54 protein-coding genes and 1 riboswitch (2 of these 55 only partly in view) are annotated in these 55833 nt (G+C 73.1%); of the genes, 12 read left to right on the forward strand and 42 right to left on the reverse strand.

Features of this window, described 5'->3' with window-relative positions; translation table 11 throughout:
• The 4 genes in view from CCO04_RS08610 to CCO04_RS08625 are tightly spaced (at most 20 nt apart) and all read right to left on the reverse strand, a layout consistent with a single transcriptional unit that may run on beyond the window.
• Positions 1 to 139 carry the 5' portion of a TetR/AcrR family transcriptional regulator gene (locus tag CCO04_RS08610; RefSeq protein WP_215813669.1) on the reverse strand. Its footprint begins 422 nt before the window's first position, so only the first 139 of its 561 coding nucleotides appear in the window; it begins with the start codon at positions 137 to 139; the stop codon falls past the left edge of the window.
• Positions 136 to 819: a class I SAM-dependent methyltransferase gene (locus CCO04_RS08615; protein WP_215813670.1), complete on the reverse strand. Its 684-nt coding sequence runs from the start codon at positions 817 to 819 to the stop codon at positions 136 to 138. Before CCO04_RS08615 ends, CCO04_RS08610 begins: the two co-directional genes overlap by 4 nt.
• A complete protein-coding gene (locus CCO04_RS08620) occupies positions 816 to 2789 on the reverse strand; it encodes an acyl-CoA dehydrogenase (RefSeq protein ID WP_215813671.1) in 1974 nt (657 codons plus the stop codon). The genes CCO04_RS08615 and CCO04_RS08620 overlap by 4 nt, the downstream gene beginning before the upstream one ends.
• A 20-nt stretch (positions 2790 to 2809) precedes the next feature.
• Positions 2810 to 4084 (reverse strand): C40 family peptidase, encoded by a 1275-nt coding sequence (locus tag CCO04_RS08625; protein ID WP_215813672.1) that lies wholly within the window; start codon positions 4082 to 4084, stop codon positions 2810 to 2812.
• Positions 4085 to 4295: 211 nt separating this feature from the next.
• Here CCO04_RS08625 and CCO04_RS08630 point away from each other — a divergent pair, with 211 nt between their 5' ends.
• On the forward strand, positions 4296 to 4832 hold the full coding sequence (locus CCO04_RS08630; protein WP_215813673.1) for a hypothetical protein: 537 nt from the start codon (positions 4296 to 4298) through the stop codon (positions 4830 to 4832).
• 148 nt (positions 4833 to 4980) lie between these two features.
• Here the strand turns inward: CCO04_RS08630 and CCO04_RS08635 are convergent, their stop codons facing one another.
• From CCO04_RS08635 to CCO04_RS08705, 15 genes are all read right to left on the reverse strand, one after another.
• Complete coding sequence (locus CCO04_RS08635) at positions 4981 to 6066, reverse strand: phosphatase PAP2 family protein (RefSeq protein ID WP_308281158.1); 1086 nt, start codon at positions 6064 to 6066, stop codon at positions 4981 to 4983.
• 10 nt (positions 6067 to 6076) lie between these two features.
• The gene (locus CCO04_RS08640) at positions 6077 to 7081 is read right to left on the reverse strand and encodes an ABC transporter ATP-binding protein (protein ID WP_215813674.1); all 1005 of its coding nucleotides are present in this window, start codon (positions 7079 to 7081) and stop codon (positions 6077 to 6079) included.
• The gene (locus CCO04_RS08645) at positions 7081 to 8739 is read right to left on the reverse strand and encodes an iron ABC transporter permease (RefSeq protein WP_215813675.1); all 1659 of its coding nucleotides are present in this window, start codon (positions 8737 to 8739) and stop codon (positions 7081 to 7083) included. The genes CCO04_RS08640 and CCO04_RS08645 overlap by 1 nt, the downstream gene beginning before the upstream one ends.
• The gene (locus CCO04_RS08650) at positions 8736 to 9800 is read right to left on the reverse strand and encodes a thiamine ABC transporter substrate-binding protein (protein ID WP_308281159.1); all 1065 of its coding nucleotides are present in this window, start codon (positions 9798 to 9800) and stop codon (positions 8736 to 8738) included. The genes CCO04_RS08645 and CCO04_RS08650 overlap by 4 nt, the downstream gene beginning before the upstream one ends.
• A riboswitch (TPP riboswitch) is annotated at positions 9792 to 9897 on the reverse strand. It overlaps the preceding gene by 9 nt.
• Before the next feature lie 44 nt (positions 9898 to 9941).
• Positions 9942 to 11489: a class I adenylate-forming enzyme family protein gene (locus tag CCO04_RS08655; protein WP_215813676.1), complete on the reverse strand. Its 1548-nt coding sequence runs from the start codon at positions 11487 to 11489 to the stop codon at positions 9942 to 9944.
• Complete coding sequence (locus tag CCO04_RS08660) at positions 11486 to 12724, reverse strand: saccharopine dehydrogenase family protein (RefSeq protein WP_215813677.1); 1239 nt, start codon at positions 12722 to 12724, stop codon at positions 11486 to 11488. Before CCO04_RS08660 ends, CCO04_RS08655 begins: the two co-directional genes overlap by 4 nt.
• Entirely contained in the window at positions 12709 to 13542 is an 834-nt protein-coding gene (locus tag CCO04_RS08665; RefSeq protein WP_215813678.1) for an ABC transporter ATP-binding protein, read from the reverse strand. Before CCO04_RS08665 ends, CCO04_RS08660 begins: the two co-directional genes overlap by 16 nt.
• A complete protein-coding gene (locus CCO04_RS08670; protein ID WP_215813679.1) occupies positions 13536 to 14489 on the reverse strand; it encodes an ABC transporter ATP-binding protein in 954 nt (317 codons plus the stop codon). The genes CCO04_RS08665 and CCO04_RS08670 overlap by 7 nt, the downstream gene beginning before the upstream one ends.
• Complete coding sequence (locus tag CCO04_RS08675) at positions 14486 to 15361, reverse strand: ABC transporter permease (protein ID WP_215813680.1); 876 nt, start codon at positions 15359 to 15361, stop codon at positions 14486 to 14488. The genes CCO04_RS08670 and CCO04_RS08675 overlap by 4 nt, the downstream gene beginning before the upstream one ends.
• A complete protein-coding gene (locus CCO04_RS08680) occupies positions 15358 to 16287 on the reverse strand; it encodes an ABC transporter permease (protein WP_215813681.1) in 930 nt (309 codons plus the stop codon). The genes CCO04_RS08675 and CCO04_RS08680 overlap by 4 nt, the downstream gene beginning before the upstream one ends.
• A complete protein-coding gene (locus CCO04_RS08685) occupies positions 16284 to 17939 on the reverse strand; it encodes an ABC transporter substrate-binding protein (protein WP_215813682.1) in 1656 nt (551 codons plus the stop codon). Before CCO04_RS08685 ends, CCO04_RS08680 begins: the two co-directional genes overlap by 4 nt.
• A 39-nt stretch (positions 17940 to 17978) precedes the next feature.
• Entirely contained in the window at positions 17979 to 19628 is a 1650-nt protein-coding gene (locus tag CCO04_RS08690) for a CocE/NonD family hydrolase (protein ID WP_215813683.1), read from the reverse strand.
• Between the two features lie 21 nt (positions 19629 to 19649).
• Positions 19650 to 20285 (reverse strand): MSMEG_1061 family FMN-dependent PPOX-type flavoprotein, encoded by a 636-nt coding sequence (locus CCO04_RS08695; protein ID WP_215813684.1) that lies wholly within the window; start codon positions 20283 to 20285, stop codon positions 19650 to 19652.
• Positions 20285 to 21232, reverse strand: coding sequence for a PDR/VanB family oxidoreductase (locus CCO04_RS08700; protein ID WP_215813685.1), 948 nt, complete (start codon positions 21230 to 21232; stop codon positions 20285 to 20287). Before CCO04_RS08700 ends, CCO04_RS08695 begins: the two co-directional genes overlap by 1 nt.
• On the reverse strand, positions 21229 to 22902 hold the full coding sequence (locus CCO04_RS08705) for an amidohydrolase (RefSeq protein WP_215813686.1): 1674 nt from the start codon (positions 22900 to 22902) through the stop codon (positions 21229 to 21231). Before CCO04_RS08705 ends, CCO04_RS08700 begins: the two co-directional genes overlap by 4 nt.
• Before the next feature lie 140 nt (positions 22903 to 23042).
• Between CCO04_RS08705 and CCO04_RS08710 the strand changes: the two genes are divergently transcribed.
• Positions 23043 to 23738, forward strand: coding sequence for a TetR/AcrR family transcriptional regulator (locus CCO04_RS08710; RefSeq protein ID WP_215813687.1), 696 nt, complete (start codon positions 23043 to 23045; stop codon positions 23736 to 23738).
• A gap of 31 nt (positions 23739 to 23769) precedes the next feature.
• Here CCO04_RS08710 and CCO04_RS08715 read toward each other — a convergent pair whose 3' ends face one another.
• The 3 genes from CCO04_RS08715 to CCO04_RS08725 are packed head-to-tail and all read right to left on the reverse strand — an operon-like array spanning position 23770 to position 26792.
• Positions 23770 to 24846: an MBL fold metallo-hydrolase gene (locus CCO04_RS08715; RefSeq protein WP_215813688.1), complete on the reverse strand. Its 1077-nt coding sequence runs from the start codon at positions 24844 to 24846 to the stop codon at positions 23770 to 23772.
• Positions 24847 to 24855: 9 nt separating this feature from the next.
• On the reverse strand, positions 24856 to 25680 hold the full coding sequence (locus CCO04_RS08720) for an SDR family oxidoreductase (RefSeq protein ID WP_215813689.1): 825 nt from the start codon (positions 25678 to 25680) through the stop codon (positions 24856 to 24858).
• Positions 25677 to 26792: a diacylglycerol kinase gene (locus tag CCO04_RS08725; RefSeq protein ID WP_215813690.1), complete on the reverse strand. Its 1116-nt coding sequence runs from the start codon at positions 26790 to 26792 to the stop codon at positions 25677 to 25679. The genes CCO04_RS08720 and CCO04_RS08725 overlap by 4 nt, the downstream gene beginning before the upstream one ends.
• A gap of 189 nt (positions 26793 to 26981) precedes the next feature.
• Between CCO04_RS08725 and CCO04_RS08730 the strand changes: the two genes are divergently transcribed.
• Positions 26982 to 27278, forward strand: coding sequence for a hypothetical protein (locus CCO04_RS08730; protein ID WP_215813691.1), 297 nt, complete (start codon positions 26982 to 26984; stop codon positions 27276 to 27278).
• 3 nt (positions 27279 to 27281) lie between these two features.
• Here CCO04_RS08730 and CCO04_RS29705 read toward each other — a convergent pair whose 3' ends face one another.
• Complete coding sequence (locus CCO04_RS29705; RefSeq protein ID WP_308281160.1) at positions 27282 to 28475, reverse strand: NADH:flavin oxidoreductase; 1194 nt, start codon at positions 28473 to 28475, stop codon at positions 27282 to 27284.
• A 62-nt stretch (positions 28476 to 28537) separates the two neighbouring features.
• Here CCO04_RS29705 and CCO04_RS08740 point away from each other — a divergent pair, with 62 nt between their 5' ends.
• Entirely contained in the window at positions 28538 to 29431 is an 894-nt protein-coding gene (locus CCO04_RS08740; RefSeq protein ID WP_215813693.1) for an oxygenase MpaB family protein, read from the forward strand.
• Between the two features lie 9 nt (positions 29432 to 29440).
• Here CCO04_RS08740 and CCO04_RS28430 read toward each other — a convergent pair whose 3' ends face one another.
• Entirely contained in the window at positions 29441 to 30145 is a 705-nt protein-coding gene (locus tag CCO04_RS28430; protein WP_215813694.1) for a DUF305 domain-containing protein, read from the reverse strand.
• A 92-nt stretch (positions 30146 to 30237) separates the two neighbouring features.
• On the opposite strand from CCO04_RS28430, the gene CCO04_RS08750 reads away from it, so the two are divergent.
• Positions 30238 to 31773, forward strand: coding sequence for an LVIVD repeat-containing protein (locus CCO04_RS08750; protein WP_252373023.1), 1536 nt, complete (start codon positions 30238 to 30240; stop codon positions 31771 to 31773).
• Positions 31774 to 31827: 54 nt separating this feature from the next.
• On the opposite strand, the gene CCO04_RS08755 is transcribed toward CCO04_RS08750, so the two are convergent.
• Genes CCO04_RS08755 through CCO04_RS08790 form a run of 8 tightly spaced genes read right to left on the reverse strand, consistent with a single transcriptional unit; the run spans position 31828 to position 39989 of the window.
• Positions 31828 to 33195 carry an NAD-dependent succinate-semialdehyde dehydrogenase gene (locus CCO04_RS08755; RefSeq protein WP_215813696.1) on the reverse strand — a complete coding sequence of 456 codons (1368 nt, stop codon included), beginning with the start codon at positions 33193 to 33195 and terminating at the stop codon, positions 31828 to 31830.
• Positions 33196 to 33223: 28 nt separating this feature from the next.
• Entirely contained in the window at positions 33224 to 34393 is a 1170-nt protein-coding gene (locus tag CCO04_RS08760) for a fumarylacetoacetate hydrolase family protein (RefSeq protein ID WP_252373024.1), read from the reverse strand.
• Positions 34394 to 34450: 57 nt separating this feature from the next.
• Positions 34451 to 34876, reverse strand: a complete 426-nt coding sequence (locus CCO04_RS08765; protein WP_215813698.1) for a VOC family protein — start codon at positions 34874 to 34876, stop codon at positions 34451 to 34453.
• A 37-nt stretch (positions 34877 to 34913) separates the two neighbouring features.
• A complete protein-coding gene (locus tag CCO04_RS08770; protein ID WP_215813699.1) occupies positions 34914 to 35357 on the reverse strand; it encodes a cytidine deaminase in 444 nt (147 codons plus the stop codon).
• Complete coding sequence (locus tag CCO04_RS08775; protein ID WP_215813700.1) at positions 35357 to 36247, reverse strand: ABC transporter permease; 891 nt, start codon at positions 36245 to 36247, stop codon at positions 35357 to 35359. The genes CCO04_RS08770 and CCO04_RS08775 overlap by 1 nt, the downstream gene beginning before the upstream one ends.
• 34 nt (positions 36248 to 36281) lie before the next feature.
• On the reverse strand, positions 36282 to 37409 hold the full coding sequence (locus tag CCO04_RS08780; RefSeq protein ID WP_215813701.1) for an ABC transporter permease: 1128 nt from the start codon (positions 37407 to 37409) through the stop codon (positions 36282 to 36284).
• The gene (locus tag CCO04_RS08785) at positions 37406 to 38956 is read right to left on the reverse strand and encodes an ABC transporter ATP-binding protein (protein ID WP_215813702.1); all 1551 of its coding nucleotides are present in this window, start codon (positions 38954 to 38956) and stop codon (positions 37406 to 37408) included. Before CCO04_RS08785 ends, CCO04_RS08780 begins: the two co-directional genes overlap by 4 nt.
• A complete protein-coding gene (locus tag CCO04_RS08790; protein ID WP_215813703.1) occupies positions 38949 to 39989 on the reverse strand; it encodes a BMP family protein in 1041 nt (346 codons plus the stop codon). The genes CCO04_RS08785 and CCO04_RS08790 overlap by 8 nt, the downstream gene beginning before the upstream one ends.
• A gap of 130 nt (positions 39990 to 40119) precedes the next feature.
• Between CCO04_RS08790 and CCO04_RS08795 the strand changes: the two genes are divergently transcribed.
• Genes CCO04_RS08795 through CCO04_RS08810 form a run of 4 tightly spaced genes read left to right on the forward strand, consistent with a single transcriptional unit; the run spans position 40120 to position 44221 of the window.
• A complete protein-coding gene (locus CCO04_RS08795; RefSeq protein WP_215813704.1) occupies positions 40120 to 41115 on the forward strand; it encodes a C-terminal binding protein in 996 nt (331 codons plus the stop codon).
• On the forward strand, positions 41112 to 41813 hold the full coding sequence (locus CCO04_RS08800; protein ID WP_215813705.1) for a FadR/GntR family transcriptional regulator: 702 nt from the start codon (positions 41112 to 41114) through the stop codon (positions 41811 to 41813). The genes CCO04_RS08795 and CCO04_RS08800 overlap by 4 nt, the downstream gene beginning before the upstream one ends.
• A gap of 30 nt (positions 41814 to 41843) precedes the next feature.
• The gene (locus CCO04_RS08805) at positions 41844 to 42629 is read left to right on the forward strand and encodes an SDR family NAD(P)-dependent oxidoreductase (protein ID WP_215813706.1); all 786 of its coding nucleotides are present in this window, start codon (positions 41844 to 41846) and stop codon (positions 42627 to 42629) included.
• A complete protein-coding gene (locus CCO04_RS08810; RefSeq protein ID WP_215813707.1) occupies positions 42626 to 44221 on the forward strand; it encodes an aldehyde dehydrogenase (NADP(+)) in 1596 nt (531 codons plus the stop codon). Before CCO04_RS08805 ends, CCO04_RS08810 begins: the two co-directional genes overlap by 4 nt.
• Here CCO04_RS08810 and CCO04_RS08815 read toward each other — a convergent pair.
• From CCO04_RS08815 to nth, 8 genes are read right to left on the reverse strand one after another with little or no spacing between them, the layout of a single operon-like run.
• Entirely contained in the window at positions 44218 to 45087 is an 870-nt protein-coding gene (locus CCO04_RS08815) for a hypothetical protein (protein ID WP_215813708.1), read from the reverse strand. The two genes, CCO04_RS08810 and CCO04_RS08815, sit on opposite strands and share 4 nt — an antisense overlap.
• Complete coding sequence (locus CCO04_RS08820) at positions 45087 to 45863, reverse strand: enoyl-CoA hydratase/isomerase family protein (protein ID WP_215813709.1); 777 nt, start codon at positions 45861 to 45863, stop codon at positions 45087 to 45089. Before CCO04_RS08820 ends, CCO04_RS08815 begins: the two co-directional genes overlap by 1 nt.
• 16 nt (positions 45864 to 45879) lie before the next feature.
• Entirely contained in the window at positions 45880 to 47145 is a 1266-nt protein-coding gene (locus tag CCO04_RS08825) for an acyl-CoA dehydrogenase family protein (protein WP_252372851.1), read from the reverse strand.
• A gap of 22 nt (positions 47146 to 47167) precedes the next feature.
• Positions 47168 to 47437, reverse strand: coding sequence for a hypothetical protein (locus CCO04_RS28435; protein WP_252372852.1), 270 nt, complete (start codon positions 47435 to 47437; stop codon positions 47168 to 47170).
• Positions 47438 to 47446: 9 nt separating this feature from the next.
• On the reverse strand, positions 47447 to 48343 hold the full coding sequence (locus CCO04_RS08830) for a MarP family serine protease (RefSeq protein ID WP_308281161.1): 897 nt from the start codon (positions 48341 to 48343) through the stop codon (positions 47447 to 47449).
• Positions 48344 to 48347: 4 nt separating this feature from the next.
• Positions 48348 to 49073: a CoA pyrophosphatase gene (locus CCO04_RS08835; RefSeq protein ID WP_257753566.1), complete on the reverse strand. Its 726-nt coding sequence runs from the start codon at positions 49071 to 49073 to the stop codon at positions 48348 to 48350.
• Positions 49070 to 49705 carry a TlpA disulfide reductase family protein gene (locus tag CCO04_RS08840; RefSeq protein WP_215813710.1) on the reverse strand — a complete coding sequence of 212 codons (636 nt, stop codon included), beginning with the start codon at positions 49703 to 49705 and terminating at the stop codon, positions 49070 to 49072. Before CCO04_RS08840 ends, CCO04_RS08835 begins: the two co-directional genes overlap by 4 nt.
• Positions 49705 to 50421 carry an endonuclease III gene (nth, locus tag CCO04_RS08845; RefSeq protein WP_308281162.1) on the reverse strand — a complete coding sequence of 239 codons (717 nt, stop codon included), beginning with the start codon at positions 50419 to 50421 and terminating at the stop codon, positions 49705 to 49707. Before nth ends, CCO04_RS08840 begins: the two co-directional genes overlap by 1 nt.
• A gap of 194 nt (positions 50422 to 50615) precedes the next feature.
• On the opposite strand from nth, the gene CCO04_RS08850 reads away from it, so the two are divergent.
• The 3 genes from CCO04_RS08850 (at position 50616) to CCO04_RS08860 (ending at position 53181) form a co-directional block, all read left to right on the forward strand.
• The gene (locus CCO04_RS08850) at positions 50616 to 51236 is read left to right on the forward strand and encodes a Crp/Fnr family transcriptional regulator (protein WP_174249989.1); all 621 of its coding nucleotides are present in this window, start codon (positions 50616 to 50618) and stop codon (positions 51234 to 51236) included.
• Between the two features lie 83 nt (positions 51237 to 51319).
• Positions 51320 to 51826: a SigE family RNA polymerase sigma factor gene (locus tag CCO04_RS08855; protein ID WP_215813712.1), complete on the forward strand. Its 507-nt coding sequence runs from the start codon at positions 51320 to 51322 to the stop codon at positions 51824 to 51826.
• Complete coding sequence (locus tag CCO04_RS08860; RefSeq protein WP_215813713.1) at positions 51823 to 53181, forward strand: hypothetical protein; 1359 nt, start codon at positions 51823 to 51825, stop codon at positions 53179 to 53181. The genes CCO04_RS08855 and CCO04_RS08860 overlap by 4 nt, the downstream gene beginning before the upstream one ends.
• A gap of 10 nt (positions 53182 to 53191) precedes the next feature.
• On the opposite strand, the gene CCO04_RS08865 is transcribed toward CCO04_RS08860, so the two are convergent.
• Both CCO04_RS08865 and CCO04_RS08870 read right to left on the reverse strand, forming a co-directional pair.
• A complete protein-coding gene (locus tag CCO04_RS08865) occupies positions 53192 to 55069 on the reverse strand; it encodes an HYR domain-containing protein (protein WP_215813714.1) in 1878 nt (625 codons plus the stop codon).
• A gap of 64 nt (positions 55070 to 55133) precedes the next feature.
• Positions 55134 to 55833: the 3' portion of an MBL fold metallo-hydrolase gene (locus CCO04_RS08870; RefSeq protein WP_308281163.1), read on the reverse strand. 125 nt of this gene lie beyond the right edge of the window; only the last 700 of its 825 coding nucleotides appear in the window; the start codon falls outside the window, past its right edge; it ends in the stop codon at positions 55134 to 55136.

Raw genomic sequence — 55833 nt, forward strand, 5'->3', positions numbered from 1 at the left:
ACGCGTTGTAGAGCGTCTGCCGGCTCACCCCGGCGTCGCGGGCGACCGCCTCGAGCGTCACGTCCCCCCAGGGGTGCTCCAGCAGGAGCGAGCGCAGCGCCGCGAAGACGGCCGTACGACGCTCCGCGGCGGCGCTCACGTCCGCTTGACCCCGCGGAAGTAGGCGATGGCGCCGCTGCGCTCGATGACGACGTCGGCGATGCCCTCGTCGGCGAACCACACCTCCAGGTCACTGGCCGAGCAGCCGGGGCCGAGCAGGCCGGCGACCCGGCCGACCTGGCGCAGCGGCTCGAAGCGAAGCCCGGTGTCGTTGAGCAGGGCGCTGCCGGTGAGCACGCCGCCCGGACGCAGCACCCGCGCCATCTCGACGACCGCGCGACCGGGGTCGGGGAAGCAGTGCAGCCCGGTGAAGGACACGACGAGGTCGAACGACGCGTCCTCGAACGGCAGGTCCCCGACGTCGGCCACCCGCGGCACCACCTGGTCGGCGACGCGCCGCTCCTCGGCGACCCGCAGCGTGCGGTCGAGCATGGTCTGCGCGATGTCCGCGGCGACGTACTCGACGCCCTGGCCGGGACGCAGCCCGCGCAGCGCCACCCCGCCGCCGCAGGGGATGTCGAGGATCCGGGCGCCCGCGGGCTGCCGGCCGATCTCGTCGGCCGCGCGGTAGAGCCGGCGCAGGTCGCTGTTGATGCCGACCTTCCACAGCGCACCGCCGGCCCGCGGGTGCTCGACGGTCCAGTCGTAGAACGTCGCCCACAGGGGGTCGTCGGACCACCCGCCGATGCCGGGGACGCGGGTCAGCGCGGAACGGATCATGACTCTCCTCCGATGAGTGCCGGTGCCCGCAGCAGCGCGACCGGTACGGCGAACCCGTCGACGAGCTCGCGGGCGACCGGCCGGATCCGCCGGCACAGGTCGCCGACCTCGCGGGTGATCGCCTTGGACCGCTGGTCGCTGAGCCGGCCGTGCTCGATGAACCACGCGGCGTCCCGCTCGATCTCGCCGAGCGCGTAGAGGTCACACAGCGCGTTGAGGGTCAGCTTGAGGTCGCCGTCCTCGAGTGCTTCGACCTGCTCGACGAAGGCCTCCAGGACGAGCCGCTCGACGTGCGCGCGGGCCGCGGAGATGACGTGGTCCTGGACCCGGGAGAAGACCTCGCCGGGGTTCATCCCGGCGTCGACACCGCGCTTGAGCCGGCGTGCGGCCCCGCCGATCCGGTGCTCCTCGCGGAACCGGAACATCGCCAGGTGGTAGCTCGGGTCGCGCAGCCCGCTGTCGGTGTGCCAGTCGTCGCTGCCGCCCGGCAGGACGTCGCGGATCTGCTCGAACAGCTTGTGGACCCGGGTCCGCTCGAGCACCGTGTCGACCGCGAGACCGGCGACGAACTTGACCATGCCGAGCTGGTCGAGGTCCGAGAAGTCACTGGCGTAGTCGGTGAGCAGGCCCTTGCCGACGAGCTGGAGCAGCACGTGGTTGTCGCCCTCGAACGTCGTGAAGACGTCGGTGTCGGCCTTGAGTGCGGCGAACCGGTTGACCGCGAGGTAGCCCGCTCCCCCGCACGCCTCGCGGCACTCCTGGACGACATCGGTGGCCAGCCAGGTCGACAGCGCCTTGGTGCCGGCGGCACGCGACTCGAGCAGCCGACGGGACTCCTCGTCGGGGGTGATCCCGGAGAAGACGTCGTGCAGGCGCGAGGCCAGCACCTGCTGGGCGAAGTGGAGGGCGTACGTGCGCGCGACCCGGGGCAGCAGGCGGCGCTGGTGCAGGCCGTAGTCGAGGAGCAGCTGCTCCTCGCCCTCGTCGCCGGTGCCGGTCTCGAACTGGCGGCGCTGGAGGGCGTAGCGGACCGCGATGGTCAGCGCGACCTTGGCCGCGCTCACGCCCGCGGCGCCGACCGAGACGCGGCCCTGCACGAGGGTGCCGAGCATCGTGAAGAACCGGCGTCCCGGGCTCTCGATGTCGCTGACGTACTCGCCGGCCTCGGTGACGTCGGCGAAGCGGTTGAGCAGCGCCTCGCGCGGCACCCGGACACCGTCGAACCAGATCCGGCCGTTGTCGACGCCGTTGAGGCCCATCTTGGCGCCGTCGTCCCCGATCCGGACGCCGGGCAGCGTCGCGCCCGCCTCGTCGCGCAGCGGGATGACGAGCGCGTGGACGCCGTGCCGCTCGCCGGCCACCTCGAGCTGGGCGAAGACCACCGCGACCCGCGCATGGGCGGCGGCATTGCCGATGTAGTCCTTGCCCGCCTGCTCGGTGGGCGTGGTGACGACGAACTCGGCGGTCGCGGGGTCGTAGGACGCGACCGTGCCGAGCGCCTGGACGTTGCTGCCGTGGCCGGTCTCGGTCATCGCGAAGCAGCCGAGCAGCCGCCCGCTGACCACGTCGGCCAGGTAGGCGTCGTGGTGGCGCTGGGTGCCGAGCTGGAGCAGCGCGCCGCCGAAGAGGCCGAACTGGACCCCGACCTTGACCAGGACCGACAGGTCGCCGTACGCGAGGGTCTCGAAGGCGGCGATCGAGGCGCCGATGTCGCCCCCGCCGCCGTACTCAGGGGGGAAGCCGCGGGCCGCGGCGCCGGACTCGGCGATCTCGAGCACGACCTCCTTGACCCGCTCGCGGAACTCCGCGCGCGGCATCGTCTCGGCGTCCTCCAGCACGGAGGCGTACGCCGGCAGCAGGTCGCGCACGGAGCGCCGGACGTCGGCGTACGCGCCGTCGAGCAGGTCGGTCAGGGCGGCGACGTCGACGGTCAGCGCCCGGGGCTCGGTCGCGGTGGAGTCCTCGGCCATGCGCCGAACCTAGTGGACGATCAAGGCCGGGCGTAGAAGTCGGGCGTGCGCCAGTAGTACATCGACTCCTCGGTCACCGGGCGTCCGGTGCGCGGGGCGTGGATGATCTTGCCGTTGCCGGCGTACAGCGCGACGTGGAAGATCGACGACGGGCTGCCGTTGTCGCCCCAGAAGACGAGGTCGCCGGGGCGCAGGTCGCCGGGGCTGATCGGCGTGGACTGCTGGTACTGCGCGACGGAGTAGTGCGGCAGGCTCTTGCCGCCGGCGGCCCACGCCTGCGAGGTCAGGCCGGAGCAGTCCCAGCTGTTGGGGCCGGCCGCGCCCCAGACGTAGCGCTCGCCGAGCTGGGCGCGGGCGAAGGCGATAGCGGCCTGGGCGCCGTTGCCCGGAGCGGGCGGGGCGGGGTCCGGGTCGGGCTTCGGATCGGCGGGCTTCGGGTCGGCGGGCTTCGGGTCCGCCGGCTTGGGGTCGGCGGGCTTCGGGTCGGCCGCAGCCGGGCCGGGCGTCGGCTGGGCGGCCGCGGCGGCGCGGGCCTGCTCCCGCTCGGCCTCCAGAGCGTCCTGGCGGGTCCGGGCGAGCCGGACGCTGATCCCCTGGAGCCGGGCGAGCTTGCGCACCAGCCGGGCCTTGCGGTCCTCGATCCGCGCGCTCTGCGCGGCAGCGGACGCGGCCGCGGCATCGGCGGTGTCCCGCGCCTCCTTGGCCTCGCGCAGGGCACGGTCGGCGTCCTCCGCGGTGTCCGCCGCGGCGGCCTCGGCCTTGTCGGCGGTGTCGGCCGCGGCGACGTACTCGTCGCGGCGCTGATCGAACCGGGCCTGGACGTAGTCGGTCGCCGCCGAGCGCTCCAGCAGCGACTCCATGCCGTCGGCGGAGATGAACGCGTCGACCGCGTTGACCTCGAGCCCGGCGTTGGTCGCGATGATCACCGCGTCGCGGTACTGCCCCTCCTGGACGACGAGATCGCGGTCCGCCTCGACCGACGCGGTCGCCGCCTCCCGGGCCGCGATCCGGGCCTGCTGCGCGGTCCACCGGGCGCCGTTCCACGCCTCGGCCGCCCGCGCCGCCCGGATCGCCGCGGCGTCGAGCGAGGCGTTGGCGGCATCGAGCTGCTCCTGGATCCGCCCGACCGCCCCCTGAGCGGCCGTGGCCCGCCCCTCGGCGGCCTGGACCTCCCCCACCGACGGCGTCGCCGGCGGCGTGGGGTCGGTGCCCGGATCGGCCTGCGCGGACGGGAGACAGATCCCCACGGTCAGCACGAGGGCGAGGGCTCCGGTCCCGAGGCTTGGTGAACGCACTCGCGTCACCGTAGTGCTCTTTCGTCACATTGGAAACAAAAATCTCAGAAATCTCACGAGTTACCGGCGTGTCGCCTTGACGAACTACACCGTTGTACTTTGTGGCGCACCTCGTCGAGCGGGCGCCGAGACGCCTGCCCCTCCCTGTGGAAAACGGCGTTCGAGGGTTTCGGGGGCACGTGAATCGTCCACGTCACAGCGGAGGAGGACGATGAACGACTTCTACGTCGACGAGACGAAGGCGCGCAACTACCTGGTCGCCGCCGCAGCCGTGCCCGACCGCGGGACGCCGGCCGCCCGACGAGCGGTCCGTGGCCTGCTGCACGGCGCCCAGCGCAGCATCCACATGAAGACCGAGAGCCGAGCACGCAAGCGCGCCATCGCGCTCACGATCTCCGGGCTACGGGATCACGGCGTCCAGGTTCTCCTCTACGACGCCGGCCGGATCGGGACGGAGCGCGACCGGCGCCGACGGTGCCTGGCGCACCTGGTCGACGACGTGGCGGACCGGGACGGTCGCCACGTGGTCTTCGACCTGGACGACTCGTTGCGGAGCTGGGACCGCCAGCAGGTGATCGACCTGTGCCGCCCGAAGGGTCCCTCGGCCCGGTTCACCTACGACCACGTGCACCGGCACCACGAGCCGCTGCTCGCCCTGCCGGACGTGGTGGCCTGGTGCTGGGCCGCCGGCGGCGAGTGGCGGACGCTGGTCCGTCCCGTCGTCGCCGAGGTTCGCCGGATCGACTGATCCTGCGGAGCGACGCCGAAATGCGCGAAGCCCGAGCGCCACGGTCGTCCGGCCGGGTCTCGGGCTCACTTTCTGAGGCTCAGCGCCCCAGACAAGACCCATTATGCGCCGCCAGCCAGCCTTCTTCAACCAGCGACCCTGACACCCTTCAGTCCGCGTCGACCGGGACCTTCGAGGTCGTCGTGGTCGGATGCGAGTGCAGATGTCGGTCGAACTTCTGCCCGCTGGCGATCCCACCGATGTAGAACGACACCACCGCGATCGCGACGCCCGCCAGGTCGTCGGCGACGTAGTGCCAGCCGAAGTAGAGCGTGGCCACGACGGTCAGCCCGAAGTTGACCCAGAAGACGATCTTGAGGAGCTTGGAGCGCAGCGTGTACTGCACCATCAGCGCGAACAGCAGCGTGATGGCGGTGTGCAGGCTGGCGAAGCCGGCGATGGAGTTCACCGACTCGGTGACGCCGCCGTACAAGACGTTGCCTCTGGCTCTGACGATCGAGTTCATGAGGTCGGTCGTGCCGGTGTGGGCGAGGCCGCCGACGCCGTAGTACTCCGAGGAGTAGGCGATGCCGGGGCCGAGGGTCGGGAGCAGGTAGTACGACAGCGTGCCGAGGGACCAGGCGAGGCACTGGGAGGTGACGAACCAGTAGCCGAAGGACATGTTGCGCGACCAGACGAGCCAGGCGGTGACGGCGAGCGGCACCAGCGGCAGGAACATCAGGTAGATCGGCGAGAGGATCTCGGCGGTGAAGGTCTTGCCGAGGAGGCCGTGGAGCACGTCGCTGGGGTCGTGGCCGAAGAAGATGACCTTGTCCATGATGTGCAGCTCGCGGTCGTACGACAGCGCCTTGACCTCGCCGGGGGCGGCGTTCGGGTCGGAGCGGACGAACGGCAGGAACGACTTGAGGTTCCGGTAGCTGACGTAGGTCAGGTAGAACGCGATCACGCCGATGCCGACGAGGGTGGCGCGCTCCTTGGTCCAGTGGGTGCGCAGCCGGTGCTTGACGATCGGGATCACCCGGCTCGGCCGGGCGCGTGCCTTCCACAGGGTCAGCGGCAGCAGGTCGAGCAGGAGCGCGCCGAGGAGCAGCAGGGGAAGCCGGATGTACGAGGGTCCGAGGAAGCTGCCCTCCGGGTCGAGCAGCCGCCGGTCGAGGCTGATCGCCGCGAACACCGCGAGGCCCAGCATGAGCGCGGCCGTGCCGATGAGGAGGGTGTAGGCGCGGCGATACACCCGACGGAGTCTAGGAGACCGGGGAAGCGGGTACCGCGGCGAGGCCGCCCGGGTCGAGCCGGAGTGTCGCCTTCTGGCCGGGTTCGGGGGCCCACCCCTGGACGCCGGCGGCGTCGAGCTCGCCGATCCCGGCGACCGCGACCACCAGCCGCGCCCCGTCGGGCGTGAGCCGTACCGAGCGCACCTCGGCCGGTACGCCGTCCGCCGCGGGGCCGGCCAGCACCGCCGTCGGCCGTACGGCGACCGCGGGCGCCGCCGGCCGTCCGGCGAGCCGCAGCAGCTCGGCCGCCGCAGCCCCCTCGAGCACCCGCGAGTAGCCCAGGAAGAGCGCCGTCCCGGCGTCCGCCGGCGCGGACCAGACCGCGGCGGTCGCGCCCTCCTGGACGATCCGGCCGGCGCGCATCACGGCGAGCCGGTCGGCGACGGCGAAGGCCTCGGCCTGGTCGTGGGTGACCAGGAGGGCGGTCGTGCCGGCCTCGGTGAGGATCCGGCGCAGGTCGGCGGCGAGCCGGACCCGCAGGCCGGCGTCGAGGGCGCTGAGCGGCTCGTCGAGCAGCAGCAGGCGGGGGCGGCCGGCCAGGGAGCGGGCCAGCGCGACCCGCTGGCGCTCGCCGCCGGAGAGGGTGCGGGGCAGCCGGGCGCCGTAGCCCTCCAGGCCGACGAGGGCGAGCAGCTCGTCCACGGCGGTCCGTACGGCGGCGCGCGACTCCCCCTGGAGGCGCAGCGCGTAGCCGACATTGCGGCCGACGGTGAGGTGGTCGAAGAGCTGGCCGTCCTGGAACATCAGCGCGAAGCCGCGGCGGTGGGTGGGCGTCGTCCCGAGGTCGGTGCCGTCCCAGGCGATCCGGCCGGCGCGCAGCGGCTCCAGGCCAGCCACGGCGCGCAGCAGGGTGGACTTGCCGCAGCCCGAGGGGCCGAGCACGGCGAGCACGTCGCCGTCGGCCACGTCGAGGTCGACGCCGTCGACCGCGACGGTCCCGTCGAAGGCGACCTCGATGCCCTTGAGATCCAGCATCACCAGGCTCCTGTTCCCGGCACGCGCAGCCGTTCGACGACGAGGATGACACCGGCGGTCACGGCGGCGAGCACCACCGAGGCCGCCATCGCGGTGCCGTAGTTGAGCGCGCCCGGGTGCCCGAGCAGGCGGTAGATCACGACCGGGAGCGTCGGCTCCGCGGGCCGCACGATGAACGACGTCGCGCCGAACTCCCCCAGCGACACGGCGAACGCGAAGCCCGCCGCGGCGAGCACCGGGCGCCACACCACGGCGAGGTCGACGGTCAGCAGGGCGCGGAGCGGACCGGCGCCGAGCGAGGCGGCGGCCTGGCGCTGCCGGTCGTCGATGCCCGCGAGCACCGGGACGAGCGTGCGGACCACGAGCGGGAGCGCCACCAGGGCCTGGGCGATGGGGACGAGGACCGGGCTGGCCCGCAGGTCCAGCGGCGGCTGGTCGAGGGCGATGAGGAAGCCGAAGCCCAGCGTCACCGCGGAGACGCCGAGGGGCAGCATGAAGAAGCCGTCGAGCACGGTGCGGGCGCGGCGACCGGCCCGGCTGCGGGTACGACGGGTGACGACGAACGCGACGATCAGCCCGAGCGTGAGCGACATCCAGGTGGCGTCGACCGCGATCCGCAGCGAGGCCAGCAGCGCGTCGACGACCGACACCTGGAGGAAACCCTCGCCGGAGCCGCCGAGCGCGCGGTAGAAGTCGAGGCTCCAGCCACCCTCGCGCCGTACCGAGCCCAGGACGAGGGCGAGGATCGGCAGCGCCACGAACCCCAGCGTCAGCGCGGTCGCCCCGATCGCCGGCAGGTCGCGCCGCTGCGGTCGCGCGGCCGGCGCGAGGACGCGTCGCACCGTCGGGTCCGGTACGGCGCGCAGCCGGCCCACGACGACCAGCAGCGCCACCACGGCGAGCATCTGCACGAGCGAGAGCGCCGCGGCCGCCGGCAGGTCGAGCAGGTCGGCGGTGAGCAGGTAGATCTCGGTCTCCACCGACGAGTAGCGCACGCCGCCGAGCACGAGGACGACGCCGAACGCCGTCGCGCAGAACAGGAACACCACGCTCGCCGCGGACACGATCGCCGGGCGCAGCGCGGGGAAGGTCACCGTCCGGAAGACCTGGGCGGGCGTCGCGCCGAGCGCCGCCGCGGCCTCGGCCGGACGCCGGTCGAGGCCCTCCCAGGCGACGCCGACCGTGCGGATGACCACGGCGACGTTGAAGAACACCAGGCCGATGAGGATCGCCACCGGCGTCCCGTCGAGACCGAGGAAGCCCAGGGGTCCCGACGACGTGATGAGCTGGCGGACCGCCAGCCCCACCACGACCGTGGGCAGCACGAAGGGCACCAGCAGCGCCGTGCGGACCAGGCCGCGGCCCGGGAACCGCAGCCGGTGCAGGACGTACGCCGCCGGCAGGCCCAGCAGCACCGCCGCCACCGTCGCGACCGTGCTGGTCCACACCGTGAACCACAGCACCCGCCCGGTGCGTGGGCGCGCCAGCACGTCGAGCACCGCACCCGGGTCGAAGTGCCCGTCGGGCCACACCCCGCGCTGGAGCATCGCGCCGACCGGCAGCACGAAGAAGACCGCGACGACCGCGACCGGGACCGCGGCGAGCGCGACGTACGCCGCTCGCCCCGCGATCCGGCCGGAGCCGCCGGACGCGGTCATCGCGACACGATCTCGGTCCACTTCTCGAGCCAGCTCTTGCGCTCCGCCGTGATCTGCGCGGGGTCGACCTGCGCGGGGTCCTCGGCCGGGGTCGCGAACTGCGACCAGGCCGCGGGGAGCGGGGTCTCGCTCGCGACCGGGAAGACGTACATCGAGTCGGGCAGCGCCGCCTGGACCTCGGGCGAGACCAGCCAGTCGATCACCGCGTGGGCGCCGGAGACGTTGGTCGTGCCCTTGTCGTTGCGCAGCACGCCGGCGTACTCGACCTGGCGGAAGCAGCCGTCGAGCAGGGCGCTGGTCGACGTCTTGGTGCCCGCCTTGTTGAGCGTGAAGGCCGGCGAGGAGTCGTAGGACACCACGATCGGCCGGTCGCCGCCGGAGAACGTGAAGTCGGTGAAGTAGGCGTCCGACCAGCCCTTGACGACCTTGGCGCCGTTGTCCATCAGCGCGGTCCAGTACGCCGGCCACCCGTCGCCGTACTGGTCGATGGTGGCGAGCAGGAACGCCAGCCCCGGTGAGCTCGTGCTCGCCCCCGGGATGACGAACAGGTCCTTGTAGGCGGGCTTGGTGAGGTCGTCGAGGCTCGTCGGCTTCGGGACGCCCTGGGCGGCGAACCACGCGTCGTCCACGTTGACGCAGACGCTGCCGGTGTCGACCGGCGTCAGCGCCCCGGCGTCGTCCCCGGCCAGCGCGTACTGCTTCGCGCCCTCGGGCAGCGTCGCGCGGTAGGGCGCGAAGACGCCCTCGTCGACCGCCCGCGTCGCGAACGTGTTGTCGATGCCGAAGACGACGTCGCCGACCGGGTCGTCCTTGGTGAGGACGAGCTGGTTGGTCAGGGCACCGGCGTCCTCGAGCTTGCTGATCTTGAGGTCGTAGCCGGTGTCCTTCTCGAACTTCGCCACGAGCTCGTCGGGCAATGCGAACGACTCGTGGGTGACGAGCGTGACGACCTTGTCGTCGGCGCGCGCGCCGTCGTCCTCGGCGCCGAGCATCGAGCAACCGCTGACGAGGACGACCGTGGTGGTGAGGGCCGTGAGGCCGGTGAGCAGGCGCGTACGCACTGGATGACTCCCTTCGCCGGTGCTAACCGGATCAGGTTCGGAGGGTCTGCGGCGGTCCGCACTCTCAGCACCCCGTGGTGCTCCCCTGTCTGACCGCGCCAGTCTACGAGAGCGGGACGATCCGCTCTCCGCGCCCCCCGCTCAGTCGGCGACCGGCAGCTCCCGGAGCGCGCGCCTCATGATCTTCCCGCTCGACGTCTGCGGCAGGGCCGGGACGAAGACCACCGACCGCGGCACCTTGTACGCCGCCAGCTCGGCCCGGGCGCACGCGACCAGCTCGTCGCCGGTGACCTGGTGTCCCTCGCGGAGGACGACATAGGCCCGGGGGGCCTCGCCCTTGACCTCGTCCGGCACCGGACCCACGGCGACCAGCGCGACCGCCGGGTGCCCGGACAGCACCCGCTCGATCTCGGCCGGGTAGATGTTGTAGCCGCCGGACAGGATCAGGTCGCGACAGCGGTCCACCACCCACAGGTTGCCCTGCGCGTCGCGGCGGACCAGGTCGCCCGTGCGCAGCCAGCCGCCGGCGAGCGCCTCGGCGGTGTCCTCGGGCCGGCCGAAGTACTCGGTCATCACCAGCGGACCGCGCATCCAGAGCTCACCGGGTTGGTCGAGACCGGCGTCCTCCTCCGGATGCTCCAGGTCGGCGACCCGCGCCTCCATCCCCGGCAGCGGGCGGCCGATGGAGCCGGGGACGCGCTCGGTGCCGACCGGGTGCGTGGTGCCGAGCCCGGAGAGCTCCGTCATCCCCCACAGCTCGATGAGCGGTGCGCCGCTGGCCGTCTCCCAGGCGGTCATCGTGGACACGGCCATCGTCTGACCGCCGACCGTGCAGCGGGTGAGGCTGGCGAGGTCGGCCGGGTCCAGGGCGGGCTCGGCCAGCATCATCGCGTACATCGCCGGGACGCCCTCGAACACCGTCGCGCGGTGCTCGGCCACGAGGCGCACGGCGCCGCGGGCGTCGAACCGGCTCATCAGCACGACGGTCCCGCCGGCGCCCAGCGTGCCGTTGAGGACCACGCTGCCGTAGACGTGCGGGGCCGGCAGCGCCGTGACCACGACGTCCGCGCTGGTCTTGGCGTGCGCCTCGGCGCTCAGCTGCCAGTTGAGCAGGACCGCGCGCTGGGACTGCACGGCGCCCTTGGGGTGCCCGGTGGTGCCGGAGGTGTAGCCGATCACGGCGGGGTCCTCGGGCCGGAGCTCGACCGGGGACGGTGTACGGCCGGCGGCGACCACGTCCTCGAGCGCGACGACCTCGACCCCGTCGGCGCGATCGCCCGGCGGGAGCCCGTCCAGGACGACGACGGCGTCGAGCCGGCTCAGCACCGCACGGTCGAGGGCGGCGAGCATCGCGGCCGTGGTGCACAGGATCCGGGCACCGCAGTCGTCCAGCACGTAGGCCAGCTCGCTGGTGGTGAGCAGGGCGTTGACCGGGTTGACGACGGCGCCGCTGCGCAGGGCGCCGTGGTAGGCCTCCACCCATGCGGCGCTGTTGGGCGCGTGGATGGTCACCCGGTCGCCGCGGCGTACGCCGTGCGCCTGGAACCAGCCGGCCACCCGGCCCGAACGCTCGGCCAGGTCGGCATAGGTGAGCGACCGCTCCCCGTCGACGAGCGCCACCGCCGTGGGACGGGTCCGCGCGGCCGTGACGAGCAGGTCGCCGGGGAGCAGGGGCGGTGCGGCACTCATCGCGGCGTCCGCTCCTCGAGGCCCCACGGGGAGTCGTAGCCGTCGGGTGCGGCCAGCAGCTCGAGGAAGGGCAGCGGGTCGAAGGCCTCGGGGCCCAGCACGCCGGCTCCCTTCCAGGCGCCGGTCGCCAGCAGCTCGAGCGCCACGACCGGGTTCACCGCGGTCTGCCACACCACGCACTGCGTGCCGTACCGGTCCATGCTCCACGCGTTGTCGACGACGTGGTGGAGGTAGACCTCCCGCGGGTTGCCGTCGCGACCGGTGCCCGTGACCCAGAGGCCCGCGCAGGTGGCGCCGCTCATCGCGGAGCCGAGCCCGGCCGGGTCCGGCAGGCAGGCGGCGACCACGTCGCGCGGCGAGACCTCAACGTCGCCGACCCGGACCTTGTCGGTGCGGTCGAGGCCGAGCTTGTGCAGGACGCGGAGCACCTCGATGAACTCCTCCCCCAGGCCGTACTTGAAGGTGACCCGCTCGGCGTCGACCCACCGCGGCATCAGCACGACCTCCTCGTGCTCGACGTTGACGCACTCGACCGGGCCGATGCCGCCGGGGAAGTCGAAGACCTCCGGCTCGGAGAACGGCTCGGTGGTGAACCAGCCGCGCTCGCGCTCCCAGACCAGTGGCGGGTTGAGGCACTCCTCGATCGTCGTCCAGACCGAGAAGGAGGGGGCGAAGCCGTGGCCGGCGACCTGCAGGTTCGAGCCGTCCCGGGTGCCCAGCTCGTCGATCGCCGAGAACAGGTGGTCGGCGGCGTAGCGCGCGAAGACGTCGGACAGGCCGGGCTCCACGCCGATGCCGACCAGCGCGAGCCGTCCGGCGTCCTCCCACTGCGCCGCGCGGGCGAACTGGTGGTCGCCGAGCATCACGCCGCACTGCTCGTAGGGGTGCTCGGGATGCGGCGCGGACAGGCTCATCGCCATGTCCAGGTAGTCGGCACCCGCCTCGAAGGCGGCGTCGAAGATCGACTCGACGAAGCGGGGGTCGACGGCGTTGAGCACGTGGGTGACACGGTGCTCCCGGATCGCGGCGACGACGGCGGACCGGTCGGCGGCGTCGAGCTTGATCGCGTGGAGCCGGGCGTCGGGTGCCGCCTTGGACCGGGCGTTCGCCACGGTGGCCTGCGCGCGGGTCTCGTCGTGGTCGGCGACCACGAGGGCCTCGAAGAAGTCGCGGGTCGTGGCGATGCGCACGAAGGCGTCACCGACACCGCCGGCGCCGATCAGGAGGACTCGCATGGAGAGGTGTTCCTTTCAACCTGGTGAGGGACGGCGCCCGGGTGGGCGCCGTCGGAGCGGGGCGGCACAGCCGCCCTCAGTCGCTGGGTGTAGGGCGCGGAGGGCCGGTCCAGGACCTGCGTCACGGGCCCCTGCTCGACGACCTCGCCGAACTTCATCACCAGCACCCGATCGGCGACCTGGCGTACGACGGCGAGGTCGTGGGTGATGAAGAGGTAGGCCGTGCCGGTGGCGGCGCGCACGTCGGCGAGCAGGTTGACCACCTGGGCCTGGATCGACACGTCCAGCGCGGAGACGGCCTCGTCGAGGATGATCACCGGCGGGCGCGGCGCCAGTGCCCGGGCGAGGGCGACCCGTTGCCGCTGGCCGCCGGAGAGCTCGGCCGGCCGGCTCTCGAGCTGACGGCTGCTCAACCCGACCGCGGCGCCCAGCTCGCGCACCCGGGCCGCTCGCTCGGTGCGGTCGCGGACGCCGTGCAGGGCGAGCACCTCGGCCAGCGCGTCGCCGGGCGACTGCCGCGGGTCGAGCGAGGCGTAGGGGTCCTGGAAGACCATCTGGAGCAGCCGGGCGCGGCGCAGCCGCTCCCGCCGGCGCCGGGCCGGACGGCTGACGTCGTGGCCGTCGAGGACCACCTGCCCGGCCGTCGGCTCCAGCAGCCCGGCGATCATCCGGGCGGTCGTCGACTTGCCCGACCCGGACTCGCCGACGATCGCCAGGCACTCGCCACGGTCGAGGTGGAGGTCGAGGCCGGCCACGGCGACGGTCGAGCTGTCCCGGGCACCGGGGAACACCTTGCGGAGGGCGGTCACGGTCAGCACGACGCCACCTCCGCACGCAGGCAGCGGACGGCGTGCTCAGCGTGCTCGGTGCCGGCGAGGGGCGGTACCGCCGTACGGCAGGCGTCGACGGCGCGGTCGCACCGGGGCGCGAAGGCGCAGCCCGCCCCCGCCTCGTACGCCGCGACCGGGTGCCCGGCGATCGCCGGCAGCCGCGGCAGCCGGCGCGCGATGTCCGGCCGGGCCGCGAACAGGGCCCGGGTGTAGGGATGGCGCGGATCGGCCGCGAGCTCGCGGGCCCCGGCGACCTCCTGGACCGTGCCGGCGTACAGCACGGCGATCCGGTCGCAGAGCTGGGCCGCCAGGTCCAGGTCGTGGCTGATGAACAGCAGGCCCGTGCCCCGCTCGCGCCGCAGCTCGTCGAGGATCGCCACCACCTCGGCCTGCGTGGTGACGTCGAGCGCGGTCGTCGGCTCGTCGGCCAGGACCAGCGCCGGGTCGGCGAGGACCACCGAGGCGATCATGATCCGCTGGAGCATCCCGCCCGAGAGCTGGTCGGGATAGCGGCCGAGCAGGCGGCGGGGCTCGGCGAGGCCGACCCGGTCGAGCAGGGCGAGCACCTCGGGCAGCCGTCCGGGACGTGCCCGGCGGGCCGTGGTCTCCAGCAGGAAGTCGCCGATCCGCTGGCGCGGGTCGAGGTGGGCGCGGGCGTCCTGGAAGACCATCCCGAGCCGGAGGCGGGCGGGGTCCCGGCCGCCCCGGTGGCGCGCGAGCGGCGTGCCGTCGAACCGGATGGTCCCGGAGCGGGCGGCGCCGACCGGCAGCAGGCCGGCCACGGCGCGCGCCAGCATGGACTTGCCGGCACCGGACTCCCCGACCAGTCCCAGCGCCTCGCCGGGTGCCATGGCGAGCGTGATGTCGCGCAGCACGGTCCCGCGGGAGGGCAGGTCGACCTGGACGTCGTCGATCTCGAGCAGGGGGTTCGTCATCGCTTCTCCCGTCGGAGCCGGGCTGCCGGCCGGCCTTCGGTCAGGCGGTCGCCGAGGAAGGTCAGCGCGACCACGGTCGTCACGATCGCGAGGCCGGCGTACACGGCCTGCTCGGGGTGGCCCTGCAGGAGCGCCGCGTTGTCGCTGACGAGGACGCCCCAGTCGGCGGCGGGCGCCTGGACGGCGAGGCCCAGGAAGGACAGCGAGGCGAGGTCCACGAGGGCGAGCGCGAACGCGACCGGAACCTGGGCGAGGACGACGCCGAGGATGTTGGGCAGGACGTGGCGCGCGCAGATCCGCAGTCCGCCCATGCCCTGCAGCTCGAGTGCCTCGACGTACGGCAGGTGGCGCTGGGCCCGCGCGGCGGCGCGCGCGGTGCGGGCGACGTAGGGCAGGTAGGCGACGGCCAGGGCGATCACGGCCGGGGCGAGCCCGGGCTCGAAGACGGCCACGGCCAGGACCGCGACCAGGATGCCCGGGACGGCGAAGATGACGTCGAGCACCCGGGCCAGGACGGCGTCGAGGAGACCGCCCCGCCAGGCGGCGCTCAGCCCGATCGGCAGGCCCACGGCGAGGCTCAGCGCGACCACCAGGGCCGGACCGCCGAGGCTGGTCCGGGCACCCCACAGCAGCCGGGACAGGATGTCGCGCCCGGTGGCGTCGGTGCCCAGCCAGTGCTCCGGGCTCGGGCCCGCGTAGGGGTGCTGGAGGTCCTGCTGGTCGACGGGGTACGGCGCCAGCCAGGGCGCGAGGGCGGCCAGCAGCACCATCGCCACCACCACGACCAGGGCGGCCGTGCCCACCGGCCCGAGCGTGCCGCGCGCGCGGCGCGGTCGTGACCGGCCGGTCACGAGCGGGAGCGTCACGCTCATGCGGCCCTCCTCCGCTGCCGCGGGTCGAGACCGCGGGCGACCAGGTCGACGACCGTGTTGGTGACCACGAAGACCACGACCAGGATCAGGCTGATCGCCTGCACGGTCGGGAAGTCCTGGCGGTTGACCGAGCTGACCAGCAGCGAGCCCAGCCCGGCGATGCCGAAGGCGTTCTCGACCACGATCGCGCCGGCGAAGAGCGCCGCGACCAGCAGTCCGCCCGCCGTGATCACCGGACCGGCGGCGTTCGGGAGGATGTGGCGCGCGACGACGACGCGCGGCCGCAGCCCACGAGCGCGCGCCGTGGTGACGTACTCCCGGCCGCTCTCGGCGCGCACGCTGGCGCGGGTGACCCGGGCGAGCATCGCCGACGAGACCAGGGCGAGCGAGAGCGCCGGGAGCACCAGACCGCGCAGCCCGTCGGCGCCGTAGGCGGGGAACCAGCCCAGCCCGACCGCGAAGACCGCGATGAGCAGGGTCGCCGAGACGAAGGCGGGGATGCCCGCGACGACGGCGACCACGGTGGTGAGCGCGGTGTCGAGCCGGCCGGGGCGCAGGCCCATCGGCACGCCGACGGCGATGCCGATCAGGACGAGCAGCAGCGCTGCCAGGCCCACCAGTGCGAGCGTGGTGGGGGCCGTCGCACCGAGCCGGGTCGCGACGGACTGGCCGCCCACGAACGACGTACCGAAGTCGCCGTGGGCGACCGAGCCCAGCCAGTGGAGGTAGCGGACCAGGAAGGGGTCGTCGAGGCGGTACTGCTCGCGGACCGCCGCACGCACCTCGTCGGTGGGCGTGGTCGACCCGAAGAGCACCGACTCCGCGTCGCCGGGGGCGGCGTACAGGCTCGCGAAGACCACGAAGCTGGCGACGAGGATGCTGACCCCCATCGCGCCCGCGGTGCGGAGGAGCTCGCGCAAGGTCACGGTGCGCCCACCGAGGCGGCCCAGGCGGTGCCCATGTAGGCGAAGGTCAACGGGACGCCGGTGATGGCCTCGTCGAGGTAGACGGCGGCGCGGGGCGCCACCAGCGGGATCCAGGGCAGCTCCTCGGCCAGGATCGCCTGCGCCTCGATGACCAGGTCGGCCCGCTTGTCGTCGTCCGGCTCGCCGAAGGCGGCGCGCAGCAGCCGGTCCACCTCGGGGTTGTCGTAGCCGCCGTAGTTCTGGCTGCCGTCCTTGTTGCCGATGAAGCCGTACATGAACGCCGGCTCCTGCACCTGCGTGTAGTTCATCGTCAGGAAGGCGTCGTAGTCGGCGCGCACCGACGCGTCGGAGAAGAGCGAGTAGTACTGGGCCAGGGGCAGGGCGACGATCTTCATGTCCAGGCCGAGGTCCTTGGCGGCCTGCTGCACGACCGTCGCGGTCGTCCGGTACATCTCGATCCCTCCGGGATAGGCGAGGGTGAGGTGCTCGCCGCTCTGCCCGGCCTCGTCGACGGCCTCGCGGCCGCCGCCGGAAGCGTCCTTGCTCGCGCGCTCGATCTCGTCGTACGCCGCGCGGTAGCGGTCCTTCGCATAGCCCCAGAGCCCGGGGCCGGCGACCGTGTAGAGCGGGTCCGCGGCGCCCGCGAACGCGGTCCGCACCAGCGCATCGCGGTCGACGGCGCCGGACAGCGCGCGGCGTACGGCGGGGTCGGCCAGCGGCCCCTTCTTCAGGTCGCTGACGATGATGTCGAGGTTCTGGGGCGTGCTGCCCTCGGCGCCGAGCCACAGCTCACCGGTCCCGGTCTGGCGCAGGCTCGGGATCACCTCGGCGGGCACGTTGAAGCCGCCGTCGACCGCACCGGTGCGGATCGCGTTGGCCAGGGCCTTGGCCTCGGCGGGGAACTCGAAGCGCACCTGCTTCGCGAGCGGCTCGCGCTCGTCGTTCCAGTACTCGGGACTGCGCTTCAGGGTCAGCGGACCGACGCCGTCCCACGAGTCCAGCACGTAGGGGCCGGTGCAGAGCACACCCGTCCCCGGGGTGCCCAGGTCGTCGGGGTGGGCCTCGGCGAACTTCTTGCTGATGACCGCGCCGCCGAGGGTGTTCATGCCCTTGAGGAAGACGGCGTTCGGCTCGTCGAAGGTCACCTCGACCTGGTCGGTGCCGTGCGGCTCGATGGCGGCGACACCCTGGTAGAGGATCGAGTAGGACGACGCGAGCGCCGGGTCGAGGTTGCGCCGGAGGCTGAACAGGACGTCCTCGCGGGTCATCGGCGTCCCGTCCGAGAAGGTCACGTCGTCGCGCAGCGTGAACCGGACCGTGCGCGGGTCGACCTGCTCCCAGGCCGAGGCCAGCCCCGGCTTCGGCTCGTAGCCCGGGCCGGTGTCGAGCAGGCTCTCGCAGAGGTTGGGGATCACGGTGAGCTCGGGGTAGTCGGCCACCTTGATCGGGTCGAGCGTGGCGGGGCTCCGGTAGTCGCCGTACCAGGTGAAGGAGTCGACCGGGCCCGACGCAGCGGGCGTGGTGGTCGTGTCGGTGTCGAAGGTGGCGTCGGGCTCAGAGCTGCTGGTGCCGCTGCAGGCGGTGAGCCCGAGGGCGAGGACGGCGACGAGTGCCAGGGCCGGGCGGAGCTCGGTACGGCGTGACGTGGGCATGACGGTCCCTCTCGGTGGATCTGGGTGGGTGCGGACGGCTCACAGCGCCGCGGCGACGGTGAGCTGGAGGTGGGTGTGGCCGGCGCCGAGTCGCAGGCGGTGACGGGTGGGCTGGGTGGAGACGGCGTCCCAGACGCTGTCCGCGGTGCCGGGGTGCGGCGCGTAGAGCGGGAAGTCGCTGGCGCTGACCTGGAGCCGCAGCCGGTGCCCGGGGCGGAACCGGTAGCCGGTCTCGCCCAGGTCGACGACGCCTCCGTCGGTCCCCTCGACGCGGCGCTGGCCGCGCAGGACCAGCCGGGTGGTGCCGTCCGGGGCGACGTCGTGCAGCTTGACGAAGACGTCGGTGCTGGGACCCGCGACCTCCAGGTCCACCACCGCGTGCACCGGCCCGGCGACGTCGAGCGGCTCGCTCAGCGGGGCACCCGTGAAGGTGAGCACGTCGGGGCGGTCGTGGACGACGCTCTCGTCCGGGTACTCGATGAGGAAGGTGAAGGAGTCGACGACGGTCGACGGCACCGGGTCGGCCGGGTCGTGCACCCACTCCGCCTGCTCGGCCGCCCCCGGGGCGGCCTCGAGAGCGCCGCCGTCGGCCGAGGCGGTCGCCGCGGCACCGTCGGCCGGGTAGAGCCGCAGCGTCGACGACGCGGCCGGGGGCCAGGCGTCGGCGGTGCGGATGCCGAGGTGTCCCTGCCACCACGTGGCGCGGTCCACGCCGCCGTCCCGGCCGCGGACGTGCACGTCGAAGAAGTCGAGGGTGCGGCCCAGGTAGCGCGGCAGCATGGCGTGCAGGACCGCCAGGTCCAGGCCGTGGTTGCGCTCGGCCGGGACGGGTGCGTCGTCGAGGTGGAAGGAGTAGTGGTCGCACGCGTCGGCGTCGAGGTAGGCGTGCTCGCGCCAGGCGGGCTGGGCCAGCTGCTCGCGGTAGTCCTGCATCGACAGGTCGAGCAGGTTGTCGAACCAGCCGACCCGGTGCAGCACCGGGACGGGCCGGGCCGCGAACGGCGGGCGCGCGGCCAGCTCGGGGGTCGCCGGGCTGCCCGAGAGCACCCGGTCCAGGATCTGGGAGCGGGCGCCGATCGCCGAGAACGCCGACTCGAACAGGTCGCGCAGCGGCCGCACGGACCAGTCGACCTCGTAGTCGTACGCCGCGTTGTCCACCCAGTGGTGCGCGAAGTAGTTGGCCTGGTAGAGGCTGGTCGCCCGCTGCTGGGGCGCACCGCCGCCCCACGAGCCGATGGCCGTGCCGGTCACCCGCGGGGCGATCGCCCGCAGCGCGGGGTGCCCGCCGGCGACGCCGGCCCACTGGGTGTAGCCGTGGTAGGAGTCCCCGACCATCCCCACGGTGCCGTCCGACCAGGTCTGGGCGACGACCCAGGCGATCGTGTCGTAGGTGTCGGCGACCTCGTGCCGGAACGGGTAGGTCTCGCCCTCGGAGCGGAACTTGCCCCGCACGTCCTGCACGACGAGCACGTAGCCGCGGTCGAGGTAGTACGGCGCGAGCTGCTCGATCGCCATCCAGGCGCTGTTCTTGTCGTAGGGCAGCCGGCAGATCACGGCCGGGTGCCGGCCGGGCCGCTCGGGCAGGTAGACGTCGGTGGCCAGGCGGACGCCGTCGCGCGTGCGCACGAGGTGCTGCTCGGCGACCTCGCTCAGGGGGGCCGGCTCGATCCGGGCGAAGGGCAGGGACATGCGGGGTGCTCCGGTTTCTGGTCAGAGGTTGCGCTGGTAGTCGTCGGCGAGGTCGTCCTCGAGGAGGGCGGCGGTGATCCCCTCCATCCCGATGTGGGCGGCGGCGATGACGCCGCCGCTGGGGAGGAGCGGGGCCAGCTCCTGGCGGCCGCTCTCCCAGATCCCGCCGCGGATGTTCGCCTTGCCGCAGTGCAGGTAGGCCTGCTCGACCTCGACCACGGTGGCCAGCGACGGGACCCGGCCGCGGGCCTCGAGCATCGGCAGCAGGTCGGGGTCGTCGCTCGGGTAGGCGCGGCCGTTGACCCGCAGCGTCTCGGCGTACCCGGGGACGAGGAACAGCATCCCGATCGCGGGGTCGTGGCAGATGTTGGTGAAGGACTGGGCGAGCTGGTTGCCGGGGCGGTCCGGCAGCACCAGGGTGCGCTCGTCCAGGACCCGCACGAAGCCCGGGTCGTCGCCGCGCGGCGAGCAGTCGGCGAGGCCGTCGGCCCCGACCGTGGCCAGCACGCAGTACGGCGAGTGCGCGATGAAGAGCTGGCAGTAGGGATCGAGGTGGTCGAGCACCTTGGCCTCGATGGCGGGGTCGGGACGGCCGATCAGCTCGCGCACGCGGGCGAGGTCGACGCGACGCGGGCGGGCACGGACGGGTGTGGTCATCACAGCTCCAGCTCCAGGCGCGGGGACCGGGCTCGCGAGACGCAGGCCGCCATCACCCGCGGTGCGTCCTGGTCGGCCAGGCCGACGTGGTCGCGGTGGTCCGGCTCGCCGGCGCGCACCACGACCTCGCAGGTGCCGCAGAGGCCCTCGCGGCAGGAGCCCGCCACCGGGAGGCCGGCATCGGCGAGCACGTCGAGGAGTGAGCGGTCGGCGTCGACGTGGAGGTCCAGGCCGCTGCGGACGCAGCGCACGTCGAAGGGCTGCCCGGGCGGCCCGTCCGCGCCGGGCGCCCGGAAGCGCTCGCCGTGGAAGGCGAGGTCGGGCCGGTCGGCGCAGAGCTCCTCCAGCGCGTCCATCATCGGCGTCGGGCCGCAGCCGTAGACGTGGGTCGGTCCGTGCCGGAGCCGGTGGGCGTCGAGGTGGCCGGGCAGGTCGAAGCGTCCGTCGGTGCCGGACGCCCAGATCGTGCTCCGGTCCGCGACCAACCGGTCGGCGAACGCCATCGTGGCGCGCTCGCGGCCGACGTACGCGAGGGTCCACGGGATGCCGTCGGCCTCGGCTCGCCGCACCATCGGCAGGATCGGCGTGATCCCGATCCCGCCGGCGACGAAGGCGTACGACGCGGCCGGCTGGAGCGCGAAGTGGTTGCGCGGTGCGGAGATCCGGACCCGCTGGCCGGGCCGGAGGAAGCGGTGCACGTAGTCCGACCCGCCGCGGCCCCGAGGACAGTGCCGGACCGCGATCCGGTAGCGGGCGTCGCCCGGGTCGCCGCACAGCGAGTACTGGCGCTCGAGGCCCGGGAGCAACCGGATCGTCACGTGGGCGCCCGGCGTCCACGCGGGCAGCGGCGGTCCGTCCGGCAGCGGCGCCAGCGCGACGGCGACGACGCCCTCGGCCTCCCAGCTCAGCTCGGCTACCACGACCTCGAGCTCGTCCGGCGCGCTCATGCGTACTCCCGCGCGTGCACCCGGCGGCCGGCCACGAAGGTCTCGTCCACGGTGGCCCGGGAGATCTCGTCGTGGCCGCCCTGGAAGGGATCGCGGTCGAGGACCACGAGGTCGGCGTCCCGGCCCGGTGCGATGCTGCCGATCGTGTGCTCCAGGTGGTTGATCCAGCTGGAGCCAGCCGTGTAGGCCGCGAGGGCGTCGACGAGGGTGAGCCGCTGGTGCGGGGTGAGCGGCGCGCCCTCGGCGCCGCCGGGCGCCATCCGGTTGACGGCGACGTGGATGCCGAGCATCGGGTCGGCCGACGAGACCGGCCAGTCGCTCCCCGCGACCAGCGTCGCTCCGGACGCGCGCAGCTGCTGGAAGGGGTACTGCCGCTCGGTCCGCTCGGGGCCGAGGAAGGGAGCGGTGAGGTCGGACATCTGCGGGTCGATGTGCGCCCACAGGGGCTGCATGTTGGCGGCGGCCCGGAGGGCGCGGAAGCGCGGGATGTCGTCGGGGTGGATCACCTGGATGTGGGCCAGGTGGTGCCGGTTGTCCCCCCGGTGTCCTCCGGGCAGCGCGGCCGGACGGGTCGCGCGAGCCCGCTCGACGGCGTCCAGCGCCTCCCGGACGGCTCGGTCGCCGATGGTGTGGAAGTGGGCCTGGAAGCCCTGGTGGTCCACCGCGCTGACCCCGGCCGCGAGGTCGCGCGGGTCCAGGTAGCTCAGCCCGCTGCCGGGCGAGGAGCCGCCGTCGGGACCGAGGTAGGGCGCGAGCATGGCGGCGGTGAAGTTCTCGCACACGCCGTCCTGCATGAACTTCACGCTGGTGGCCAGGAACCGCCCGGCCCCGGTGCCGGCCCGCCGCGCGACGAGCTCCTCGACCTGGTCGACGCCCCGGGTCGGGTCCCACCACTGCGCCCCGACGACGCGGGCGACCAGCGTGCCGGCCGCCTCCGCCCGGCGGTAGATGTCGTAGGTGTCCGGGTAGTGCAGGTAGGCGCCGACCAGGGCGTCCTGCCAGGAGGTCACGCCGAGCTCGAGCATCCGGCGCTGGCCGAGCTCGAGGGCCCGGTCGTGGTCGGCCGCGGTCGGCGCCGGGGTGTGCCGGGCGACCAGGTCGGCCGCCGCCTCGTGCAGCGAGCCGGACGGCGTGCCGTCGGGCTCGCGCTCGATCCGGCCGCGCGGGGGGTCCGGCGTGGTGGCGGTGACCCCGGCGCGGCGCAGCGCCTCGGTGTTGACCCAGGCACCGTGCCGGTCGCGGTTGATGAGGAAGACCGGGCGGCCGGCGCAGATCCGGTCGAGCTGCTGCCGGGTCGGCGTGCCGTCGGCGAAGTGGTCCATCGACCAGCCACCGCCGACGATCCACTCCTGCTCGGGGTGCGCGGCGGCGTACCCGGCGATGAGGTCGAGGCACGCGGCGCCGTCCGCGGCGCCGGTGAGGTCGCACTGCTGCAGCTCGAGTCCGGCGAAGACCGGGTGCGCGTGGGCGTCCACGAACCCCGGGGTCAGGAGCCGTCCCCGCAGGTCGACGACCTCGGTCCGCGCGCCGGTGAGCTCCCGCGCCGCCTGCTCCCCCAGCGCCAGCACCCGGCCGCCGGCCACCGCGACCCCGTCGCTGAAGGTGCGCGCTGCGTCGGCGGTGAAGACCGGACCACCGACGAAGACGGTGTCGGCGTGGAGCTGGGGCATCGGGAGGTCCTCCTCGGGTGACGGCTGTGGAGAGGAGTACAGCGCGCCTCGGATCCCAAGTCAATACCTTTGACTAACAGATTGACTTAACCGCTGACCTGCCCCGGTGCGCGATCGCGACGGGTGGCATGATGCGCCCCGTGAGCACACCGAAGGCATCGGAGGACGGCCCGCGACGGCGGCTGCCGCGCGGGGCACTGACCCCCGACCGGATCGTGACCGCGAGCCTCGCGCTGCTCGACGAGCAGGGCCTCGCCGCCTTCACGATGCCGCGCCTGGGGCGCACGCTCGGCGCCGACCAGACGGCGGTCTACCGCCACTTCGCGAGCAAGGACGACCTCGTGCTCGCCGTCGCCGACCGGCTGCTGACCGAGGCGTTCGAGGGCTTCGAGCCCGTCGCCGACGACTGGCGGGGCACCCTCGTCGACGTGTGCCAACGGGTCCGCACGACCTACGTCCGGCATCCCGCGGCGGCCGTCCTGAGCGGCCCCCGGATCACCACCGGGTCCTCGGAGATGAAGGCCGCGGACGCGGTCGTCGGGGCGCTGCGCACGGCCGGCATCCCCGACGCCGAGCTCGCCCTGCACTACCGCGTGATCGCGGACTTCGCCCTGCTGTGGTCCGGCGGGCTGGCGGGCTTCCGGGTGCTCGACGAGAGCATCCAGCAGGCCGAGCGGTCGACCTGGGCCACGGCGTACGCCGCCGCACCCGACCAGTTCGAGCACCTGCGCTCGATCAGCGGGGACCTCGACCTGATCGAGAGCGAGCAGGTCTTCGACACCGCTCTCGACCTGCTGCTGGACTCGATCGCCGCGCGGGCCGCACGGGCGCGCTGATCCCGGCGCGCCCGGTCAGCGGGTCAGCCGGTCAGGACGGGACGGCGGTGAACACGACGCCGTCGGGGTCGGCGACCTCGGTAGCCTGCCCGCGCGCCACCAGCAGCTCCAGGTGCGCCTTGGTCTCCATCGCCGCCATGCCCTGGCTGAACACGTCGAGCTCGCCGAAGGCCCGCTCGTGCCGGGTCCAGCCGAGGTCGCGGGCGACGACGAGCGAGGTCACCGAGCCGCGCTCGCGCAGCGACGCGAGGCACTGGGTGAGGCGCTCCTCGTGGTGCACGAGCAGCTCGTCTACCCGCTCGTACGACGACGGGGCGACCGGGCCGTGGGCCGGGAGGACGCGCAGGTCGGGGAGCTCGCGCACGCGGGCCAGCGAGGCCATGAACTGGCCGAGGGGCTGCTCGGCCGGAGGCACGGTGAAGCCGATGGACGGGGTGATCGTGGGGAGCACGTGGTCACCGGAGAAGAGCACGCCCTCGGCCTGGTCGGCGTAGACGTAGTGGCCCGGGGTGTGGCCGGGCGTGTGGACGGCGTCGAGGGTGCGGTGCCCGACGTCGAACTGCCGGTCGCCCTCGATCCAGACGTCGGGGAAGGCCCAGTCGACGGGGTTGGGCAGCTCGCCGTTGTGGCCGGAGGCCCAGAGGTCGGCGATCTCGGCGGCACCGGCGGTGCGCAGGACGGCGAGGAACGGGCTCTCGTCGAGGCCGTCGAGGCCGGCCCGGTGGAGGAGCTCGAGGGCCGGCTGCTCGCCGGCGCCGAGGGCGACCTCGGCGCCGAACTCGTGGCCGAGGACGGTGGCGAGCGTGTAGTGGTCGCGGTGCACGTGGGTGACCAGGAAGCGCTTGATGTCACCGAAGCCCGAGCCGATCGAGCGCAGGCTCTTGTCGAGCAGCTCGCGCGCGACCGGGATCGCCCAGCCGCCGTCGATCAGGGTGAGCCCGTCGTCACCGGCGACGACATAGATGTTGACGGCCTTGAGCGCGTCCATCGGGAGGGGCAGCGGGATCCGGTGGATCCCCTCCGCCACCTGCCAGGCACCTTCGTCGGCCCAGTGACGGCCCGAGTCCGGCGAGACGGCGTGTCCGGTGGCGATCCCTCCCGTTGTCATGTGCCCACTCTAGGAAGAGTTCACTTCCGGTCGTAGATCGGGTAGGTGCAAGTCGAGGTTGGGCTCCTGGATGCCGCCGTCGACCTCGAGCATCTTGCCGGTCACGTACTTGCCTGCCGCGGAGCTCAGGTAGACCACGGCGGCGGCGATGTCCTCGGCCTCGCCGATCCGGCCGAGGGGGGTCGCCTTCTCGAGCTGGGTCTTCATCTCCGGCACCCCGGCGACGAACTCCAGCGCGCTCGTCATGACCGAGCCGACGAAGACCCCGTTCACCCGGATCTCCGGGTTGAGGTCGGTCGCCGCGAGCCGCGACCAGTGCGCGAGCGCCGCCTTCGCGGTGCCGTAGGCGAGGTAGCCGCGCCCGGCCAGCCGGCCCATCGCCGACGAGATCGAGGTGATCGACTTCTGCCGGCCCTCCCCCGCCGAGGCGAGCATGAACGGCACGGCCGCGCGGCTCAGCGCGTGCGCGGTCGCGACGTTGAAGTGGAAGGCCTCCTCCAGGTACGCCACGTCGGTGTCGAGGAAGGCGTTGGGGATGGTGCCGCCGACGTTGTTGACGACGATGTCGAGGCGGCCGAACTCCTCGTGGGCCGCGGCGGCGAGGCCGGCGACCTCCTCGGTGTGCGCGAGGTTCGCCGGGACGACGAGCGCGCGGCGACCGAGCGCCTCGATGCGGACGGCGACCTCCTCGAGCTGCGCCTCGGTGCGCGCGGAGATGACGACGTCCGCGCCGGCCTCGGCGAGCGCGATCGCGGTGGCGGCGCCGATGCCCCGGCCGGCGCCGGTGACGACGGCGACGTGGTCGGTGACGGTGAAGCGGTCGAGGATGCTCACCGGCCGCCGCCGTTCGTGCCGGTGACCAGGCCGCGGCCGGTGACCAGCGGCAGGTCCAGCGCGGAGATCAGGCCCGGGCGGGCCGCGACGACGGCGGGGATCGCGTTGATGAGGCGCTGGGCGGTGACGATCATCCCCGAGACGTTGTGGTCGCCGTTCTCGCCGTGGTGGGTGAACTCGACCTTGAGGCAGGGCTCGCCGGTGATCTCGATCCGGTAGCAGCCGTCGCCCTCGGCGGGCTTGGGCCAGCCGGGCTCCTGGTCGGCCGCCGTGCGGGTGACGTGCTCCAGCGTGATCCGCGGGACGCCGTCGACGGTGCCGATCACCCGGAACCGCACGGCGCCCATGGTGCCCTCGGGCACGTCGAGCGAGACGGTCTTGGTGTCGCGCGGCGCCGGACGGCGCTCGACCTCCTCGACCAGCGGCTCGTCGAGGGTGACGCCCAGGCCGGCCGCGATCACCCGGACCACGGGGCCCCAGGCGGTGGTGAGGATGCCGGGCTCCCACAGCAGCGGCGTGGCGTCCATCGGCTGCCCGAAGCCGAAGAGGTCGCGCATCACCACGGGCTGGTAGTACGTCGAGTAGTCGGCGATCTCGCTGACGGTGACGTGGTCGATGCGCTGGCTGAGGCTGGTCATCACCAGCGGCAGGACGTCGTTGGCGAACCCGGGGTCGATGCCGTTGACGTGCAGGCTGGCGTTGCCCTCGAAGCCGGCCTGGTCGATCTGGTCGATCATCTCCGGCGGCAGCGTGCCGTCGCGGTGGAGCAGGATGACCGGTCCGGACGAGACCACGTTGATGCCGTCGCGGATCAGCTCGGTGAGGTCGGCGATGGACTCGAAGACCCGGTCGTCGGTCATCGCGCCGTGCACGATGCAGTCGGGGCGCAGCGCGACCAGCTCGTCGCGGTCGGTCGTCGCCTTGACGCCGAGCTCGCGACCGAGGCCGGCGAGCAGACCGGCGTCCTGGCCGTGCTTCTCGAGGGTGGAGGTCCACACCCCGACCAGCTCGAGGTCGGGATGGGCGTCGACGCCGGCGATCGCGTGCCGGCCGATGGTCCCGGTCGACCAGACGACGACGCGCAGCGGCTTCTCGGGGATGACCTGTGACATGCGGGTCAATGTAGAACGAGTTCTAGTTTCTGGGAAGGGTTCGCGGCGCACTGACCCCCGCTCGCCCCGCGGATTCCGCGGGTCCCGCCGAAAACAGGTGTGACCGCGTAAGGAACGGGGCAGGGAGCCCTCTACCGATGGGGGGCGCACATCCGCGCGCCCGCACAACGATCCAGGAGACACCCCCACATGAAGCTCAAGCTTGTCGCCACCGCCGCTGCTCTCGCCGTCACGCTCACCGCCTGCGGTGGCGGGGGCCGGCCGTCGCAGTCCGACGTCGCGGACGCGATCAAGGACCAGATCCCCGGCGACTCCTCGGTGCTGACCGACGACGTCATCGACTGCATCGCCAAGGCCGTCGTCGACTCCGACCTCTCCGACGACACCCTCAACAAGATGGTCGACAACGACAAGGGCTCCAGCAAGGAGCTCAACGAGGCCAGCGAGGTCATCTCCAAGGCCAGCGCCGACTGCGTCACCAAGTGATGCTCAGGGCGCCGGGATCACCTGTCCCGGCGCCCACTCGGGGCACCGCGTCCCCGAGTAGATGGTCGGCATGCACCGGTTGCAGTGGATGCAGACCCCTTCCCGCACGATCCCGGCCTGGAGCCGGTTGACGAGGTCCGGCTCGCGCAGCAGCGCCCGGCCCATCACGACGAAGTCGAAGCCGTCGGCCATCGCCTGACGCATCGTCTCGACCCGGTTGATCCCGCCGAGCAGCATCAGCGGCATCGCGACCGCGCCGCGCACCTCGAGCGCCTTGGGCCGGAAGTAGGCCTCCTCGAAGTCGTACTGCTTCATGAAGCCGCGTCCCACCGGCGTCTTCATCCCCCACCGCACCAGCGGCGGCATGGTCGCGGCGAACTCCGCCACGGGCGCCCCGCCGCGGAAGAGGTACATCGGGTTCATCAGCGACGAGCCGCCGGAGAGCTGGAGCGCGTCCAGGTGGCCGTCGGCCTCCAGCAGCTGGGCGAGCTCGATGCTCGTCGCGGTCGTCACCCCGCCGGTGAAGCCGTCGGAGACCGACACCTTCGCGGTCACCGCGACGGCGTCGCCGACCTCCTCGCGCACGACGCGCGCCACCTGGCGCGCGAGCCGGGCCCGCCGCTCCAGCGGCCCGCCCCAGCGGTCGCGGCGGCGGTTGAGCCCGGGAGCGAGGAACGACGAGATCAGGTAGGAGTGCGCCATGTGCAGCTCCAGCACGTCGAAGCCGGCGCGGACGAGCAGGCGGGCCGTGTCGGCGTACGCGCGGGTGACCCGGGTCAGGTCCTTCTCGGACGCCGCGCGGATCATCTGCATCGACAGGGGGCTCGGCATCGCGCTGGCCGCGATCGCGGGCACGCCGTTGGAGCGCCCGTTGGCGACCGGTCCGGCGTGACCGACCTGGCCGGCGATCGCCGCGCCCGTCGCGTGGATCTCGTCGGCGAGCCGGGTCAGGCCGGGCAGCGCGCGCGGCCCGACGACGATCTGCTCGCCGTGGGTGCGCCCGTCGGGCGCGACGGCGAGATAGGCGACCGTGGTCAGCCCGACGCCGCCCGCGGCCGGCGCGCGGTGGTAGGCGATGAGCTCGTCGGTGACCAGGCCGTCCGGCGTCCGGCCCTCGAAGGTCGCCGCCTTGACGGTCCGGTTGCGCAGCCGCACCGGCCCGAGGTCGGCCGGGGCGAAGACGTCAGGAGCGCTCACGCGGCGCACTCTAGCCCTCGAACTGAAACCTGTTCTACCCCCCGAGGCCCTATCGTCGGCACATGGCCAAGACGCTCTGGCGCGACCGCAACGCGGCCCTCGACGCCGAGACCGACTACGTCGAGATCTACCAGAACCTCGCGCTCTACGAGTTCAGCTGGGACATCACCCAGGCGCTGAGCTTCGCGCTCTTCCGCACCTACGCCGTGCCGAGCGTCGGGCGCCTGCTCGACGAGACCGGCGCGTTCACGGGCGCCGTCCAGCAGCGGTACGACGACACGGCGCTCCTGCTCGAAGCCCCGTTCGTGCACGGCTTCGACTCCGAGGCCGGCAAGACCGCGCTGCGCCGGATCAACCAGATGCACCGCGCCTACGACATCTCCAACGACGACTTCCGCTACGTGCTGTCGACCTTCGTCGTCGTACCGAAGCGGTGGCTCGACGCCTACGGCTGGCGCCCCCTGACCGACCACGAGCTGCGCGCGAGCGTCAACTACTACCGCGCGCTCGGGCGGCACATGGCCATCAAGGACGTGCCGGAGACCTACGACGGGTTCATGCACCTCATGGACGACTACGAGCGCGCGCACTTCGCCTTCGACGAGGGCGGACGCCGCGTCGCCGACTCCACGCTCGACCTGCTCACCACGTTCTACCCGCGCGTGGTCCGCAAGCCGGTCGAGGTGTTCAGCCGCGCCCTGATGGACGAGCCGCTGCTCGACGCCTTCGGCTACGCCCCGGCACCTCCGCTGGCCAAGCGGCTCAGCCTGGCCGCGATGCGGGCCCGGGCGCGCGTGCTGCGGCACACGCCGTCCAACCGGCGCCCGACGTTCACCGCGGACCTGCCGCGGATCAAGAGCTATCCGGACGGCTACCGGCTGGCCGACCTCGGCACCTTCCCGGTGCCGGGCGTGGGCGGCTGCCCGGTCCGGCACTCCACGGCGGCCGAGGCCTGATCCCCCGGGTCACAGGTCCGCGAGCAGCACCCGCATCCGGTCGATCTCGGCCTGCTGGCCGACCACGATGTCGCCGGCGAGCTCGGCGACGAGCACGTCGGTGCCCTTGACCGCGACCACGTCCGCCATCGCGATCGCCCCCTCGTGGTGCCGGATCATCCCGGCCAGGTAGAGCCGGTCGAAGGCCGCACCGCGGGCCCGGCGCAGCGCGCGCAGCTCGGCCGCGGTGAGCATGCCGTGCATCGTCGCGTGGCCGTGCTTGCCGTGGTCGTACGCGTCGGGGTCGTCCTCGGCGGTCGGTACGGCGAGGTTCCGGTCGCGCAGCCACGCCGCCATGGTGAGGATCTCGGGCCCCTGCGCGCCGAGGATCCGGCGCGCCATCGCCTTGACCTCGGGCGAGGCCGCACGCCGCGGCGCCAGGCGCGACATGGTCAGCGCCTGCGCGTGGTGCGGGATCATCATCTGCATGAAGGCGATGTCGTCGTGGGCGGCGCCGGCCTGCTCGGCCGTCGTCCCCGGGTCGGCCGTCGTACCGGCCTCACCGGGCGCGCCCGGCTGAAGGACCGGCGGCGCCGACGAGGGCGTCAGCGCCGTTCGGGGACCGGACCCGGGCGGGTCGTCGGACTGACCCTGGCAGGCGCTGGAGAGCACCGCGAGGAAGGCGACCACCGCCGCCACGCGGGCACGACGAAGACTGGACCGAGACCGAGACACCGAGAACACTCCTTCTCCCCCCGAGGGGTTGTGACCTGGCTCACCATAGGCGAGCATCAGGCCAGCGTGTTCATTCAATCTCGGGAGTGACCATGGCGAAACTCGCCCCCTCAGGGCTGCGTGCCCTCTGCTTCACCGCGCTGGGCACCCTGGCCCTCGGCATCTCGGCACTGACCGTGCCGGCCGACGCGCACGACGACCACGACCACGACAACGCGTCGGGCGCGACCGCGTCGTCCCCGTGCCCACCAGGCCTGCTGCGCCAGGCCGAGCGGGCAGGCGACAACTTCGACGACGCCTGCCTGCCCGGCCAGGACCTGGCCCGGCTCGACGACACCGACGCGGTGCTCGCCCCCGGCGAGATCGACAAGAGCCGCAACATCACGCTCCTGGCCAACCTGCCGAAGTCCGGCGCGTTCGCGGGCGAGACGTCGTTCGAGACCGACCTGGCCTTCCAGGGCGACTACGCCTTCCAGGGCAACTACGACGGCTTCACCGTCTACGACATCCGCAAGCCGCAGCGTCCCCGCATCGTCACCCAGGTGCTCTGCCCCGGCTCCCAGAACGACATCTCCGTCTACGGCGACGTCCTGGTGCTGAGCGTCGACTCCAGCCGCAGCAACGACAGCTGCGCCAACGTGCCCCAGTCGGCCACGATCAAGGAGTCGTGGGAGGGCATCCGGGTCTTCGACATCAGCAACCCGCGGGCACCGCGCTACGTCGCCGCCGTCGAGACCGCGTGCGGCTCGCACACCCACACGCTCGCGCCCTCGAAGAACCGGCGCGACCTCTACGTCTACGTCTCGTCGTACTCACCCAACGCGAGCTTCCCCGACTGCCAGCCGCCCCACGACCAGGTCAGCGTGGTCAAGGTGCCGCTGCGCCGGCCCCAGGACGCCCGCGTGGTCAGCACGCCCGTGCTCTTCCCCGACGGCGGCAACCCGAGCGGCGGCTACTCCTCGACCACCTCCGGCTGCCACGACCTCACGGCGTACGCCCGCAAGGACGTGATGGCCGGCGCCTGTATGGGCGACGGCATCCTGGTCGACATCTCCGACCGCGAGCACCCGGTGGTCACCGAGCGGGTCCGTGACACCGAGAACTTCGCGTTCTGGCACTCCGCGACCTTCAACAACGCCGGCACCAAGGTGGTCTTCACCGACGAGCTCGGCGGGGGCGGCGGCCCGACCTGCAACCCGACGGTCGGCTCGGTCAAGGGCGCCGACGGCATCTACGACATCCGCCGCGGCAAGCTGGTCTTCCGCTCCTACTTCAAGATCCCGCGGACCCAGGCCAACACCGAGAACTGCGTGGCCCACAACGGCTCGCTGATCCCGGTGCGCGGGCGCGACATCATGGTCCAGGCCTGGTACCAGGGCGGCATCTCGGTGTGGGACTTCACCGACTCGGCCCGCCCCAAGGAGATCGCGTACTTCGACCGCGGGCCGCTGTCGACCGAGCGGCTCGTGCTGGGCGGCTCGTGGTCGGCGTACTGGTACAACGGCCACATCTACTCCAGCGACATCCAGCAGGGCTTCGACGTCTTCCGGCTGCGCGACCGGCGGATCGCCGGCGCCCAGCGGGTCAAGGTCGACGAGCTCAACGTGCAGTCGCAGACGTCCTACTAGGCGTGAGCCGCGGCGCCGGGGACCCGGCGCCGCGGCTCACGGCCGCGATCGGCGTCAGGAGGCCGGGATGCGCAGCACCCGGTGGTTGGCGAACTCGTCCATGCCGACCGGGCCGAGCTCACGGCCGATGCCGGAGCGCTTGGTGCCACCGAAGGGCAGGTCGGGCTGCGAGCCGCCCGCGGCGTTGAGGTAGACCATGCCCGCGTCGATCCGGTCGGCCACCCGCTGGGCGCGCTCGAGGTCGGTGCTGAACACGCTGGAGCCCAGGCCGAAGGGGGTGTCGTTGGCCAGGGCCACGGCCTCCTCCTCGGACTCGGCGCGGAACACGATCGCGACGGGACCGAACAGCTCCTCGCGGTAGGCGTCCGTGCCGGGGACGACGCCGGTGAGCACGGTCGGCTCGACGAAGGCGCCGGGGCGGTCCACCCGGCCGCCGCCGGTGTGCACGGTGGCACCCTGCGCGACGGCACGCTCGAGCTGGTCGACGAGCTTGTCGGCCGCGGCCAGCGACGAGAGCGGGGCGAGGGTGGTCGCCGGGTCGGCCGGGTCACCGGGCACGAACTCGCCCATGGCGGTGACGAGACCGGCCAGGAAGTCGTCGTACAGGTCGGCGAGGACGATCATCCGCTTGGGCGCGTTGCAGGCCTGGCCCATGTTGCCCATCCGCGAGGCGACGGCCTCGCGGGCGGTGGCGGCGACGTCCGCGCTGTCGAGCACGATCATCGGGTCGGAGCCGCCGAGCTCGAGGACGACCTTCTTGAGGTTCTGGCCCGCGCGGGCGGCGACCGCGGCACCGGCCCGCTCGCTGCCGGTGAGCGAGACGCCCTGGATGCGCGGGTCGTCGATCATCGTGGCGACCTGGTCGTTGGTGGCGAGCAGGTTGACGTAGACGTCCTCGGGGACGCCGGCGTCGGCCATCACGCGGGCGATGGCGAGCGCCGTACGGGGGCAGCTCGGGGCGTGCTTGAGCACGATCGTGTTGCCGAGCACCAGGTTGGGCGCGGCGAACCGGGCGACCTGGTAGTACGGGTAGTTCCACGGCATGATCCCGAGCACCGCACCGATCGGGCGCTTCTGGACCAGGGCGCGGCCGCCCTCGATGGTGAGCTCCTGGTCGGCGAGGAAGGTCGCGCCGTTGTCGGCGTAGTAGCGGAAGATCGCGGCGACGATGTCGATCTCGCCGCGCGACTCCTCGAGCCGCTTGCCCATCTCGAGGGTGATGATCGCGGCGAGCTCGTCGGCGCGCTCCTCGAAGAGGTCGGCGACCCGGTGCACGATCGCGGCGCGCTCGGCGAGCGGACGGGCGGACCAGGTGGCGAACGAGCCGGCGACGCCGCTCAGCGCGGCCTCGACCTCGGCGTCGGTGGCGGGGTCGAAGGACTCGACGAGCTCGCCGGTGGCGGGGTTGACGGTGGCGTACATGGGGGTTTCCTTCGGGTCGTGGGTCGGGTCAGCCGGCGGCCAGCAGCGAGCGCCGGTTGAGGCTCTCGACGAGGTCCCAGATGCCGAACGTCCACGGCGGTGCGGTCTCGGCGTGGTCGACGACGTTGACGAGCTCGCCGAGCCGGTCGGCCGAGATCCGGACGACGTCCCCGACGACGTGGGTGAAGCCCTGGCCGGGACCGTGCCGGTCCTGGGTGGGCGCGAAGAGCGTGCCGGTGAGCAGCACGAAGCCGTCCGGGTAGTGGTGGTGCGCGCCGCAGGTGTGGCCGATCAGCTCGAGCGGGTCGCGGCTGATGTTGCTCATCGAGCTGACGCCGTCCATCCGGAAGCCCTCGGGGCCCTCGACGGTCAGGTGCACGTCGAGCCCGCGGACGTCGTCGATGCCGAAGTCCTCGTCGAAGAGCCGGATGAACGGGCCCAGCGCGCACGAGGCGTTGTTGTCCTTGGCCTCGGTGAGCAGCAGCGCGCTGCGGCCCTCGAAGTCGCGCAGGTTGACGTCGTTGCCGAGCATCGCGCCGACGGGCGTGCCGTCCGCCCGGGCGACGAGGGCGACCTCGGGCTCGGGGTTGTTCCACGCCGAGCGGCTCAGGACGCCGATCGTGGCGCCGACGCCGACCGACGAGAGGACCGGCGCCTTGGTGAAGATCTCCGGGTCGGGGCCGATGCCGACCTCGAGGTACTGCGACCAGAGGCCCTCGGAGACGAGGATCTGCTTGACCTTCTCGGCGGCCTCGGAACCCGGCTTCACCTGGGCGATCGCGCCACCGATGGCGGCGGCGAGCTGGCCGCGGATCGCCTCGGCCTGCTGCAGGTCGCCCTGCGCGCGCTCCTCGATGACCCGCTCGACCATGCTCTCGACGAAGGTCACGCCGGCGGCCTTGAGCACCTGGAGGTCGACCGGCGACAGCAGCCGCGCCACCTCGGGGTCGCGCTCGTCGCCGAACGCCTCGATCAGCGTGGCCAGCGACCAGCGACGCCGGGCCGGGTCGGCTGCGGCGGCGCGCAGCGCGGCGGCGTCGTGCCGCTCCAGCAGCGTCGAGCAGGTCGGGCCCAGGTCGGTGACGTCGACCGCGTCGTCGCCGGCGACCACGACGAGCACGGGTCCGCGCTCGGCCGGGTCCCAGACCCGGCCCACGAGCGTGGCGCGCTCCCGGTCGTTCGGCAGCAGTCGGTCCATGGTCAGCACAGGTGCTCCTCGTTCTCGGCAGGTTCGTTCAGGGGAAGGAAGGGACGGTCAGGACGGGTCGACGGCACCGGGGGCGCCGCCCTCGTGCCAGGCGAAGAGCTCCCAGAACTCGCCGCACGGGCCGGCGAAGTAGGCGCACCGGGCGTTCCACGCGTAGTCCTTGGGCGGGGCGTAGAACTCGACGCCCAGGGCGGTGAGCCGGGCGTGCTCGCGGTCGACCTCGTCGGGGCTCTCGACCTCGACGGCCATCATCACGCCGTGCCCGGTCGGGGCCTCGACGGCGGCCGGGACGCCGGTGGAATCGCGGATCGCGCTCGCGTCCCACAGCGCGAGGATGACGCCGTTGCGGGTGAAGTCGGCGAAGCCGGGCATCCGCGACTTGAGCTGGTAGCCGAGCTTGTCGGTGTAGAAGTCGACCGCGGCGTCGAGGTCGCGGGTGACCAGGCAGATGTCGGTGAGCTGGAGTCCGGGCATGGGGATCCTCCTGGGGGTGCGGTGGAAGGCGGGTGGGTCAGGGAGCGGTCGGGTCGGCGATGTCCCAGTCGTTCTCGTGGGGGAAGTTCCACGGCGAGGGCATCAGGTCGCCGGAGCGGACCTTGACCACCTCGCCGCCGCGGTCGATCAGCACCCACGCGTCGGGGCCGTAGTGGCCCATCAGCTCGCGGCACAGGCCGCACGGATTGGTGACGACCGTGCGTCCGTTCTCGTCGCGGCAGACCGCGACCATCGCGACGACCTGGCCGGCGTTGTGCATCTCGGCGTTGGCGATGGCCGAGGCCTCGGCGCACACGTTGACCCGGCGCGAGCCGACGTGCAGGCCGGGGAAGACCTCGCCGCTCGCCGTACGGGCGGCGGCCGCGACCTGGTGCACGACCGGATCGAAGGACGCGGCGAGGACCTCGACGGCGCGCTCGTAGAGGGCGACGTCCTCGGGCTCCAGCGGTACGGCGCGCATCAGTCGGCCTGCAGCTGGGGCGTGGCGATCCGGACCTGGTCGACCTTGGAGGTGCGGGCCAGGACGACGAGCCCGACGAGGGCCACGACGTACGGGATCATCTGGGCGAACTGTGGGGGCATGACTTCCTCGTTGATCTGGACGCCGGCCGCCGACGAGAGGCCGAACACGGTGGAGATCGCGGCGAGCCAGAGCACGTTGCCGCGACTGAAGATCGCCGCGGCGACCGCGACGAAGCCGAGCCCGCTCGTCATCCCCTCGGTGAAGAGGGAGAGCTGGCCGATGCTCATCTGGGCCCCGGCCAGGGCGCAGAGCATGAAGCACCACACCTGGGCGAGGATCCGCATCCGCTGGACGTTGCCGCCTGCGGTCTCCAGCGCCTCGGGGTGCTCGCCGGCCGCCTTGAGGTGCCGGACGACGACGCTGTTGCGCACCGCCCAGACGGTCACGCCGACCAGTACCCACGCGAGGTAGGTGAGCACGGTGTGGCCCGAGACGAGCCCGCCGAGGATCGGGATGTCCTTGATGACGGGGATCTCGATCCGGGCCAGGCGCGGGATGCCGTCGTCGGCCAGGGCGCCCTTGACGCCGTAGATCGAGCGCAGCAGGAAGACCGTCGCGCCGGCGCCGAAGACGTTGAGCACGATGCCTGCGACGAACACGTTGACCCGGTACGTCGTGATCAGGATGCCGAACAGCAGCCCGGCCACGGCCGCGGCGAGGAGCGTGACCAGGATCGCGCCCAGCCCCGAGCCGAGCTCGAGGCCGAACGCGACCCCGAAGAAGGCGCCGAAGATCATGGCGCCCTCCAGGCCGACGTTCAGGTCCCTGGTCCAGGAGGTGACCAGGCAGCCGAGCGCGGCCAGCAGGATCGGGGTGGTGAAGCGCATCCCCGATCCGAGAAATGCGTCGAGCCAATCCATGTCACGACCTCCGCAACGAGCCCAGGCGGTGACGCAGCTGGGCGAACTGGTGGAACACGCGCGCCTGGGCGGCAGCCGCGATGATGATGGCCGAGATGAGCACCAGCGAGAGCTCCGAGGGGACGTCGGAGGCCTGCTCGATGCCGCGGGCGGCCGAGCGCATCACGCAGTAGACGCTCACCCAGATGACCGTGGCCACGGGACGGGAGCGGGCGACGAGCGCGATGAGCACGCCGTCCCAGCCGATGCCCGAGGCGATCTCGGTCCAGAACCGGCCCTGCGAGGCGGTGACCAGCAGCGAGCCGGCGACACCGCACACGAAGCCGCTCAGCGCCATCGAGGACACCCGCGCCCGGAAGACGTCGATGCCGACGGACGAGGCGAAGGCGGGGCTCTCGCCCGTCATCCGCCAGCGGTAGCCGAGCACCGAGCGCTCGCTGAGCCACCAGATCACGATCGCGATGACGACCACCACGAACACCGCCGTGGTCAGGCCGCTGCGCGACACGATCTCGTCGAAGCGGGCGGTGTCGGCGACCTCCTTGGTCGTGCCGCTCTGGCGCGTGGTGTCACGCAGGGGACCGATCGCGAGGTAGGCGCAGAAGAGGATGACGATGTAGTTCGACAGCAGCGTCGAGAGCACCTCGTCGACGCCCCAGGCCGCGCGCAGCCAGCCGAGGCCGGCCGCGATCAGGCCACCGGCCAGACCCGCCGCCAGCGTGCAGAGCAGCAGGTGCGCGGGCGAGAACAGCGGGCCGAGGTAGGCGCCGGTGAGCGCGGCGGCGAGGGCGCCGGCGTACATCTGGCCCTCGGCGCCGATGTTGAACATGCCGGAGCGGAAGGCGATCGCGACGCCGAGCGCGGCGACGTAGAGCGGCAGGCCCCAGGCGAACGTCCGGGCGACCTGGGTGGGGTCGCCGACGGCGTACTGGAGGCCGCTCTGGATCGTCGCGAACGGCGCATAGCCCTGGCTGTAGATCAGCACCGAGGCCAGCACCAGGCCGATCACCACGGTGTAGCCGATCGCGGCCGCCTGGCGGCCGGCGACCGAGCGCCAGCCCGGCTTGTCCGGCGGGGCCGGAGCCGGAGCCGCCGGCTCGGTCGTGGACGTCGTGGGCGCCGTCGTCATGAGGCACCTCCCGTGGTCGCGCCCATCATGTGCATGCCCAGCTCCTCGCGGGTCGTGTCGAGGGTCCGCTTCTCCGCGACCACCTGGCCGCGGTACATCACCAGCACCCGGTCGGAGAGCCGCAGGATCTCGTCGAGGTCGGCCGAGACCAACAGCACCGCGCAGCCGCGGGCGGTCGCCTCGGCGATCCGGCCGTAGAGGTACTCGATGGCGCCCAGGTCGACGCCGCGCGTCGGCTGCGCCAGCACCAGGCAGGCCGGCTGCTCCTCCAGCTCGCGGGCGACGACGATCTTCTGCTGGTTGCCGCCCGAGAGCGTGCTGCAGACGGCGTCGACGCCGGCGGCCTTGATGTCGTACTCGCGGACCAGGCCGGTCGCCGTGGCCCGGACCTTGGCGCTCAGCGCGCTGGCGAGGACGCCGAGCCCGGTGCGCTTGCGCACCTCGCACGGCGCGATCGCCTCGAGCACGGTGCCGTTGATCGGCAGCCCCTCGTGGTGCCGGTCCTCCGGGACGTAGCCCAGACCCCGGTCGCGGCGGGCCGCGACGTCGAGGCCGCCGACGTCGGTGCCGGAGATCGACACGGAGCCGCCGGTGAGCGCGAGCGTGCCGACCAGCGCCTCGGCGAGGGCGGTCTGGCCGTTGCCCTCGACGCCTGCGATCCCGAGGATCTCGCCGGCGCGCACGGTGAAGGACACCGCGTCGAGAGCCGCGTCGTGGCCGGGCTTCTCGGTGCTGATGGCGTCGACGAGGAGCACCGGGGGCTGCTCCTCGGGGACCACCCGCTCGACCCGGCCGAGGTTGACGTCGCTGCGACCGGTCATCGCGGCGACCACCTCGGCGGCGTCGGTGGCCGCGGCGTCGTACGTGCCGACGGTGCGGCCGCGGCGCAGCACGGTGATCCGGTCGGCCACCGCGAAGACCTCGCCCAGCTTGTGCGAGATGAACACGATCGCCGAGCCCTCGGCCGCCAGGCGACGCAGGAGCTCGAAGAGCTCGGTCGTCTCCTGCGGCGTCAGTACGGCGGTCGGCTCGTCGAGGATCAGCACCCGCGCGCCGCGGTAGAGGACCTTGACGATCTCGATCTTCTGCTGGGTGGCGACGCTGAGCTTGCCGGTCACCGCCTCGGGGTCGATGTCGACCCCCAGGCGCCGCATCGGCTCGGCGATCGCCTCCTTGGCCCGGTCCTTGCTGTAGAGCCCGGGCCCGCCCGGCTCCGCGCCGAGCGTGATGTTCTCGGCCACGGTGAACGTGGGCACCAGCATGAAGTGCTGGTGCACCATGCCGATCTGGGCGTCGATCGCGTCCTGGGGACGGCGGAAGTGCCGCTCCTCGCCGCGGACCCGGATCACGCCGGCATCGGGCTGGTACATCCCGAAGAGCATCCGCATCAGCGTCGTCTTGCCCGCGCCGTTCTCCCCGACCAGGGCGTGCACCTCACCGGCGCGCAGGTCCAGGTGGACGTCCTCGTTGGCGACCACCGGGCCGAACCGCTTGGTGATGCCGGACGCCTCGAGCAGCGGGGCGTCCGGCCTCGTCGTCTCATTCACTGATCTTGAGCTCCCCGGAGGAGATCCGCTCCTGGAGGGCGTCGAGCTGCGCGATGCCTTCGGCACCGACCAGGGCCTCGTCGTAGACCATCTTCCAACCACCCTCGGCGAAACCGTAGGTGTGCTGGCTGCCCTGCTCCAGGTCGCCGCCCTGGTAGTCCTTCACCAGCGCCAGCAGGACCGTGTCGACACCCATCTCCAGGCTGCCCGACGTCTTGCCGGGGGCCAGCGAGCTCTTGTCCGCGACCACGCCGATCGGCGCGATCTTGCCGTCGGCCTTGGCGGCGTCGAAGATGCCGGCGCCGGTCAGGCCGGCGTAGGCGAAGATCGAGTGGGCACCCTTCTGCTGCAGCGCGAGCGCGATCTCGCGGCCCTTGGCAGGGTCGACGAACGAGCCGGCGTACTGGGGGGTGACCTTCTGGGCCGGGTCGACCTCGGCGACACCCTGGGTGTAGCCGGACTCGCAGTTCTTGATCACCGGGGCGTCGATGCCGCCGACGAAGCCGGCGGCCTTGGCGCCCGCGGCTGCGTTGACGGTCGCGGCCAGCGCGCCGGCCATGTAGCAGCCCTCGGCCGTGCGGAACTCCGCGGAGACCACGTTGGGGCTGTCGACGGTGCCGTCGACGAACACGAACTGGGTGTCGGGGTTCTCGTCGGCCACCTTGACGAGCGCGTCGATCGCCTCGAAGCCGAGCACGAAGACGATGTCGTTGGCGTCGGCCGCGTCCTGCAGGAGGGGCTCGAAGTTCTGGGCCTGCAGCTGGCCCTCGTAGGTGTTGACCTTGGCGTCCAGGTCGGACTCCAGGGGCTTCTCGGCGGCCGCGGCCTGGTCGAAGAAGTCGCCGTCACCGAAGGCGTTGTCGACGAAGATGCCGACCGAGAGGCCTTCGTCGTCGGACCCCGAGGCCTTGGGCTTGGCTCCTCCGCACGCCGTCAGACCGACAGCGAGAACGGCCGCGCTCGCCACCACGCTCGCGCGCTTGACGAACGGGCGCCGGGTCGCGGAGGCGAAGAACGGAAGTTTCGTGGTCATCGGAATCTCCTCGGTCGAGCACGCTGCCGAGCACGGTGCTGCGGCGGCTGTGATCCGGAACATATCAATCATCATATGATACGATCAACCCCTCAAATCGAGGATCCCCTCCCAGCCGACTGGAGACCGCATGGCCGCCGAGCACTCCCGCCGCGTCGTCGTCACCGATCACGCGTTCGTCGACACCGCCCACGAGGAGCGGGTGGCGGCCGAGCTCGACTGCACCTTCGCCGTCCACGCGTGCACCGACGAGGCCGAGACCGTCGCGGCGGTCACCGGCGCGGACGTCGCCTTCGTGAACTTCGCGCCCGTCACCCGTGCGGTGCTGGCCGCGATGGCGCCCGGGGCGACGGTGGTCCGCTACGGCATCGGCTACGACAACGTCGACGTCGCGGCCGCCGACGAGCTGGGGGTGCGCGTCGCCAACGTCCCCGACTACGGCGTCAGCACCGTGGCCGACCACGCCGCGGCGAGCCTGCTCTCGCTCGCGCGCCGCCTGACGTCGTACGACGCCCTGGTGCGGCGCCACGGCTGGGCCCGGCCCGGCGACGTCGGCCCCCTGCCCGGCCTGGCCCAGATGACCGTCGGCCTGGTGGGTTTCGGCCGGATCGCCCAGGAGGTCGCCCGGCGCCTGGCGCCCTTCGGCTGCACGATCATCGCCCACGACCCGCACTGCCCCGCCGAGGTCGTCACCGCCCACGGCGTCGAGCCGGTCACGCTGCCCGAGCTGCTGGCGCGCTCGTCTGCGGTCTCGCTGCACGCCCCGCTCACCCCCGAGACCCGGCACCTGGTCGACGCGGACTTCCTTCGGGCCCTGCCCGCCGGCGCGATCCTGGTCAACACCGCGCGCGGCGGACTCGTCGACGAGGCGGCCCTCGCGGCCGCGCTGATCGACGGTCACCTCGCGGCGGCGGCGCTCGACGTCACCGACCCCGAACCCTGGGCGAGCGACTCCCCGCTGCGAGATGCTCCTCACCTCGTGCTCACCCCCCATGCCGCGTTCTACGCGACCGACTCCCTCGACCGGCTGCAGCGCCTGGCCAGCGAGGAAGCCGGCCGTGCGCTGCGGGGCGAGCCCCTGCGATGCCCCGTCGCCGGGACCGTGACCCAAGGAGCGACCGCATGACCACGTCCACGTCCGGCCCGCGCAAGACCCGGCTCTCCGAGCAGGTCGCGGACGCGCTGATCCAGCAGGTGGTCGCCCAGGAGCTCAAGCCGGGCGACCGGATGCCCACCGAGCCCGAGCTCGTCGAGCAGTTCGACGTCAGCCGCACGGTCATCCGCGAGGCCAGCCGGATCCTGGTCGAGCGCGGCCTGGTCGAGATCCGGCCGCGCCGCGGCATGGTCGTCGCAGACTTCGACGGCACCGGTTTCGCCCGCCAGTTCGAGCTCCTGCTGCAGATGAAGCGCGGCAGCTTCCGTGAGCTGATGGAGATGCGCCTGGCCCTGGAAGTCGGGATGATCGAGCACGCCGCCGAGCGCTACACCGCCGACGACAAGCGCCACATCGAGGACGCCCTGCGCTCGTTCGAGGGCCACGAGGTCGACCACGCGACCGCGCTCGAGGCCGACCTGGAGTTCCACTCGGCGCTCGCCCAGGCCTCGCACAACCCGTTCTTCACCCACATCATCAACCCGATCAACGACTACCTGCGCGGGGCCTACCGGCCCACGCTCGGCTACGAGGCCGCGCGCGACAACACGCTGCGCGAGCACCAGGAGATCGCCGACGCGGTCTTCGCCCGCGACGTCACCGCGGCCGGGCGCCACGCCCGCCAGCACCTCCTGCGCGTCCTCGCCGACACAGACGCGCTGCTCGACTGACACCGCCCCTCCCCTCCTGAGAGGACCTCGATGGACCTGACCACCCAGCGCCCCCTCCCCGCGGCCTTCGGCCTCCACGACCGGCACGTCGTGGTGACCGGCGGTGGCCGCGGGATCGGGCGCGCGATCGCGCTCTGCGCCGCCGCCGGCGGCGCCCGGGTCACCCTCGTCGCCCGCTCGCAGGAGCAGCTCGACGACGCCGCGGACGAGGTCCGCGCCGCCGGCGGCACCTGCGCGAGCGTCGCCCACGACCTGACCGACACCGAGAGCCTCGACGCCCTCGCGGAGCGGCTCTGGGAGATCGCCCCGGTCGACGGCGTCGTCCACGCGGCGGGCGTCCAGCTGCGCGGGCCGGCGGTCGAGGTCGAGGTGGCCGGCTGGCGCCGGGTCCAGGCCCTCAACGTCGACGCGCCGTACTTCCTGAGCACCGCGCTCGCCCGCCGCCAGCTCGCGGCGGAGCAGCGCGGCTCGCACGTCTTCATCGGCTCGCTCAACAGCAGCCTCGGGCTGCCCAACGTCTCGCCGTACGTCGCCTCGAAGACCGCGCTCGTCGGCATCACTCGCGCCCTGTCGACCGAGTGGGCCGCCCGCGGCCTGCGCGCCAACATCATCGGGCCCGGCTACTTCCGCACCGAGATGACCGAGGGCCTGCTCGCCGAGCCGGCCCATGCGCAGCGGATCCTCGGCCGGATCCCGGCCGGTCACCTCGGCGCCCCCGAGGACGTCGGCACGGCAGCGGTCTTCCTGCTGAGCGACGCCTCGTCGTACATCACCGGACAGCTGCTCAACGTAGATGGAGGATGGCTCGCCTCATGACGCCCTCGACCGCACGACCCCACGGCCTCTCGATCATCGCCGGCGAGGTCGGCACCCCCGACGGGACCGGGACGCCGTTCCGCGCCACCGACCCCGCCACCGACGCGCTCGTCGAGCCGGTCTTCCACCCAGCGACCGACGACGAGGTCGGCCGGGCCGTGGCCGCGGCGACCGCCTGCTTCGACGACTACCGGGCCACCACGCCCGCCGTCCGCGCCGCCTTCCTCCGCACGATCGCCGACCACCTGGAGGCCGCGCGCGAGGCGCTGGTCGCCCGGGCCGGCACCGAGACCGGCCTGCCCGAGGCGCGCCTCAACGGCGAGCTGAGCCGCACCACCAACCAGCTGCGGCTCTTTGCCCGCGAGCTCGACCTCGGCGACCACCAGGGCGTCCGGATCGACCACGCCCAGCCCGAGCGCCAGCCGGCCCCCGCGCCGGACCTGCGCCAGCGGCAGGTGCCGCTCGGCCCGGTCCTGGTCTTCGGCGCCAGCAACTTCCCGTTCGCCTTCTCCACCGCGGGCGGCGACACCGCCTCAGCGCTCGCCGCCGGCTGCCCGGTGATCGTCAAGGCGCACAACTCCCACGCCGGCACGGCCGAGCTCGCCGGCTGGGCGATCGTCGACGCGGCCCTTGCCTGCGGCATGCCGGCCGGCGTCTTCTCCCTCGTCTACGGCCCCGGTACGACGGTCGGCCAGCGCCTCGCCGCCGACCCCGGCATCAAGGCGATCGCCTTCACCGGCTCCCAGGGCGGCGGCACCGCGCTCATGCGCACCGCCGCGGCCCGCCCCGAGCCGGTCCCGGTCTACGCCGAGATGTCCTCGGTCAACCCGGTCGTCCTGCTCCCCGGCGCCTGGGCGGAGCGCGGCGCGGCGATCGCGACCGGCTTCGTCGGCTCGCTGACCCTCGGCTCGGGTCAGTTCTGCACCAACCCCGGCCTGCTGTTCGTGCCGACGGCGCACGCCGACGACGTACGGGCCGCGGTGGCTGCCGAGCTGCGCGACCGGCCCGGCCAGACGATGCTCTCCCCCAGCATCAGCAGCGCCTACGCCGACGGCATCGGCCGTCTCGACGCCTCGGACCGGACCACCCTGGTCGCCGCCGGCGCCGAGGGCCCGACCCGCAACGCCCCCGCCCCCGCGGTCTACGCCGCGGACCTGGCGGACTTCGCGACCGACGACGCGCTGCGCGAGGAGGTCTTCGGCGCCGCCTCGCTCATCGTCACCTACGACGACGTCGACGCCCTGCGCACGGCCCTCGACGGGCTGGAGGGCCAGCTGACCATCAGCGTCCACGCCGAGCCCGCCGACCACGCCGCCGTCGCCGCGCTGCTGCCCACGCTGGAGCGGCGCGCCGGCCGGCTGATCCTCAACGACTGGCCCACCGGCGTCGAGGTCAACGACGCGATGGTCCACGGCGGACCCTTCCCGGCGACCTCCGACAGCCGCACCACCTCGGTCGGCAGCGCGGCGATCCTGCGCTTCCAGCGGCCGGTCGCCTACCAGGGCTTCACCGACGCGCTGCTGCCGCCGGCCGTCGCGGACGCCAACCCGTGGGGCCTGCCCGCGCGGGTCGACGGGGCGCTGGTCCGCTAGCGCTCGGTCGCTGGATCCTCGAGCACGGCGGCGACGTCGTCAACGAGCGCGAGGATCCAGCGCCAGGTGTCCGGGTCCTCGGTCACCAGCGACTCGCGCCGGTAGAGGTAGAGGCGCCCGTCGACCACCTCGACGTGCACCGGCCGCTCGGTCAGCCGGGCGAGCACGTCGGGGCGGAAGAGGGTCGCGTCGAGGAGCGGACCGACGGTGCCGGTGCGCCCGATCGGCGCCTGGACGAGGTACGCCTCGGCGCCAGGCCCCTCCAGCTCGGGCGTGCCGAGCGACTGGTCGTCCGAGGCGGGCAGGCTGACGTCGGTCCACGCGCCCCGCGCTCGCAGCACGAGGTGCGGCAGCTGCTGGTCCGAGATCGGGGTGGTCGCATAGGCCCAGTCGCTCGACCCGGAGACGCTCCGGCCGTAGCCGAAGTGGTGCAGCCCCAGCTCGATCTCCCGCGGCTCGGACATCCGTACGACATCGCGGGTCAACGGCCCCACGCCCTGGTTGAAGATCAGCCCCGGCCCGGTGTGCGGCGTATCCGGCCGCGGGGTGAACGTCATGCCGTTGGCCGCCGCGAACCGGCCCAGGCGCACCAGCCGGACCCGGTACGCCGGGTTCGGGCGCACCGCCGACCGGAGCAGGCCGAGCGTGATCACCGTGGCGATCCCGGCCGGGAGCAGCGCCCACCACGGCCGCGGCGGGAGGAACGAGAGCCCCAGCGCGATCGCGCCGAAGAACAGCCACGACAGCAGGCTGACGATCAGCCAGCCGGCCAGCTCCATGCCCAGCTCGCGCGAGGTCCGCGGCGGGAGGTCGGCCCGGTCGACCGGGGCGGTCAGTGCGCCGACGAGGAGGCGGTCCGCGGCCATCAGGCGCCGAACTGAGGCGCCCGCTTCTCGACGAACGCGGTGACGCCCTCCTGCCCGTCGGGCGTGCCGGCCAGGCTGCGGATCGACAGCGTCTCGGCGCGCAGCGCGGTCTCGGGCGCGGGCGCGGCCACGTCGCGGAGCAGGTGCTTCGCGGCGGCCTGGGCGCTCGCCGAACCGGCCGCGAGGCTCGCGGCGAGCTGGTCGACGGTGGCCGCCAGCTCGTCGGCCGGGACGACGCGGGCGACCAGGCCGGCGTCGTACGCGTCCTGGGCGGTGAGCAGGTCACCGAGCAGGGCCAGGCGCAGCGCCCGGTGCAGGCCGAGGGTGTGCACGAGGAGCGAGCTGCCGCCGTCGGGCGAGAGGCCGACCTTGGTGTAGGCGAGGCTGAACTTCGCGCCCTCGGCGGCGACGACGACGTCGGCCGCGGCCGCGAGCGGGAAGCCCGCGCCGGCGGCGGTGCCCTGGACCGCGCTGACGACGATCGCGTCGGAGCGGACCAGCTCGCTGACCACCCGGTGCAGCGCGTCGGCGAGGTCGTCGATGAAGGCGGTGACGTCGTCGGCGGCCGAGAAGGCGCCGAGGTCGCCGCCGACCGAGAAGAAGCGGCCCTCGGCGGCGAGGACGATCACCTGGGCGCCGTCGCGGTGGGCGGCGCGGACGGCGTCGTGGAGCTGGGCCACCGAGCCGGGGTGGACCGGGTTGCCCCGGTCGCCGTCGGCGAGGGTGATCCGGGCGATCCCGGCGTCGTACTGGTAGCGGACGAAGGTGTCGGTCATCAGGGAGTCCTCGGGATCAGCGGAACTGGTCGTGCAGGGTGGGCGGGAGGTCGAAGAGCGGGTCGCGGGTCAGCTCCGCGCGGCCCAGCGTGGTCAGGTGGGCCTCGTCGGGGCCGTCGAAGATCCGCATCGCGCGGTGCCAGCCCCAGAGCGAGGCGAGCGGCGTCGCATCGCTGATGCCGGCCGCGCCGTGCAGCTGGATGGCGCGGTCGATGACCGACAGCACCGCCCGCGGTACGGCGATCTTGGCCGCCGCGATGAGGTGCCGGGCGCCCTTGTTGCCCTCGGTGTCGACGGTGTGCGCGGCCAGGTGGCACAGCGCCCGCGCCTGGTCGAGCTCGACCCGCGACTCGGCGATCTTCTCGCGCACCGCGGACTGCTCGGCGAGCAGACCGCCGAACGCCGTGCGCGTCTTGGCCCGGTCGACCATCATCGCCAGCGCCCGCTCGCCGGCGCCGAGCGCCCGCATCACGTGGTGGATCCGGCCCGGCCCCAGCCGCATCTGGGCCGCGGCGAAGCCGCCACCCTCCTCGCCGAGCAGGTTGCCGACCGGCACCCGGGCGTCGGTGAACTCGATGATCGTGTGCCCGTGCTGGTCCTGCCGGCCGAAGACCGGGTACGAGCGCCCGATCGTCACGCCCGGGGTGTCGACCGGCACGATCACCATCGACTGCTGGCGGTGCGTGGCGGCGTCCGGATCGGTCTTGCCCATCACGATGAGCACCTGGCAGCGGGGGTCGGCGGCACCGGTGATCCACCACTTGCGGCCGTTGATGACGTACTCGTCGCCGTCGCGCTCGATGCGGGTCTCGATGTTGGTCGCGTCGGACGAGGCGACCGCCGGCTCGGTCATCGCGAACGCCGAGCGGATCTCACCGTCGAGCAGCGGCCGCAGCCAGCGATCCTGCTGCTCGGGGGTGCCGACGAGGTGCAGCAGCTCCATGTTGCCGGTGTCGGGCGCCTGGCAGTTCATCGCCTCGGGGGCGAGCTCGAGGCTCCACCCGGACAGCTCGGCCAGCGGCGCGTACTCCAGCTGGGTCAGTCCCGACTCGCTCGGCAGGAAGAGGTTCCACAGGCCGCGCTCGCGCGCCTTGGCCTTGAGCTCCTCGACCACCGGCGGCACGGTGTGGTCGTCGGCGCCCGCCTCGTCGCGGTGGCGCTCGTAGGCCTCCTCGGCCGGGAACACCTCGTCGGCGAGGAAGCGCTTCAGCTCGTCGTACAGGCGCACGGCCTGGTCGCTGGGGGCCGCATAGGCCGGGTACATGGGAGACGGGCCGGTCATGGGCCCCACTATGGCCTAAGCGCTAGGACGCGCAGGCGCCGGTGTTGACCTCGGCGTCGGCCGCGACACCCGCCCGGGCGCTGGCCGAGACCTGCTGGGCGGTCAGCGCGTAGCCGGTCTCGGGATCGGTGACCGAGGCGGCGAAGACCACGCCGGCGACCTTGCCCTGGGGCGTGACGATCGGTCCACCGGAGTTGCCGGGGCGGACCAGTCCGCGCAACGAGTAGACCTCGCGCACGACGGTGCCGTCGCCGTAGATGTCGGGCGAGCGGAGGTTCTGCTTGGCGCGCACCCGCGCGGTCTAGACGTCGAACGGCCCGTCCTGGGGGTAGCCGACGATCGCGACCGGGTCACCGGCGCCGACGCCCTTGTCGAACGGGAGCACCGGGGTGTCCTCGGTCTCGAGGGCCAGTACGGCGATGTCGAGCTTGCGGTCGTAGTGGACGACGCGGGCGAGCTCGGTGCCGCCGCCGATGCTGACCTCGGGGTCCTCGACGCCGGCGACGACGTGGGCGTTGGTCATCACGCGGTCCTGGGCGATGACGAAGCCGGTGCCCTCGACGCCGCGCCCGCAGCGGTTGGCGCCGCGGATCTTGACCACGCTCGACCGGGTCGCCTTGACCTTGGCCGTGCCGGGCAGCTCGGACGGGCCCGGCGCGACCTCGACGATCTGCTCGGGCGCGAACGGCTCGAGGTAGCGCGGGAAGAAGCCCGTGCCGACGACGTTGTTGAAGGCCTGGAGTGCGTTGGGTGCCGACTCGGGCAGCACGCCGTTGACCTTGGCCAGGACCGCCGAGCTGCGCACCATCGAGGTGATCGGGCCGATCCGGGTGCCGGAGATCGCGACGCCGAGGGCCCAGGCCACCAGCAGCACCGCCAAGGCGCTCAGCAGCGCGCCGCCGATCGCGTCGACGGCCCGCGCGGGCTGCCAGGTGATCCGCTCACGGACCCGCGCGCCGGCGTACTGGAGCAGCGCCTGGCCCAGCGAGGCGCACAGGATGACGATGAACAGCGCCCCGAGCGAGACCGCCAGCGAGGGCTCCAGCCCGCCCAGCACCAGCGGCGCGAGCAGGATGCCGCCCAGGCCGCCGGAGAGCAGGCCGATGGTGGCGAAGGCGCCGGTGATGAAGCCCTGCCAGTAACCCGACAGGGCGTAGGCAGCGACCAGCAGCAGAAGCAGCCAGTCGAGCAGGTTCACTGGCTCACTCGTTCGGCTCCAGGAGGTCCATGCCGTCTCCCGCGTCGTCGTCGTCGGCTGCCCGAGCGGTACGACGGACGTACTCGGCGAGCATGTACTCCGGGAGATCATGCACCGGCGGGTCGCTCACCGGGGGGAGCCACCCGAGGAAGTCGAAGAATCGGGTCAGGATGCCGCCGGTGAATCCCCACAGGATGACGTCCTTGTCGGGGCCGATCAGGAAGCCCGGACCGGTCCAGCCGCCGGGGTGGCGCACCTGGATCCGGTGCTCGGGATCGAACAGCTCGGACAGCGGCACCCGGTGGATCGCGTGCACCTCTTGGGGCGAGGCCACCCGGATCGGGCCGGGCTCACGCCACCAGCCCAGGATCGGCGTCACCGCGAAGTTGGACGGCGGCAGCCACAGCTCGGGCAGGCTCGCGAAGACCTCGACCCCGGCCGGATCGACGCCGATCTCCTCCTGCGCCTCGCGCAGCGCCGCCTCGACCGCCGTCTCACCGGGGTCGATACTGCCGCCGGGGAAGGAGACCTGGCCCGGGTGCGAGCGCATGTCGTGGGCGCGCTCGGTGAGCAGGACGTCGTGCTCGCCGAGGAGCATGAGCACCGCGCCGCGTCGTACCGGACGGTCCTTGGGGGGCAGGAACGCCGTGAGGTCGCTGCCCTCGATCGCCCGCGCGCCCTCGGCGACGGGCACCAGCCACTCGGGCAGGCCGTCGGGGAGGGCGCTCACGACGCGGCCTTGGCGGTGAGGTCGAGGCCGAGATTCTCCTTGACGAGCTCGACCACCTCGTCGGGCGAGGACACCCCGCCCGCGTGGGGCCGGGAGATCGTGCCGTCCTCGTGGACGAACAGGAAGAACGGCAGACCGGCGCCGAGCTCGGTCTTGGTGTCCTGGAGGTCGCCGCAGCCGTCGGCGAGCGAGGGATAGGTGACGCCGCTGATCCGGGCCAGGTCGATCGCCGCGCCCGGGTAGGTGTCGAGGTAGTTGACGCCGATCACGGTGACCTGGTCGCCGTACTTCTCGTAGAACTTCTGCAGTGCCGGCATCTCCTTGCGGCACGGGGCGCAGTTGGACGCCCAGAAGTTGATCAACGCCGGCCCGTGGATCTCGGAGAGGGACGCGCCCTTCTCGCCGCCGAGGCAGTCGAGCCGGAGGTCGGGCAGCTCGGCCGCCGCCCCGTCACCCGTCGACCAGTCACCCGGCACGCAGTCGGCGATGCCGGCCGCCTCGCGGTCCTTGACCAGGTCGGGCGTCGTGGCGTCGACCTTGCAGGCGAACGCCGGGGCGACGCTGTCGCAGCCGGTGAGCAGGACTCCCGCCGCCACCAGCGCCACGAAGAGGGCGGAGAGGCGTCGGGCCATCAGTTGGGCCCCTCGGTCCGGACCAGCTTCTCCGCCTCGACCGGGTCGGTCGGGCCGGTGCCGTAGGACGGGCACCAGCGGGCCACCGGGCAGGCCCCGCACGCGGGCTTCTTGGCGTGGCAGCGGCGCCGGCCGTGCCAGATCAGGTGGTGGGAGAGCATCGTCCAGTCGCGCTTGGGGAAGAGCGCGCCGACCGCGTGCTCGACCTTGACCGGATCGGTCTCGTCGGTGAAGCCGAGCCGGCGGGCCAGCCGGCCGAAGTGGGTGTCGACGGTGATGCCGGGGACGTCGAAGGCGTTGCCGAGCACCACGTTGGCGGTCTTGCGGCCGACCCCGGGCAGCGTCACGAGGTCCTCGAGGCGGCCGGGGACCTGGCCGTCGTACGTCTCGACGAGGGCGGCGCTCAGCTTGAGCAGCGACTCGGTCTTGGCCCGGAAGAAGCCCAGCGGCCCGACGATCTGCTCCAGGTGGGCGCGGTCGGCCGCGGCCATCGACGCCGGGTCGGGATAGGCCGCGAACAGCGTCGGGCGCACCGCGTTGACCCGCTTGTCGGTGGTCTGGGCCGAGAGCACGGTGACGACCAGGCACTCGAAGGCGTTGTCGAAGTCGAGCTCGGCCTTGGCGTCGGGATAGGTCTCGGCGAGGATCCGGTCGATCTTGCGCGCCCGGCGGACGAGCTGGGTCGACGTCTCGTCGCTGGTGTCGATCGGCCGCACGGAGGCCACCCTACGGTGTGCCTCCGACAGCCTCGGGCGGCGTGTCCGCAGGCTGCGGACCCGCGCGCCTGTTAGGTGTGACATGTCGCACTGGCTAGGATGCCGCAGACCGGGTTTTACGCAACTTTGGAGGAAGCGTGGACAACGACGTACTCCGTCAGGCGCCACTGTTCAGTGCCCTCGACGACGAGGCCATGGCAGCGCTGCGCACGTCGCTGGCCACCACGCGGCTGCGCCGCGGTGAGGTGCTGTTCCACGAGGGCGACAGCGGCGACAAGCTGTACGTCGTCCTCGAGGGCAAGGTGAAGCTCGGCCGCACGTCCTCCGACGGCCGCGAGAACCTGCTCGCGATCATGGGACCGGGCCAGATGTTCGGCGAGCTCTCGCTCTTCGACCCGGGCCCGCGCTCGGCCACGGTCACCTGCGTGACCGACGCCGAGTTCGCCTCGCTGTCCCACGAGGACCTGCTGCGCTGGCTCGAGGGTCGCCCCGTCGTGGCCCGCGGCCTGCTCGCCCAGCTGGCCGCGCGCCTGCGCAAGGCCAACGACGTCGTCGCCGACCTCGTCTTCTCCGACGTGCCCGGCCGCGTCGCCAAGGCGCTGCTCGACCTCGCCGAGCGCTTCGGTCGCACCGCCGACGACGGCGTCCACGTGCACCACGACCTCACCCAGGAGGAGCTCGCCCAGCTGGTCGGCGCCTCCCGCGAGACGGTCAACAAGGCGCTCGCCGACTTCGCCTCGCGTGGTTGGCTGCGGCTCGAGCCGCGCTCGGTCGTCATCCTCGACATGGAGCGGATGTCGCGCCGCGCCCGCTGACCGGCGCGGAGAGATTTCTCCGGACCCGACACCCCCGGACCCCCTCGTCCACGCGTAGTTAGGGGCGAAAGGGGGTCGGCTGCATGCACGACACGTCTCGAGAAGCGTTCGAGGACTTCGTCCTGGCGCGCTCGCGTGCGCTGATCCGCACCGCGTGCCTCCTCACCGGAGACGCCCACCTCGCGGAGGACCTCGTGCAGACGGCACTCTTCAAGGCCGCGCGCGCGTGGCACCGGATCGAGGGCGACCCCGAGCCCTACGTACGGCGGATCCTCTACCACCAGAACATCTCCTGGTGGCGGCGGCGCAAGGTCGCAGAGGCCCTCACCCCCGCCCACGACGACACGACCGGCGGCTCCCCCGGTCTCGATGCCGACCTGCGGCTGAGCCTGGAGGCGGCGCTCGCCCAGCTCACCCGACGCCAGCGTTCGGTGCTCGTGCTGCGCTACTTCGAGGACCTCACCGAGGTGCAGACCGGGAAGGCCCTCGGCATCGGCGCCGGCACCGTGAAGTCCACCGCCCGCGAAGCGCTCGCCCGGCTCCGGGCCCTCGCCCCACACCTCGAGGAGCTCCTGGAGGGCGCAGCATGAGCGGCGAACGCCTGCGGACCGAGCTGCACCGGATCGCCGACCGGGCGCCGGAGATCCCTGTCCCCGACGACCTCTTCACCCGGGGCCGGCGCGCGCACACGCGGGCCCGGGTGCTCGGTGCCGTCCTCGCGGTCGGCTGCCTCGCCCTGCTGGCCGCCCTCGTGGTGCCACTGCTACGGCCCGGCGCCACGCCAATCGCCGGCGGCGGTGCGACGGCGGGCGTGCCCGATCGCCTGTACGGCGTGCCCGACGACGCCCGGCGGCAGGAAGTCGGCGACACCGGTGTGCGGCGCGGTGCCGTCGTCCTGCTGACCGATCGTTCGCGCGCGACACTGGTGGACGCCTACGACGGCAGCTACCACCCGCTGGAGCTGCCCGGCTTCCTCAACGACACCGAGCGAGCGAACGGCGGCTACCTGTCGAACCCGCCGGTCGCGCTGTCCCCGGACGGCACCCGCCTGGTGTGGGGCTGGGTCGACGGCGACGAGGGCGGTCTCCGGATCGCCGACCTGTCGTCCGGTCGGGTCCGTGAGGTCCCGCTGTCCACCGACGAGGGCGCCGGCCTGCTGGTGATGACGGTGACCTGGTCGGCCAACGGGCGCTGGCTGGCCTGGGACGGCCCGCAGATCGACCGGTGGACCGACGACGCCCGCACCGGCAACCCGTCGTTCGCGGGCGTTCTCGCGGCCGAGGACGGCCGATCGAGCACGGTCGTGGTCGGCGACGGGGGCTGGAGCGGTCCGAACGGGGTCGCGGTGTCCGACGACGGCGCGCTCGTCGCGGTCAGCGGCGACACCATGGTGCGCGCGGACGAGCGGTACCACCTCACCCTGTCCGACCAGGCCGAGATGACGGGCCTGCGGTTCGACGGCGACCGCGTGGTGGCGATCGTGACGGGTCGCGGAGCGGGACGACCCACCGAGCTGGTCGAGCTGCCGAGCGGCCGCCGGCTCAGTGCCCTGCCCGGCCCGTTGCCGGCCGAGCTGGGCGCGCTCGACGCGCGCCACCTCGTGCACCTGTCGAGCGGGCCAGCCGATTCCAACGGACCCGGCGACCCGGAGGTGCGGATCGTCGACCCGCAGAGGCCGAGCCAGGCACCCGTCGTGATCAAGGTCCCGGACGACGCTCGCCCTGCCTCGCTCGCGCTCGACCTGATGTCCCTCGACCGGCCCACGGTCGAACGCCCGGAGCCGTCCTGGCCGTGGTGGACCGGCAAGGAGCGCCCCCTCCTCGACGTCACGGGAGCCCTGGTCCTGGGCGGCCTCGCCGCCCTGCTGTGGGTCCGTGCGCGCAGGCGGCCACGAACGAGGACGGCCCCGTCGCCCACGCTCACGCGCGGACGACGGGGCCGGTAGGACGGGTCGGTCAGGCCCGGCGGCGCCGGACCAGCAGCAGCCCGCCCAGCAGGAGCAGACCACCGAGCAGACCCGGCTCGAGCAGCGCGGGCGCACCGGTGCCGGGCAGGGCCGTCGCGGTCGGCGTACCGCCGCCGCTGGAGGCGCCGTTGTCGACCTCGCCGCCGACCTCACCCTCGACCTCGGCGACGACGGTCACCGTGAAGGTGGCGCTGGACGTGCCGGCCCGGGCGACCACGGTCGCCGGGTCGGACGCCGTGCAGGTCACGGTCGTCGTACCGACCTCGAAGGTGCTGCCCGACGCGGGCGTGCAGCTCACCGGCACCTCGCCGTGGACCAGGTCGGTCGCGGTGGCCTGGTAGGTCACCACGGCACCCTCGTCACCGGTCGCGTCGACGCTGAAGTCAGCGGGGACGGTGATCACCGGGGCGGTGGTGTCCTCGACGCTCACCGTGAACGTGTCGCTCGCGGTGCCGCCCCACTGGTCCTCGACCGCGCAGCGCACCGTCGTGGTCCCCAGCGCGAACGTCGCGCCCGGGGCCACCACGGGACCGGAGCCGTCGGCGCCGGTGCGGCACTCGGCCGGCAAGGCGGTGTCGACGAAGTCGCGACCGCCGGCCGCGAAGTCGACCGGCGCACCGTCCGGACCGGTGGCCTCGGCCACGAGGTCGTCGGGGACGCTGATGGTCGGCGCCGGCGCCAGGACCCGCACCGAGAGCGAGAGCAGGTCGCTCTCGTTGCCCGCCGCGTCCTTGGAGCGGCAGGTGAAGGTGCCCGTCCCGATGGGTGCGACGCTGCCGGAGGCCCGGGTGCAGGTGACCTGGGGTGCCGGGTCGACGGCGTCCGTCGTGGTCGTCGTGTAGGTGAGGACCGCGCCGTCCGCGCTGGTGGCGGTGAGCACGAAGCCGCGGCTGTCGGTGACCGGGTCGTAGACCGCCTCGGGTACGTCGATCGTCGGCGCCGTCGTGTCGGCCACGGTGACGTCGAAGGAGTCCGTGGCCCGCTTGCCGCGCGAGTTGAGCGCGCTCGTGCAGGTGACGGTCGTCGTACCGATCGCGAAGGTGTCACCCGACGCCACCGGTACGTCGCCCGGGCGCACGCAGCTCGCGCTCAGCGCCCCGTCGATCGGGTCGTTGGCCGAGACCGTGAACGGGACCGCGGCGCCCGCGGCACTCGTCGCCTCGATCTCCTGGTCGGCGGGAACGGTGATCGTCGGCGCCGGGTCGTTGACGACCACGGTGAACTTCTGGAACTTGAAGTCGATCGGGTTGAGCAGGCTGAACCGGCCCCACAGGCACGCGCCGTAGGTGGTGCCGATCGGGAACTGCTTGGTGGCGTGGAAGAACCGGGTGCCGGTGGCACCGAGGAACTGGATCCCCAGCAGGTCCTGGGGGCTGTTCACCTCGACCGGGCTGACCACGCAGGCGCCCGCGACGATGCTCTGGCTCGCCCAGCCGCCGCTGATCGTGAAGTCCACGTCGACCTGCGCGCCGTTGACGCTGGTGGCGGTGCGGACGATCGGGTTCTCGCCCTCGATCACCGGGCCGGGGGCGGCCTGCGGGGCCGCCTGGGGTACGGCCTGCGGGACGGCCTGCTTGGTCTTGCCGGGGGTCTTGGCCGGGGGTGCCGGCGCGGGCTCGGGCTCGGGGGCCGGCTCCGGGGTCGGGGTCGGCGCGGGCTCGGGCTCGGGCTCGGGGGCCGGCTCGGGCTCCGGAGTGGGCTCGGGAGTCGGGGTGACCTCGGGTTCGGTCACGGGCGGGGCCGGGGCGGGCTCGACCTCGCCGTCGGCGTAGGAGGGCGGCGCGACGAGCACGCCGGCCAGGAGGAAGGCAGCGGCGGCGAGGAGCCGGGCATGCCGAGAACGGGGTCTTTCGGGGGGAGGGAGCATCCCTCCATGGTCAGCGAGCGCTCTCGCTGCGTCCCGCTTTTCGGCGAACTGCCGCCAATTCTTCTTAGCGCCGGCGGGCCAGGTAGGCCAGCTGCGCGCGGACCGACGACTCCGCCGCTCCCCAGAGCGACTCGTCGACATCGGCGTAGACCACCTCGACCACCTGGCGCGGCAGCGTGGGGTGCTCGGCGACGTCGGGCGGCAGGTCGGTCGGCGTGAGGCCGAGCCGGGGCAGCGCGGCCTCGACCTGGGCGAGCCGGTCGCGCCGGTGCACGACGTAGTGGTCCAGGACGTCGGCCGCATCGGGCAGCACCGGCCCGTGCGCGGGCCACAGCGAGCCGACCCGGCCCTCGGTGACGAGCGCGCGCATGCGGGCGATCGAGTCGAAGTACGAGCCGAGGTCGCCGTCAGGGTGCACGATGACCGTCGTCCCGCGGCCGAGCACCATGTCGCCGGTCAGCAGGGCGCCGTCGGCCTCGACGAGCAGCGAGATCGAGTCGGTGGTGTGACCGGGCGTGGTGAGCACCTCGATGTCCAGACCACCCACGGAGAGCACCTCACCGTCGGTGAGCGGGTCCGAGCGCCAGCACTGCGCCGGGTCGAGACCGCGCACGCCGCAGCCCATCCGCTCGGCGAACGAGCGGGCGGCCTCGGTGTGGTCGTAGTGGTGGTGGGTGACCACCACGGCGTCCACCTGGCCGGCCACCGCGGCGACGGCGTCGAGGTGGCCGTCGTCCAGGGGGCCGGGGTCGACGACGATCGAG

This window comes from Pimelobacter sp. 30-1 (genome assembly GCF_018831735.1).
Classification (GTDB): Bacteria; Actinomycetota; Actinomycetes; order Propionibacteriales; family Nocardioidaceae; genus Nocardioides.

Coding starts and splice junctions, on each gene's coding strand:
- CCO04_RS08805 (WP_215813706.1), top strand. CDS start 41,844: ATGGACCTGACCACCCAGCGCCCCCTCCCCGCGGCCTTCGGCCTCCAC.
- CCO04_RS08815 (WP_215813708.1), bottom strand. CDS start 45,087: ATGGCCGCGGACCGCCTCCTCGTCGGCGCACTGACCGCCCCGGTCGAC.
- CCO04_RS08850 (WP_174249989.1), top strand. CDS start 50,616: ATGGCAGCGCTGCGCACGTCGCTGGCCACCACGCGGCTGCGCCGCGGT.
- CCO04_RS08660 (WP_215813677.1), bottom strand. CDS start 12,724: ATGCGAGTCCTCCTGATCGGCGCCGGCGGTGTCGGTGACGCCTTCGTG.
- CCO04_RS08820 (WP_215813709.1), bottom strand. CDS start 45,863: ATGACCGACACCTTCGTCCGCTACCAGTACGACGCCGGGATCGCCCGG.
- CCO04_RS08640 (WP_215813674.1), bottom strand. CDS start 7,081: ATGCTGGATCTCAAGGGCATCGAGGTCGCCTTCGACGGGACCGTCGCG.
- CCO04_RS08780 (WP_215813701.1), bottom strand. CDS start 37,409: ATGACGACGGCGCCCACGACGTCCACGACCGAGCCGGCGGCTCCGGCT.
- CCO04_RS08730 (WP_215813691.1), top strand. CDS start 26,982: ATGAAGCTCAAGCTTGTCGCCACCGCCGCTGCTCTCGCCGTCACGCTC.
- CCO04_RS08705 (WP_215813686.1), bottom strand. CDS start 22,902: ATGCCCCAGCTCCACGCCGACACCGTCTTCGTCGGTGGTCCGGTCTTC.
- CCO04_RS08685 (WP_215813682.1), bottom strand. CDS start 17,939: ATGCCCACGTCACGCCGTACCGAGCTCCGCCCGGCCCTGGCACTCGTC.
- CCO04_RS08690 (WP_215813683.1), bottom strand. CDS start 19,628: ATGTCCCTGCCCTTCGCCCGGATCGAGCCGGCCCCCCTGAGCGAGGTC.
- CCO04_RS08620 (WP_215813671.1), bottom strand. CDS start 2,789: ATGGCCGAGGACTCCACCGCGACCGAGCCCCGGGCGCTGACCGTCGAC.
- CCO04_RS08615 (WP_215813670.1), bottom strand. CDS start 819: ATGATCCGTTCCGCGCTGACCCGCGTCCCCGGCATCGGCGGGTGGTCC.
- CCO04_RS08855 (WP_215813712.1), top strand. CDS start 51,320: ATGCACGACACGTCTCGAGAAGCGTTCGAGGACTTCGTCCTGGCGCGC.
- CCO04_RS08655 (WP_215813676.1), bottom strand. CDS start 11,489: ATGAGTGCCGCACCGCCCCTGCTCCCCGGCGACCTGCTCGTCACGGCC.
- CCO04_RS08700 (WP_215813685.1), bottom strand. CDS start 21,232: ATGAGCGCGCCGGACGAGCTCGAGGTCGTGGTAGCCGAGCTGAGCTGG.
- CCO04_RS08750 (WP_252373023.1), top strand. CDS start 30,238: ATGGCGAAACTCGCCCCCTCAGGGCTGCGTGCCCTCTGCTTCACCGCG.
- CCO04_RS08670 (WP_215813679.1), bottom strand. CDS start 14,489: ATGACGAACCCCCTGCTCGAGATCGACGACGTCCAGGTCGACCTGCCC.
- CCO04_RS08725 (WP_215813690.1), bottom strand. CDS start 26,792: ATGTCACAGGTCATCCCCGAGAAGCCGCTGCGCGTCGTCGTCTGGTCG.
- CCO04_RS08860 (WP_215813713.1), top strand. CDS start 51,823: ATGAGCGGCGAACGCCTGCGGACCGAGCTGCACCGGATCGCCGACCGG.
- CCO04_RS08795 (WP_215813704.1), top strand. CDS start 40,120: ATGGCCGCCGAGCACTCCCGCCGCGTCGTCGTCACCGATCACGCGTTC.
- CCO04_RS08630 (WP_215813673.1), top strand. CDS start 4,296: ATGAACGACTTCTACGTCGACGAGACGAAGGCGCGCAACTACCTGGTC.
- CCO04_RS08645 (WP_215813675.1), bottom strand. CDS start 8,739: ATGACCGCGTCCGGCGGCTCCGGCCGGATCGCGGGGCGAGCGGCGTAC.
- CCO04_RS08810 (WP_215813707.1), top strand. CDS start 42,626: ATGACGCCCTCGACCGCACGACCCCACGGCCTCTCGATCATCGCCGGC.
- CCO04_RS08715 (WP_215813688.1), bottom strand. CDS start 24,846: ATGACAACGGGAGGGATCGCCACCGGACACGCCGTCTCGCCGGACTCG.
- CCO04_RS08770 (WP_215813699.1), bottom strand. CDS start 35,357: ATGCGCGCCGTACCGCTGGAGCCCGAGGACGTCGCCCTCTACGAGCGC.
- CCO04_RS08760 (WP_252373024.1), bottom strand. CDS start 34,393: ATGGACCGACTGCTGCCGAACGACCGGGAGCGCGCCACGCTCGTGGGC.
- CCO04_RS08825 (WP_252372851.1), bottom strand. CDS start 47,145: ATGACCGGCCCGTCTCCCATGTACCCGGCCTATGCGGCCCCCAGCGAC.
- CCO04_RS08800 (WP_215813705.1), top strand. CDS start 41,112: ATGACCACGTCCACGTCCGGCCCGCGCAAGACCCGGCTCTCCGAGCAG.
- CCO04_RS08840 (WP_215813710.1), bottom strand. CDS start 49,705: ATGGCCCGACGCCTCTCCGCCCTCTTCGTGGCGCTGGTGGCGGCGGGA.
- CCO04_RS08765 (WP_215813698.1), bottom strand. CDS start 34,876: ATGCCCGGACTCCAGCTCACCGACATCTGCCTGGTCACCCGCGACCTC.
- CCO04_RS08695 (WP_215813684.1), bottom strand. CDS start 20,285: ATGACCACACCCGTCCGTGCCCGCCCGCGTCGCGTCGACCTCGCCCGC.
- CCO04_RS08675 (WP_215813680.1), bottom strand. CDS start 15,361: ATGAGCGTGACGCTCCCGCTCGTGACCGGCCGGTCACGACCGCGCCGC.
- CCO04_RS08790 (WP_215813703.1), bottom strand. CDS start 39,989: ATGACCACGAAACTTCCGTTCTTCGCCTCCGCGACCCGGCGCCCGTTC.
- CCO04_RS08755 (WP_215813696.1), bottom strand. CDS start 33,195: ATGTACGCCACCGTCAACCCCGCCACCGGCGAGCTCGTCGAGTCCTTC.
- CCO04_RS08775 (WP_215813700.1), bottom strand. CDS start 36,247: ATGCGCTTCACCACCCCGATCCTGCTGGCCGCGCTCGGCTGCCTGGTC.
- CCO04_RS08740 (WP_215813693.1), top strand. CDS start 28,538: ATGGCCAAGACGCTCTGGCGCGACCGCAACGCGGCCCTCGACGCCGAG.
- CCO04_RS08865 (WP_215813714.1), bottom strand. CDS start 55,069: ATGCTCCCTCCCCCCGAAAGACCCCGTTCTCGGCATGCCCGGCTCCTC.